We start from the raw sequence: 56118 nt of genomic DNA, 5'->3' as shown, positions 1-56118 counted from the left end.
ATCGCATCAAGCGCGCCCGTGAGTGCGATGTAGTTGATGTCGTGGCCGGCTAGGGGCGCCTTCGGCCCAGTCTGTCCCCAACCGGTCATGCGACCGTAGACGAGCCCCGGGTTGAGGGCGAGGCCCACGTCGGGACCGAGGCCGAGACGTTCCATCACCCCTGGGCGGAATCCCTCGATCAGCACGTCGCTTTCGCCGATGAGGGCCTTCGCCAGTTCCACGGACGCCGGCCTCTTGAGATCCAATGCAAGAACCTTACGGCCTCGCTGCGAGATCTGGAAGCGCTGCGGACGCTCGATGCCGAGGCTGGAAACCTCCTCCCGGTCGATCCGCAGCACCGTCGCTCCGAGATCGGCGAGCAACATCGCGCAGAACGGCACCGGGCCGACAGCGGGGAATTCGAGCACCTTCAGACCGTTCAGCGGACCCATTGATATCTCCCGATGTTTCTGGCTTCAGACGTGGCGTCACCAGTTTCGATGACCTCACGGGCCACCTCGCGCTTGCGCTGAACACTCGGCAGGGCCGCGAGCACGGCGCTCCGAGCTGCCGCCTTGTTCCTGGCCTGGTCGCGGCTCCGCTGGATGGCGGTTAGGGAGAGCACGGCAAAGTCAAAACCGCTGGTGCCGCGCTTGGCTTCCAGGTTGGCGCGCGGGTCGGGGCCGCAGATTTGGCTTTCATCTTTTCCCATGCAGGAAGCCTATCCCGGTCGGGGCGGAGCTGTCAGGGAGCCTGCCCACATATCAAGCGAAAAATCACAGAGCCTGTTGCAGAAATCTGCGCACTCTTCCCGTTACCGGCGTGTTCGACACGCGCGCCCCTTCGCGCCATCGACATGATCGAAGGCGCGCTGCGCGTGTCGTCCACCGGCCTAACGAACGCCCTGATCATCGTGCGCCGAACTTTTTCAACGACCGGGACTGGGGGAGCCCCCGCCGGACTTCGTGATACCCACTGAGGACCTCGCCGAGCCTGCCATGGGGGCTCACGTCGGAGAACGTGGGACCTACTAAAGCTATTTCGCACCCCTACCTTAACTATGCCCATATTCATCAACTCGGTCGTGTCGCGAATGCTGTGGAAATTCCCTGGCGGCGCGCTCCGGGCATGTGGATGCTCGGTTTTTCAGGCGGCGAGGTCAAGGGGCATCGGTTCGATGGGCTGAGAGAGAGTTTCCCAGCCATCAACCTTTCGCATCTGGATCTGGCCGGAGGCGAGCAGCGCCCAGAGTAGCATCGGCACGGTCTCGGCACAGGGCAGGACGGTTTGGGTCTTGATGCGGCGGCGGAATTCCTCGTTCAGGCGCTCGATGGCGTTTGTGGTCCGGGCGGACTTCCATTGCGATGGATCGAGGCGGGTGAAGGTGAAGAGCCGCGCCCCGGCTTCTTCAAGGCTGTCGGCCACCGCCCGGCACTTCAGGCGCCACTTGCGCAGGAAGGCCTTGCGCTTCTTCTCGATCTCGGCCGCGGTCTCGGCGTAGATCATGTCGCGATAATCCTCGGTCAGCTCATCCTGCATGTGCTTCGGGGCGTGGGCCAGGAGGTTGCGGTGCTTGTGAACCGTGCAGCGCTGGATGGGCAGGCCGTCGCCCCAGAGCGCCACCAGCGCGGCCTCCAGCCCCGGGGCACCGTCGACGATCACGAATTCGGGCCGCTTCAGGCCGCGTGCGTCCAGATCGTCGAGGAACTGCCGCCAGGCGGCCGTGCTCTCCCCGCCCATGTTTCTGATGGATAACAGCACCTTCTGCCCATCCCGGCGCACGCCGATTGCGGCCAACACCGAGATGTTCGTGGCCTTGCGGTCCAGCCGGGTCTTGATCACGGTGCCGTCGAGGATCAGGCGGACGATGTCCTCATCGGCCAGACTGCGGGCACACCAGGCGTCCCAGTCCACCTTCACCTTGCGCCAAGCGCGGCTGACCACGTCCTTGCTGACGGCCCCCTCGAACAGCCCAAACAGCGCCCGCTTGACGCGCCGGGTGTTGGTGCCAGCAAGATAGACCGCCGCGATCAGCGCCTCGGCCTTCTTCGTCAGCCGCTGATAACGGGGCAGCGCCTTCGACCGCCATTCCGTGACCTTGCCAGTGTCGCCCTCGATCCGGGCGCGCGGCACCCGCACCGTCTCGGTGCCGAACGTGCCGGTGATCTGACGCTCTCGGTGCCCGTGGCGATAGCCTTTCGCGGGACCATCGCCCCGGTCGTACCGAAGGCGGCCGAGAAAGCTGGCGAGTTCCTCTTCGAACACGGCTTCGATGGTCGCACGGACGTTGACCCGCAGCCGCTCCTCGATCGGGTCAAACCCGGCCTCCCCGGCCAGTAGCGCAAAGCTCAAAGTGTCAGTAATCTGGTTCATGGCGTGATCTCCCTGGCGGTTCCAGCCGCCGGTTGGGTGGTTGCAAGTCACCCGGAGATTACGCCGCCTTCAAATTTCCACCACTTCCGAGACACGACCATCAACTCGGCGGCACTGAGAACCATCCTGAGCGGCTGGGGTGAACGATGTTCGAGCTTTGGGATGTGAGGGCGGGGCAGACAAAGGACCGGCACCGGGTGGGCAGTTGGTTCCGGTTCGCCTTCCTCAAACACGCAGGCGAAAACCGCCACGGCGAAGAAGCACGCAGCTTCGCAGCATACGCGCATTTTCACTGTGCCTGCCCTGCCAGCTGACACGCGGATTGGCTGCGACGGCCCGCACCGCCGCCTCATGGCTGGCATCGTGGGTTGAGGATCTTGATCGAGATCTCGCTACGGCCGATCGCCTCGTGAGAGGTCTCTGCGTCCATAGCCTTCTCCTTCTCTACCCGGTGAGCCCTCGGGCTTGGTTGATCGTCCGCATCCGCCGCTCAGAGAGGATCTTCTCGCCGGCATCGATCCGGACAGATTGCTGCAGCACACGCAGCGAGGCACGCATCGCCTCGAAGGCCTCCCGCTGCGCCGACGGCACGCGGTTGGCCACATCCTTCTCGCCGCGCACGATTGCATTGCGCCCGAAGCGCGCATCAAGCGCCCTACTCACGGCGGAAAACTCCTTCCGGATATTCGGATCAAGCGCGCTGACCATGGCATTCAGCCCGCGGGCGTTCTTGTTCGCCTCGGCGGTGAGCCTCTCCAAAGCGTCCTGCGCCGGCCGGGAGAGACCGGGGATGGCGAGCGCCATCAGCCGCCGCTCCTCGGCGATGGCTTGTCGCTGGGCCTCCGTGGCACCGGCGTAGGCTGAGCCGAGCGCACGCAGTTCCGCCGCCGCGGCGGGGAGCGCGGCAAGGGCCTCCTTGCGCTCACGGCCGGTGGCGAGCAGCCGATCCATCATCCGGCCCGAGCCTCGCACAGCGCCATAGGCATCGGGCGCATTGGACATGGCGGCCGCGATGCGCTCCGCCGCGAAGCCTTTGACGATGAGGTCCTCGATCTTCCCGACCGCGGCCGCCGGGTCACGCCAGATGCGCGATGCGATCGCCCCAAGCGCGGCCCGCTGCTGCCGATAGTGGGAAGTGTCCAGCGCCCGCTGCCGCGCCTCGTCCTCCACCGGCTGCCGGAATTCCGTCACCGCCGGAAGCATGGGCGGAAGGGTGTTCCCGGCGTCGGACTGATAGGGCGCCGGCGCGACGATGCGCGAGCGATCCTGCCGCTCCGCCTGGTGTTGGGCGCCGGCGAACCTGCGCACCGACTCAAGCAGGGTCTTCAGCTCCGCCCGCTTCTGCGGGTCCATGTCCTCCGGCAGGCGATCAGCCATATTGCGCTCCGCGACGGTGTCGGTTTTCTCGGTGAAGGCGCTCCAACCAAAGCGCGCGGTCAATGCTTCGCTGGCGGCCTTGATCTCCTGCACGACCGCACGATCCTCCAAGGCGAGGGCAAAGGCCGTCTTGTAGGCATCCGCCCCTCCGTGCGCGCGCACGGCCTCGATCTCGCCGAGCCGCGCCATCGCCCTTTCCGAGAGGGCGGGCACCGACAGCGTCATTGAGGCGCGCCGCCGCTCCTCCCGGATCTCGAACGAAGCCGCGCTCCTCTTGAACGCCACGGCATGGGCGCGGGCGAGCGGCACCAGCTCCTCCGTGACAGCCTTCTGCGCCGTGGCGCGTTCACGGCGCGCGGCACCGCCGTCGACAAGGGCAGCGCTGCCGCGCAGGAGGCCGAGCTGCTCCGGGCTCCGCGCCAGGACGTCGCCGAGCGCCCGCGAACCGGTCTTCGACGCGGAGGCCAGATCGTGGAGCTTCGTCATCGCCGCTTCGGGATCGCGATAGATCCGCTCCAGCACCCGCCGCAGCGCCGCTTCCCGCTCCTTCACCGCCGGCGAGGCGATCTGCGCCAGGCGCGCGCCTTCTTCCACCGATCGCGCAAAGCGCGACACCGGCGCCAGCAGGTAGCGGCCCGCATCGGCGGGCTCCCAGGCCGGCCTGTCGACAGGCTGGTCGCTGTAGACGACGCTGCGCTCGCGGGCGATCGCAAAGCCGAGCGCGACGCTTGCCCGCTCCCACAGCTTGCCCAGATCGCTCCGCTTCTCGGCCAGCCACGCCAGCCACTGCGCCGTCCCCTCCTCCATCCCGGCCGCGGCCTCGGCGAACTGGTCGATACCGCGCAGCCGCGCGAAGTCACGGGCGTGCGCCTGGTATGAGGGCTCGCTTTCATAGTCGAGCGTGGTGGTCTTTGCCCCCGATCGCGACAGGCGCTCGACCAGCTGCTTGAAGAGGCCCGGGCGATGGCTTTCCTGTTCGAGGCGCTCTGTGCGGTCATCTGCGGTTTCGACCTGCTTCGCGGTCCAGACGTTGCGCGCGACCTGGCGCTCCTCAAGACGCCTCTCACCCGTCTCCTCGTCCGTCACCGGGATCCTCACGGTGATGGTCTCGACGCCGTCCTTGCGCAAGGTGATGGTGTCTCCCACGCTCACGCCACCCTTCTCGAGCGCGGCGGGCAGGCTGACGCCCCACTGCCGCTGTGTCGCTCCATCCTCGGTCCGGACATCGGCATAGGGGCTCGGAGCGACACCGTCGTCCTCACGGAATTTCGCCCGACCGGTCTCGACGAGCTCGCCCGTGACGCCGGCGGCGTGATCGACCCGCGCCACCCGGCCCCATTCGGCACGGGGCTCGAAGTCCTCCTGGGCCGCATAGAGGTCAGCCCGATCGCGGTGACGGCTCATCGCCACATAGGTCAGATGCTGGTCCATCATGCCCGTGGCGAGCACGAAGGTGCGGTCCACGGTCGCGCCCTGGGCCTTGTGGATGGTCGCGGCATAGCCGTGGTCGACATTGCGATAGGTGTCCTCGCCGAAGACCACCTCGCGCCCGTTGTCGAGGCGGACCGCAAGGAGTGTCCGGCCGCTTTTGTCGGTGCTCGACGTCACCGTGCCGAGCATGCCGTTCTTGACGTGCTGCGGCCCGAGGTGCTTGGCCCGCGGCTCCACGAACCGCGCATTCTCGAGCAAGATGATGCGATCGCCAACGGCGAACTCGCGCGTCCCCCGTTCGGTCGCGAACGAGCGGCTCGCCGATAGCGCGCCGTCGTCGGTCAGCACCTTGCGCAGCGCATCGTTGAGGCGCCTCACGTCCTCATTGGTATGGGCGAGGACGAGCAGTTCGTCCCCACGCAGGGGTTGGGGATCGCCCTCGGCCGATGTCTTGCCGGCGAGCGTGCGCCGGGCCTCGGTCCAGTCGGTGACGATCCGGCCGATGGCGGCCTCGTGTGTCGCGGCCTCAATGATATGGCCATGCTGCGCATAGGCGTCGAGGGCGGTCTCGACCTCGGCGCGCGCAAACAGCCGGGACGCATTGCGCGCCCATTCCTCCCGCTGGCGACGGACGCCGGCAAGCTCGGCAAAGCCGATCCGCTGCACGATGGCCCGGAATGCGGCCCCGGCCTGGATCGGCTGGAGCTGCATGGCGTCGCCCACCAGAACGACCTTCGCCCGCGCCTCCTCGGCGATCTTCAGCACCCGCGCCATCTGCTGCGAGGACACCATCCCGGCCTCGTCGATGACGAGTACGTCGCCCCGCCCGAGGCGTTCATGCTCGCCAGCCCAGGCCAGTTCCCATGACGCGAGCGTGCGCGATGTGATGCCGGAACTGTCCTCCAGGCCCTCTGCCGCCTTGCCGGCGAGCGCCGCGCCGAGAACCCGGCGCCCGTCGCTTTCCCAGGCGATGCGTGCGGCGGCGAGCAGCGTCGACTTGCCGGTACCGGCGAGACCGACGACGGCCGCGATCGCCGAGTCCGACGTGACGTGACGGACGGCATCGACCTGTTCCGCGTCGAGCTTGAACGACCTGTCGGGCGCCCCGCTCCCGACGCTCTTCATCGCCGCGGCGACACCGAAGCCCTCGCGCCGAGTCAGGTTGAGCGCGGAGCGCGCCATGCCGTGCTCGACACGTAGCATCTCGCGCGTCGTGAAGATCGCTGGCTCCGCCGCCTTCCCCGTCTCGGGATCGAGCTTCTGCGGGCGCAGCGTGACGAGCTCGGGCGAGGCCATCAGCCGGGCCCGGATCGTGGCGAAATCCTCAGGATCATCGACGTAGCGATGGAGCGCGCGGGCCATATCGCGCTCATCAAAGGTGGACCGTTCGTTGCTGAGCTGCTGGAGGAGCAGGCCCGGATCGGCGGCAAGGCGATCGGCCATCTCCTGCCGCCGGGCGAGGTCGGCCGGCGCGAAGTACATCTCGACGCCCTTGCGGGCGAGCGCCGCCTTTTCCGGCCCCAGATGCTTCTGGGCAATCCCGTCGCGGCCCTGCTCGGCATAGGAGCGTCCGTCGAGGCGGACCTCATGGCCGGCGAGCGCCAGATGCCGGTTGGCGGTTTCCGCCCAGGCGATCTTCCACGCTTTCATCGTTTCCTTGTCGCCGGCCCACAGCTTGTAGACAATCTTGCCATTGGGCCGATCGGGCGTGACCACCCGGAGCGGCTGTCCGTCTTCCCCGAGCACCGGGACCTTCTTCGCACCGAAGCCGTCCGCCGCGAGCGGCCGCAGCATCGTCATCAGATGGACGTGCGGGTTGCCGTCCTTGTCGTGATAGACCCAGTCGGCGACCATGCCCTTCGATGTGAAGTTGTCCAGCACGAACTCGCGCATCAGCGCGATGTTCTCGGCCCGGCTGAGTTCCTCCGGCAGCGCGATGATCAACTCACGGGCGAGCTGCGCGTCTGCCCGCTTCTCGAACACGTCGACCGCATTCCACAGCACCTCGCTGGCCCCGGCCACCGATTTTCCGGCAATCGCTACCTCGAGCCAGGCCGGGATGTCGTCCGGCAGCGCCAGCTCTTCGTGCACCAGTTCGGACGCTCCGCCCCGATAGCTGAAGGATGTGCCGACCTGTTCGTCCATCATCCGGGCGCGATGGCGATAGGCAGCGGCCGAGACGATGCTGCGTCCCGCCCCCCGGCTGATCACCTGCGCCCTGACGAACATGATGGCCATTGCCGCCGCCACTCCCTCCAAGCACGTCGCGCCCGCGACGTATATTGCGCCCTCAAACAGATCGGACCGCAGGGCCGATGCCGCTTCGAACGGACGGCCCCAAAGGGCGCCGGCCGTCAGAGAGCCTTTCGGCTCACTGACAAATTAGCCTATTTAACTCACTTATACGAGACGATATAATCGACCGTCTTCGAGCTTTTCCAGCGTGGGACGAGGCCATTTTATGCGCGTAAAGTCGTCACTTTCCGAGATCGACGCCCAGATCGAGAAGCTGCGTGAACGTCGCAAATTTCTGGTCGTTAAAGCGGGTGAGCGCTTCGCGCGGGCCGCCGCCAAGGCCGGCCTGGTGGAGCTGGAGATCCCGGACGAGGAACTCGACGCCATCTGCGAGGAGATCGCCGCGCGATTTCGCAAAGGGGCCAAGGCCAAAGGGACCGCCGGTTCATCGGCTCCTTAGGCGGATCGATCAGGAGATCGTCCGTTTCGAGCGACGGCGGAGAGCCATGATGACCGACGCACGCAGACGCGACGCGCGCCAGACATTCCTGCTGGGCGGACTGGTCGTGCGCGCCGGACTGGGGGAGGCTGATCGGGCCTTTCTGCTCGGCGCGCTGATCGAGGCGCGCCGCATCGCGCCCGGCTCCGACGAGCACGAGCGGCTGAAGGCGATTGGACAAGACGCCTTCAGGCAACGCCCTGCCGACGACATGCCAGAGCCCGATCCGGAACATGGAGAAGAACCATGAAGGGGCGTCTGAACCCGACGCTGCTCCTTGTTCTCGTGCCGATCGCCGTCACGGCCATGACGGTCTTCGTCAGCGGTTGGCGATGGCAGAATCTCGCCGTGGGCATGTCCAGCAAGATCGCCTATTGGTTTCTGCGCGGGGCGCCGCTGCCTGCCCTTCTGCTGGGTCCCCTCGCCGGGCTCCTGACCGCCTGGGCGCTGCCGCTGCACCAGCGCCGGCCGATCGCCATGGTGACGCTCCTGTGCTTTCTCGGCGTGGCCGGCTTCTACGCCTTGCGCGAATATGGCCGCCTCGGACCGTTCGTCGAGAGCGGAACCATCCCATGGGACCGGGCGCTGTCGTACCTCGATGCTTTCGCCGTCGTCGGTGCCATCGTTGGATTTCTGATCGTGGCCGTGGCGGCCCACATCTCCGTTGTGGTTCCCGATCCGGTCAAGCGCGCGAAGCGGGCGGCTTTCGGCGATGCGGACTGGTTGTCCCTGTCGGCGGCCGGGAGGCTGTTCCCGGCGGACGGGGAGATCGTGATCGGCGAGCGCTATCGCGTCGATCGGGAGATCGTTCACGAGCTGCCGTTCGATCCCATGGACCGGTCCACCTGGGGCCAGGGCGGACATGCTCCGCTTCTGACCTACAAGCAGGATTTCGATTCCACCCATATGCTGTTTTTCGCCGGCTCCGGCGGCTTCAAGACGACGAGCAATGTTGTCCCCACGGCCCTGCGCTATTCCGGTCCGCTGATCTGCCTCGATCCCTCGACCGAGGTCGCGCCGATGGTGCGCGAGCATCGCATGCGCGCGCTCGGCCGGGAGGTCATGGTGCTCGATCCCACCAATCCGGTCGCCGGCTTCAACGTGCTCGACGGCATCGAGGGATCGCGGCAGAAGGAAGAGGACATCGTCGGCATCGCGCACATGCTGCTCTCTGAGAGCCTGCGCTTCGAATCCTCGACCGGCGCCTATTTCCAGAACCAGGCGCACAACTTTCTGACCGGGCTTCTGGCGCACGTGATGCTCTCGCCCGAATATGCCGGCCGGCGCAATCTGCGCAGCCTGCGCCAGATCGTGTCCGAGCCGGAGCCATCCGTGCTCGCCATGCTCCGCGATATTCACGAGCACTCCGAGTCCACGTTCATCCGCGAGACGCTCGGCGTGTTCACGAACATGACCGAGCAGACGTTCAGCGGCGTCTTTTCCACCGCCTCGAAGGACACGCAGTGGCTCTCGCTCGACAATTACGCCGCCCTCGTCTGCGGCAATGCCTTCAGGTCGCGCGACATCGTCTCCGGCAAGAAGGACGTCTTCCTCAATATCCCGGCGTCGATCCTGAGGTCCTATCCCGGCATCGGCCGGGTCATTATCGGCTCGCTCATCAACGCCATGGTGCAGGCCGATGGCGCCTTCGCGCGCCGCGCCCTCTTCATGCTCGATGAGGTGGACCTGCTCGGCTACATGCGGGTCCTGGAAGAGGCCCGCGATCGCGGCCGCAAGTACGGCATCACGCTGATGATGATGTACCAATCGGTCGGTCAGCTGGAGCAGCATTTCGGCAAAGCTGGCGCGACGTCGTGGATCGATGGCTGCGCCTTCGCCTCCTACGCCGCGATCAAGGCGCTGGAGACGGCGCGCAACGTCTCGGCGCAGTGCGGCGAGATGACGGTCGAGGTTCAGGGCCGGTCGCGCAATGTGGGCTGGAGCAGCTCGAGCAATGGCAACCGTCGCTCGGAAAGTGTCAGCTTCCAGCGCCGGCCGCTCATCATGCCGCATGAGATCACCCAGTCGATGCGCAGGGACGAGCAGATCATCATCGTGCAGGGGCATAGTCCGATCCGCTGCGGGCGTGCGATCTATTTCCGGCGCAAGGACATGAATGCGGAGGCCAAGGCCAACCGCTTCGTCAAGGTGTGAGCATCCCCCACGGGACTGTGCTTCCCAGGGGCAACGCTCTTCGCCCCGGCGACGCGGGGCAATAGCGGGCCCGCCCTGGTCACCCCCGCCTTGAGTGTCTCTCAAAAGAGATACATAATGTCGTCGATATAGGAGGATCGAGAATGGCCGCTCAAACCTCTATGCTGCACATCCGCATAGACGACAAGCTGAAGGCTGACGCGACCGAGAAGCTGGCCAGCGTTGGCCTGACGGTTTCCGACGCCGTCCGGATTCTGCTCACGCGCGTCGTAAAAGAGGGCGCGTTGCCGGCGGGCCTGACTGCGGACCCGGAAGCCCATGACGCATGGTTTCGAGCCAAGGTGCGCGAGGCCCTGGCCGACAGCCGGCCGGCGGTGCCGCACCAGCAGGTGATGGATGAGGCACAGGCGCTGATCGACAGGAAGCGCCGTGCGAAGGCTTGAGTGGCGCGAGGACGCACGCGCCGATCTGCTGGCGATTGTCGATTTCATTTCCGACGACAACCCCGATGCCGCCCAACGGCTGAAGGACGACATAGAAGAAAAGGCGTCAAAGTTGCCTGAGCATCCGAAGCTCTATCGTCTCGGCCGTGTCGATGGCACACGGGAAATGGTCGTGCGTTCGAACTACATCGTCGTGTACGCTGAAGATATCCACGTCGTTTCCATCTTGCGCGTCCTGCATGCGGCCCAGCAGTGGCCGCCAGTGCGGGAGGACTAGGAAATCACGTGCCGGAGCGCGGGTTCGACCCGAACGACAAGCGCCCTGCGCTGGCCCCGAACTCTACGTGCCGCAGCGCTACTGAGCACACGAGGTGAGGCTTCCTGGCGCGCCCGCCAAGACGCGGGCGCTCACCGCGGTCTGCCGGTAGCCGCATGCACAGGTGTCCGAGGGCGGCTACCTGCCTTTCCGATATCGCTCGAACGGGTCCGCGGTGCCGGGCGGCGTGAACCAGTCGAGGAAGATCGTATAGGCGAGCGCGCATGCAACAAGGCCGATCGACATCAGGCCGAAGCTCCAGAACGGCGTTCCACGGGCGGCATCGGGATGGGCATAGACCACGATCGAAACCGGGACCATGACGATCGAGGCCAGCATCATGAGCCCTGTGAACGGCCGAAACATGCACAGGACATAGAAGGCGAGATACCACACGCAATAGAAGGTGCCGCGCCCGATGTGCTCAAGGATGCTGAAGGGCAGCGCGAGCGGAAGCGGCAGCGACCGGCAGGTTGCCGATCCGCTGCCCAGACCCCTGCCCGCCTTGTTCGGAGATAGAAGCTGATTGGTCGTCATCGCCGTCGCGTCGCCGGTCACCGGATCGGAGCCCGCCATCCCTTCGGCACCGGCTCAGCCCTGTGGAACATTTCGTGTACAGGTCCAGGATGGCCAACCGGGCGTGCCTTGTCGAGGGGTCGATCGCGCCGTGAAAGAACACCCTGTTGCGCATCGTCATCAACCAGCTGTCATCGCGCGACAAACGCTTGTTTCGTGGCGCCATTTCACAAGGTTGCCCACCACCACGAAATCCGCCCTTCGTTCGCCGCAGGACGATCGATTGCCGTCGACGACGGCATCGGCGGCGATTCAATCTGGCACGTTGCCGTCATTCCATGACGGCAACGTGCCCATGGCCGCGCCGCGGCCAGCTGGAGCAGACGGTCGATCCGGCTGCTCCGGCTTTTGCCATGAAGGGAAAGAGCTGCCTCACGGCAGCTCCTCCTCGGCGATCCGGCGGGCGAGTTGGGCGCGGGCCGCCTCAAGCTCGGCTTCGATCTGGTGGCGCTCGCCGGCATCGACGGCGTTCCGCAGCTCGGCGCGCAGTTCCTCGATGTGGTGTTCCAGCGTCATCGTCATCTCCTCGATGTTCTTGTGAAAGATGACGACGGCGGTCATGGCGGGTGGGCACGGGTCAAAACCCGCGTCAGCGGCCAGCTTGCTGGCGCGCGGAGGAACCGATTTTCCTGCGCAGCGGGAAAATCGGAGGGGCCGCGCGGTTTTGAGGCGTGTCCGCCCGCCATGGCACACTGGGCATTCTGAGCAGACACGGGTCTTTCGGGACGCTGGGCATTGGCGCGCGCAGCTCCTGCCGGCAGGCAGGCTGCACCAATGGAGTCAACCGGTTCAGCCCTCCGACGCCCTTGTGACGCGCCGGAGGGACCAGGCCCGCGCAAGGGATCGTTACGCCGCAAGGCGCGAAGACCGCCTGGCGGGCTTCGTGGAGCCAGGGTACCCGGCGGAATAGAGCCCGGTCCGGCTTGCCGGATGCGCCCAGCGCAAAGCGTCGTCAAGTCCTCATGGTCTCGACGATGGAGGTTGGCCGTTCAGGGTTTATCGGAACATGGACAGCCCCTATACTGCTTCATATCAGGCCGTTAAATGAGGCAGGCGACCGTCATGCGGCAGTTCAGGATTGCCGAGGGGACCTTCAACGAGGACACGCCGGAGCTTCAATCCGCCCTCGCCCAAGCCTACGAGCGCAAACAGCGGCCCCTCTGCCTGTGCAGCGAAAAGCCCATCGCGATGTACATCGCACGGGTCGATGGGGACCTGCTGGTCAAGCGTATGCCCCTGTCGGGACGCGACCATGCGCCGTCCTGCCCCTCCTACGAACCACCCTACGAGCTTTCCGGCCTCGGGCCCCTCATCGGCAATGCAATCCAGATCGACGCAGCGACCGGCGCCGCGGTCCTCAAGCTGGATTTCTCGCTGACGAAGCGTGGCAGCCGCACGGCATCGGCAGCCGCGTCCGAGCCGTCCGACACGGTGCGCAATGAGACCAAGAAACTCTCGCTGCGCGCGGTGCTGCACTATCTGTGGGAGGCCGGTGAGCTGACGGAGTGGACGTCGCTCTGGGCCCGCAAGCGCGGTTGGGGCAAGGTCCGGGCGAGCCTCATGAACGCCGCGAAACAGATGGAGACCCGGGCAGGCCCGCTCGGTGACATCCTCTTCGTGCCGGAGGTGTTCCATGCCGAGGACAAGGCCGCGATCGCGGCGCGGCGCGCCACCGCGCTTTCGGGTCTCCAGACCGCCGTGGGCGGCGGACCACGAAAGCTCATGCTTCTGGTGGGAGAGGTCAAGGAATTCCCCGAGGCCCGCACCGGCCGGAAGGTTGTCATCAGGCACCTGCCGGATTTTTCGCTGACGCTGGAGGACGCCGCCTGGCGTCGCCTGGGCAAGCGCTACGAGACCGAGCTGGAGCTTTGGGAAGCAAACGCGAACGCCCACCTCATCGCCATCGCGACGTTCGGCATTTCCAGCGCGGGCGTCTCGTTTATCGACGAGATCGCCCTGATAGTGGTGACCGAAAACTGGATTCCCTTCGAGAGCGTCGATGAATTTCGCCTGCTCTCCCGCTTGGCGGGAATGCTGCGCAAGAGCGTGAAGGGGTTGCGGTTCAATCTCAGCCGCGACCAGCCGCTCGTGTGCGTCACGCTACCGGAGCAGCGGCCATCGCCCGTGGCGATGTACATCGTGCCGGCGAGCGCTGGCGAAAAGTACGACCGCGGGCTCGCGGAAATGATCGAGGCGCGACCGGAGATGGCGGCCTGGATCTGGCGGACGGCGGACGGCGAGATGCCGCCCTTGCCTTGAGGCGGTCATCACGGGAATGAATCGGTCCCGCGGGATCGATTCATGGAAGTCGTTGGACGTCCTTTCCCTGGGACGCGAGACTCGCTCCATGGAAAGAACGGCACCAGGCCCATTGCATCTCCGCCGCATCGATCCCGCACGGAACATGCGCCCGTTTTATACGCTCTCCCTCCAGCCGACGCTGTTCGGCGGGGCGACGGTCATCCGCAACTGGGGCCGGATCGGCACGAACGGCCAGTCGATGATGGAGACCTTCGATCAGCCGGAACAGGCTGAAGGCGCGTTCTCGCGCCTCGCCCGGACGAAACGACGTCGCGGCTATGGCGACGCCGGCGTCAACGGAAACGGCTGACCTCGGTGAAGGCTTGCCGGCGGGCGATGAACCGGCGCAGCAGCGGCAGGAAGAACGCCTTGCTGAATCGGCCGATGGGCGGCTCGGGTTCGAGATAGAAGGACCTACCGACAAGATCGGTGTTGAATTCGTCGAGGATGAGCCAGAGGCGCAGATCGGCATCCAGCCCGGCACGGAGCCTTTCGATGGCCGGGATCTCGGCAAAGAACCGCGATGCTTCCGGCTCCTTGGTGGTGATCGGAAAGAAGAGCACGAGATCGCCGTCCGGCCGGACGATGCGCACGCCGACGGCGACGGGCCGATCCTTGCGGCCCTCAGTCTCGCCGGCACGAGCCTGCCGCGCCCAGAGATTGGGATAGCGGATGACAGTCGCGGTCTGGATGTCGTCGAAGCTCATGGCTTTCCGGCCTCATCCTCCCGCGCGTAGGCGTCGACGGCATTCTCGAACTCTGCGAGAAGGCCGTCGGGCATCGTCTCGATGGTCCCCGCTGAACGAGCGTCCGACTGGCGCATCAGCCGCTCATAGTCTTCAATGTTGAGGAGCACGAGGCGCGGCTTGTTGCGCTGGGTGATCATCACCGGCCGGCGCAGCGCCTCGGCGATGATATCGCCGGACTTCCGGGACAATTCGCTCGTGGAATAGGACCCACCTGAACGCGGCATGGCGATCTCCTGTATTTGCTGCCCTTGCTGTCATATACAGCATTGACCGCATTTGTGCAACGCCGAGCCGTCCGAAGCGCCGTCGCCGACCAGGCGTGGCGCCCTGGACGGCGCGACATGGCGAAAGCTCCCTAGAAGGGAGGCTCGCCGCTGAGCAGGCCCTCCAGTTCGGCCCAGATGAGTTCGCGCTCCGCGAGAGCCATCTCCAGCTCGGCCTCGATCTCGCGGCGCTCCACGGCGTCGACGGCGTTCCGCAGCTCGGCGCGCAGTTCCTCGATGTACTGATCGATCGACATTGGTCGTCTCCTTGATGTTGGTGAAAGACGACACCGGCGGTCATGGCGGGCCGGAGGGATCAAGGAGCGCGAAGCGACCGCCGGAGCCGGCGAGTGGGGGAGCCGAAATGCGCCAGCATTTTGGGGGAACCGCTCGTCCTTGAGGCCTTCGGGCCGCCATGGCATCCTGGGACGATCTGAGCAGCCATCCCCGCTCCCGGTTGTGCACCCGACAAGCCGGAAGCAGGTTCGATGCCTGCTTCCGGTTGCGACACCGTGAGAGCCGGCTAGTGGATTGAAGGCGACGGAAGAATCCCGATGGGGATTCCGTTCTGGTTGCTGGCGTGCGAGTCTGGGCGATGCGCCCAGGGATCATCATCACCGTGACCGCCGCGGACCGCGCCCGGCTTGAAGCCATTGTCGCGGACCGCAACAGCCCTCAGAAGCACGTCTGGCGCGCCGCCATCGTGCTGGCGACGGCGGACGGGCTCGGCACGAACGCCGTCATGCGTCGGACCGGCAAGAGCAAGACCGCCGTCTGGCGCTGGCAGGAGCGCTTCGCCAGCGACGGCGCCGACGGGCTCTTCCGCGACAAGACCCGCCCCCCGCGCATCGCGCCGTTCGGCCCCGAGGTGGGGGAGCGGATCGTCGCCCTGACGCTCGCCGAGCCGCCGGGCGAGACGACCCAGTGGACCGGGCGGGCCATGGCGAAGGCGGCCGGCGTCAGCCTGTCTTATGTCCAGCGCGTCTGGCGCTCGCATGGGCTGCAGCCGCATCGCATCCGCACCTTCAAGCTCTCGAACGATCCGGCTTTCGCGGCCAAGGTCCGCGACATCGTCGGGCTCTATCTCGATCCGCCCGCTCATGCCGTGGTCCTGTCCATCGACGAGAAGAGCCAGATCCAGGCGCTCGACCGCACCCAGCCGGGCCTGCCGCTGAAGCGCGGCCGGCTCGGCACCATGACGCACGACTACAAGCGCCACGGCACGACGACGCTGTTTGCCGCCCCCGACGTGTTGGACGGCAAGGTGGTGGGCCGATGCATGCAGCGCCATCGCCATCAGGAGTTCATCCGCTTCCTCAACGCCGTGGAGAAAACCGTCCCGGCCACGAAAGCCATGCACGTGATCCTCGACAACTATGCCGCCCACAAGCATCCGAAGGTGATCGCCTGGCTCGCCCGCCACCCGCGCGTCACCTTCCACTTCACCCCGACCAGCGCCTCCTGGCTCAACGCTGTCGAAGGCTTTTTCGCCGCCCTGACCAAACGAAGGCTCCGGCGTGGCGCCTTCCTCGGCGTCGTCGACCTTCAGGCCGCCATCAACCGATATCTCACCGAGCATAACCTCGAACCGAGGCCCTTCCGCTGGAAAGCCGACCCCGACGCTATCATCGCCGCAGCCGCAAGAGGGCATCAGACGTTGGAGTCAATCCACTAGAGCACCTCGTCGACGATGCCGAGGGCATCCAGGCGAGCGTGATCCTTGATCGGAACCACTTCGTAGTCATCCGACATGAAGGTGTATTCGCCGCTCCAAAACATCGCCGATCTCGGCCCATGTTCCGTCAGGCCAGACCGCGATGTCGTCACTACGGTGGACCTTTGCGCCTGTGAGATTTGTGGTGATGGTCATGTGTGTCCTCCTGGCTGCGGCCGTTCGCTACCAAAAAGGCTGAAGGCCCCGCCTTGCGGCGGGGCCTTCTGGTCGGAGGCTCAGTCCCGGTTCGGCCGGGACCAGATCAGCTGGAGGCCTTCCTCGCCTTCCACCTCGATCAGGGTGGCGTAGATCGGGGCCGGGAACGAAGGGTCGTCGAGCTTGACGGAGAGGTAGTCGCGGTCCGTGTCCCGGGCAGTCTTCTGCCAGGCCGCGCCGAGCTCGACATTCGCGCCGGCGAAGATGCGGAAGTGGGGGCCCTTGTCGGACGGATTCTCGACGCGGACCAGCTTGGCCTTGACGTTGAGGGAGAGCGTCCGGATGGAGCCAACGAAGCCGTTGGTGGTGGTGGTGAAGGTGCCGATGGTCGCCATTGTCTCATTCCCTTGGTTTTCTCGGGCCGCGCCCACCGCGACCTCGATGGCGGTCGACAGACCGGAGGCGATCGACCCGCACCCCCGGGGTCCCCGTTGCGCTCGCGCAATGGGGTGGCTCGTTGGGCCGGAATGAAATGGAGGGCGGCAGGGAGCGGCTTTCTTGTCACGCAAGGAATGGCGGCGATCCGGGGTCCCCGTTGCGCTTGCGCAATGGGGTGGTCCCGGCAGGGGAAGAAAGCCGCTCCCGGCCGTTGCGGGGATAAGAGCGAGACGAGCGAAGCGAGATCGGCCTTCGGTCAGACCAGCTACATCGAGGACGCAGGTGGGTGTGCCCGTCGCGAAGACAACCGGAATGAAGGCACGCGTTTGCCTTGGCCGTTCAGCTCCGGCGACGGCCCGCGCCCGCTCACGACCTCGCCGACGACAAGGCCCCTCGCGCCAGCGCGATAAACCTCCCCACGAGGCCAACCCGACATCCGTGCTTCCTCTCGCAACCGATATGGCAGGATAGGGTCCGGGAAGTTCGCGCCAGGAGGTCGCGCGACGTCCCTATCGAGCACAACGTCCGACTCCTCGAGCGACCGTCGTTACTCCTCGAAGGGTGGGGGCAGCAGGACCAGCGATCCGGCGCCGCCGGGCGGCGAGCCCCATCGAGGGCGACCACAAGGCGGGCCTTCAGCCTTTCACCCCGGACGGCCGCGCCAGCGTCAGACACCACACATGCCCTCACATTCGTTGGGCCAAAGATCGAGCTGGCCGTGATCGGCTTCGATCGACAGATCGGCCTCGTCGAGCGGAACGGCGGAGCGATGGAGATAGACCTCCCCGCGAATCCCGCGCAGGCCGGTGCGGACATCAGCGCCAGGGTCGTGGATTGGACACCGGCCCCGAGGCTGAGCACGCGGAGCCGGATGGGGGATGGCGCATAGCCATCCCCTTCGACGGTTGGTGCGCGGAACATCACGCCGCCTTCACCGTCTCGGCCTGTGGCTGCAGGCCGTGCAGATAGGCGACGGCACGCTGCGCATGGGCGGCGGCCGCGAAGATCGCCCGCTTGTCGTTGGAAAGGACGCTGAGTTATCCGCAGCAGCCCATAATGTGAAGGAACGCGGCTGCATTGCTTGAAACCCGCGGGATCCAGCTTTCGCGGAAGGGATTTGCTCAGCATTATTTTCGGTCGAACCTTTGCTGTCGTTTTGACAAGCAGAGGAACCAATGATGTCGAATGCTGATTACGAACCCATCTCAAAGCTCAGGATTTTACTCACCGAGCAACGATACAGCCCTGTGGTGATCGGGAACTACTGCGCCTACGCACATGGTTTTCTCGACTACTTTGCCCAGCATGACCTTCCGATCATGGATGTGACCGAAGAGCAGGTATCTAAGTACCTGCAGTATGCGATTGCGATGTTCCGCAAACGCCATGGTCGGGCGCCGGCGCGGGATTGGCACTCCATTCCGCGTTCTGGAATCCATGCATTGCTGCGACTCGCACAGGGGCAGTGGCCATCCGCGCCGAAGGCGACCTGTGCTGCTGACGCGTTGCGCTTTGCAATCTGCGACGAGTACGAGACCTGGCTGCGTGAGGAGCGAGGTCTCGCTTCGGCCAGCATCGACGCGTTGATGTGGGAGGGGCGGAACTTTCTGACCTGGCAGCTCGATCGGCTTGGCCCCGACAGTCTGATGACTATGACCGTGGGCGACATCGACTGCTACATGGACACGCGCAGCCCTCACCAAACGCGCAAGTCGGTGAAGGATGTGGCGGAGCGCCTTCGTTCGATGCTGCGCTATCTCCATCGGACGGGGCGCACTGCGATCGACTTGTCGCCGCACGTCGTCGCGCCCTTGCTCTATGCCTATGAGGGTGTGCCTTCGATCCTTACGCCGGATCAGGTCGCTGCGGTTTTGCAGGCATCGGGGGCCGACAAAACGCCGGTGGGTCTGCGGGATCACGCCATCCTGCAATTGCTCGCGACCTATGGCCTGAGATCGGGCGAAATCTGCAATCTTCGGATCGGGGATATCGACTGGCGCACGGAAGCGATCCGCATCAGGCACACCAAGACGCGGGCCTGCTCATTCCTTCCATTGATGGCGCCGGTGGGTGAAGCGGTGCTCGCCTATCTGCAGGCGGGGCGGCCTGTGACCGGTGCTCGCGAAATCTTCATCCGCACACGGGCGCCTTATCGCAAGCTCGGCTTGCTGGCCAACATGGTACGGCGGCGACTTAAGGATGCCGGAATTAAACCGACCGGCAAGAGCGGTTCCCATATCTTCCGTCACGCACGTGCAGTCGAAATGCTGCGCGCCGCTGTGCCCCAGAAAGTGATCGGCGACCTGCTCGGGCATCGGTCTGCCGAATCCACGGCCCCCTATCTGAAGCTTGCCACCGAAGATCTCCGGGCCATCGCGCTCGACGTGCCGGGACAGGAGGTGCGGTCATGACGATCTGGCCCGACCCTGAGCGCAAGTTGATCGCGCGGTACATTGCAGGCCTCAACCTGCGCACCACGAATAGCTCCATCTACTACAGGCAGGCGCTCAACATCTTCCAGGATGTTGCCGAGCGCCACGCCAAACTCGACAAGGCCACGCTGGTGGCCTGGCTGAATGTATCCCCGGGCCGGTGGGCGTCGACGACGCGGCTGCACCGAACCCGGATTATCGATCGGTTCCTCGATCACCTTGAGGAAACCGGAGCGATCGAACGCAATCCCGTCGCCGTGCTGCGTGAAGCATGCAATATCAAACAGTGCATGCCGGTGTGGCGGGCGCTCGCCTCCGGCGATCCGGACAGCGCGTTTGCCGAACTATCCCAGCCCAGGCCATTCGGCAGCGTGCTGGGCGACATGATGGCCGAGCGCGTCACGCTGATGCGCAACCGAGGTTATAAATATATTGCGCAAACGGTCTGGCTCTCGCGGTTCGACCGCTTCCTGCAGCTAAACCCGACGCTTCAGGATCAGCCGCTCGGGGTGATGCTCGAGCACTGGTCCGCGGCCAAGACCACGCGCAATCATCCGAACGAGTGCGAAAAGCTGAAGCGGGTGCTTGCGAAAATCCTCCGCCATCAGGATCCATCAATCCCGCCCCGCCGACCTGACCCGCGCCCGGAAAAGGAAGTGGCCAGGCAATGGCGCAAACCGCATATTTACACGCCGGCCGACGTGCGGCGTATGCTCGACATCGCCCGCTCTTACCCCTCGCCACGGGCGCCGCTTCGCCCGTTGAGCATCTACACCATGCTGCTGCTCGCCTATTGCGCGGGTCTGCGGCGAAGCGAACTGGCCCGGCTCGATTTGGGTGACGTTGACTTCCAAGCCGGCACGATCACGATCCGGCAGACCAAGTTCTACAAGACCAGGATACTGCCGCTGCCCGACAGCGTGATGGTCGAGCTTCGATCATATACCGAAACGCGCCGCTGCGCCGGCGGGTCCCTTGATCCGCGCTCCGGCCTGTTCTGGCACGAACAGCGTTGTGACCGCTACTCAAAGCAGGCTGTCGCCTGGCTGCTCGTTGAGGTCATACGCCGTGCCGGGCTGAAACCGCCTCGGGGGCGAACAGGACCTCGCCTGCACGACCTGCGGCATTCGATGGTCGTGAACCGGATCCTCGAATGGTACGAGGCGGGCATCAACCCACAGGATCGTCTGCCGTTCCTCGCAACCTATCTTGGCCATCGGGACATCAACTCGACCCTGGTCTACATCACCGTCACGCAGGACCTTCTTCACCAAGCCAATGAGCGGTTCCGCGTGCTGGGCGCGCCATGCCTCAACATCGGGCCGGAGGTGCGGCCATGACCAGGAACAATCGGTTCCCACACCTGATGCGCGCGTTCTTCTACGAATGGCTGGTCGAGCAGCGCAATGCCTCCATCCATACGGTGCGGTCGTATCGCGATGCCTGGCTATGGCGCGACAATCTGCGTGAGAAAATGCGTCAATCAGGATGAGAAACTGTGACCGCAACGGGAACGATGTTGTTCGGTCTGATTGTCGCTGACAAGCGCTAAGTTTCGTTTTGATTGTCGGGCAGCGACACGGCTTCGAGATCGTTGATTGTCGCGTAGCTCTGCGGCCGTCCGGCGCCTTTTTTCTTGCGTTCGAGTGCGGCACGACGGCGGTAGCTGTCGACGTTGATTTCGAAGATCGTGGCGTGATGGACGAGGCGATCAACTGCGGCCAGCGTCATGGCGGGATCCGGGAAGACCTTGCCCCAGGCCCCGAATGGCTGATTGGCGGTGATCAGGGTGGAGCGGCGTTCGTATCGGGCGCTGATCAACTCGAACAGGACGGAGGTCTCCGCCTGATCCTTGCTGACATAGGCGAGGTCATCGAGGATCAGCAGATCGAATCGATCCAGTCTGGCGATGGCCGCCTCCAATGCCAGTTCGCGCCGCGCCACCTGAAGTCTCTGCACCAGGTCGGACGTGCGGGTGAACAGCACGCGCCAGCCGTTTTCCACCAGCGCCAGACCGACGGCGGAGGCCAGATGCGTCTTGCCGCCGCCAGGTCCGCCGATAAGAATCAGATTGGCGCCTTTGTCGATCCAGCTGTCACCGGCACAGATCGCCCTCACGTGCGCCTTGGAGATCATCGGCACCACGTCGAAGTCGAAGCTGTCGAGGGTCTTTCCCGGCAGCAACTGGGCCTCGGCAAGATGGCGTGCCAAGCGGCGGCGGTCGCGTTCGGCGATCTCGTGTTCGGCGAGGGCCGCGAGGAAGCGTGCGGCAGGCCAGCCCTCCTTGTCCGCCCGTTCGGCAAAATCCGGCCAATTCTGCTTGATTGCGGGCAGGCGGAGATCGTTGAGCATCAGCATGAGTCGGGCCCGGTCGATGTTGTGGGTCATGCTGCTTCTCCGATGTCGGTGCCAAGCAGGGCCTCATAGGCGATCAGCGGCATGAGATGGACAACGACCTCGGGCAGCGAGGCGGGATCTGGCGCGAAGCGGGTGCGCAGGGCGGCGATGTCGGGCAGTCGAACCGCCGCGAGATCGTCGGTAAGCTGCGCTGCGAGATCCGCCTCGCAGCCGCGGTCATGGGCGAGTGCCAGAAGATCCACCATCAGGCGGCACGCCGCTTTGTCCGGGAGTTGTTCGAGCAGCCGGTCGAAGGTCAGGCGATAGGCGTCGCGGGGGAACAACTGGTCACGGTAGACGAGATTGAGCAGCGCCATCGGCTTGCGCCGCAGGGCATGGATCACATGGCGATAGTCGACGACATGGGCGTGCTTGCCGGTGGTGGCGGCGCGACCGCGCGCCAGCGTCATCAGCAAGGTGGCGCCGATGAACAATTCGAGGCGATCATCATACAGCCGGACCCGCAGGCGATGGCCGATCAACCGTGACGGCACCGTGTAGAAAACCTTCTTGAGCGTGAATCCGCCCGAGGAGGTGACGGTGACGATCGTCTCCTCATGGGCGCAGGTCCGGTGGCCGGGCAGCTGTTGCAGAACAATTCGCTCGGCGGCGATACGCTTGGCGTGATGGGCGTTCTTGCGGCTGACGATCTCGTCGATGAAGAGGCGATAGCCAGCGAGATCGACGAAGTCGCGGGTGCCGCGCATCAGCAGCGCATCCTCCACCGCCTTCTTGAGATGGCCGTGCGGACCTTCGATCGACCCGTTCTCATGCGCGACACCGCGGTTGTTGCGGGTCGGTTCCATCCCGTAATGTAGGCACAGCGCGTCATAGCGCCGGGTCAGGTCCTCGCGCGCGTCGCTGTCGAGGTTGCGAAACGCCGCCGAGAGGCTGTCGGAGCGATGCTCGTGCGGCGCACCACCCAGGGCCCACAGCGCATTCTGCAATCCTTCCGCCAGCGCCACATAGCTTTCGCCGCCGAGAATGACATGGGCATGCGCGAAACCGGAGTAGGCGAGGCGGAAATGATAGAGCCGATGGTCAAGCCGAACGCCTGCGATGGTCACGGCCAGATCGGCCATGTCGGTGAAATCCGACAGTCCCATCCGGCCGGGCTCATGGATTTGGCGGAAAATCACCTCCTGGTTCGCACCATGCAGGGCCCGCCACGAGCGGATCCGGCGCTCCAGCGTGCGCCGCGTGCCGTCGGGCAGGTCGGGATGGCGCCTTTGCATCTCTTCAAAGATGGCCACCGCGCGCAACTCCGGCGCCGCGGACAGCATCGGCACCACCTCGGCGTCGAAGAACGAGACGAGAGGATCAGGGCGCCGACGCCCGCGTGGCTCCGCCTTGGCCGAGGGCGGTCGGTGATCCTGCTCGAAGCGATAGGCGGTGGCTGTGCTGATCGACGCCTTCGCGGCCGAGACCGCGGGGCCGTCTGTCTGTCGGAATGTCATGTAGAGCCTCATCTGGTGATCGGTGACATGGCGGCCGGGCAATGGCGGATCCCTTCACGAAGAGATCCATCCAATCCTCCAGCCGGTCACGATCAACAGTCGGCCCGCGCTCCCGGCGGGAGCTCAGGCCAAGTCTTCTGACGCTTGCGCCTCCGGTCGGGCTACGCCCTCCCTGCGCCGCAAGCGTCAGAAGACTTTCTCACCTTGATTGTCGCGCGTTCTCATGCTGATTGCCGCGTCGCAGCCTGGCGGCTGTTCCTCCGGTTCACCGCACAGCGCGCAGGGAAGAAGGTGGCGATGATCACATTGGTCGATCTGACCGCCGGAGAGGTCATTGCGTTCCTCGGTCACGCCGAACACGAACGCGGTGGCACGATCGGCACGCGCAACTGCCGGCTTGCAGCGATACGCAGCTTCTTCAACTTCGTTGCGACCAGGGATCCCGGATCGATCGCGCAGTGTGTTGAAATCCTCAACATTCCGGTAAAGCGAGGGCCAATATCGGAACCCTGTTATCTGGACCCAGCGGAAGTGACGGCGATCCTGGCTCAGCCGGACCGTTCGACACTCGAAGGCATGCGCGATCACGCCTTGCTCTCGTTCCTCTACAACAGCGGCGCGCGAATACAGGAAGCGCTCGATCTGTGCCCCGATGCGATCCGGTTCGAAAGCCCAAGCTGCGTGCGCCTGACCGGCAAGGGTCGAAAAGAACGTATCTGCCCACTCTGGCCGGAAACCGTGATGCTGTTGAAGAAGCTGCTCGAACGGCGACCGCGGGCGCCAGACCAGCGGTTGTTCGTCAACCGCTATGGCGAACCGCTCAGCGCCTCGGGGGTCCGGTTCAAGCTTGCCGCCTATGTAAGGGCGGCGGCCGAGACCACGCCAACACTCCGCGATAAGCATGTGACGCCCCACGCCTTCCGGCACGCAACCGCCGTGCACCTCATATCGGCAGGCGTCGACGTCACGGTTATCCGTAGCTGGCTCGGTCACGTGAGCCTCGATACGACGAACCACTATGCCAGAGCCAACCTCGAAACAAAGCGCAAGGCATTGGAGCAGGTCGGCGTTCCCAAAACACCCGGTCGTCAGCCCTCGTGGAAACGCGATACGAGCGTTCTCGCCTGGCTCGACACGCTCTGAAATAATGCGGAGGAATGTGGCCAGAAACCGCGGACTTCAGCCAATCTGGTCACGTTCCTTCGCATTATGGGCTGCTGCGGATAACTCAAGTTATGAAGAGGAGAGCATAAGCTGAGCCAGCTTCCCAGATAGGCAGCGTGGTCGGGTCTGGGCTCCAGCTCCGGGACGATGCCGAGATCGGCGCAGAGGAGCGCCGAGCCGATTTCCGCCACCAGCTCTTCGCGCGCCCTCTCGCTGCGATCCTTCGCGTAGCGGCTGAGATCGCGGCCGACGCGGCGGGGATCCGCCGTCCAGTGCACCTTATGCCGATATCGGCATAAGGTGCATAATGCCGTGATCCGGATTATGCCGCATGGCGCCCGCCGGAGACTGGTTTCTCTGGCATTGGCCATGCGTCAGCTCGGCATAATCAGAGCCCTTCGAGGAACGCAAGGAGCTGGTCGTCGGGCCGGAAGCGGCTCGACGGGGTGGCTGGGGCTGCAACGCGGGCGAGCGCCTTCTCCTTCAACCTCATGTCGGCGTGGATGTAGATCTGGGTGGTCTCGACGTTCTCGTGACCAAGCCAAAGTGCGATCACGGCTGGATCGACGCCGTGATGGAGCAGGTCCATCGCCGTACTGTGGCGAAGCGTATGCGGCGTGATCCGCTTGGAACCGATGCTCGGGCACGCGCGCGATGCCGTCAGGCAGTGCTTGCGGACCAGGTGTTCGAGCGCGTCGCGGCTCAACGGCTCGCCCCGGAGCGAGGGGAACAGCGGTCTGTCGTCCTTGTTGTTGCCGATCCACGCCGCCAGAAGTTTTGCCGTCTCGCGGCGAAGCGGTGTGGCACGTTCCTTCCGCCCCTTACCCATGCAGCGGATGTGGGTACCGGTTCCGAACACCACGTCACCGCACTTGAGGCCGACCAGTTCGGAAGCCCGCAGACCAGTCTGCACTGCGAGCAGGAGCAGCGCATGGTCACGCCGTCCGGTCCATGTCGTGCGGTCCGGCGCCGCCAGTAACGCCGCGATCTCTTCGCCGTCGAGGAACGTCACCGCACGCCTCACATAGCGCTTGTTGGGCATGGCAAGGATGCGCTGACAATGCAGCAGCCATGTCGGATCGCTCATGGCGACGTAGCGGAAGAAACGATCGGATCGCGGCGAGCCGAGTGTTGCGGCTTCGCGCGCTGTTGCCTCGCGCAGTCTCGGTGTGGACGAGGAAGTCGGCGACCAGATCGGCATCGATATCCTCGATCGTCAACTTGACCGGCGCCTTGCCGTGCCGGGCACTCGCATACCGCAGTAGCAGCCTGAACGTATCGCGATAGCCGGCGACAGTATGGCGGCTTGCTTCCATCTGGACGCACAGCCGGTCGGTGAAGAAGCGCTGGATCAGCGCGGGCAAGGCAGCGCCGCTCATCGGTCTGCCTCCGCGTCATCAGCGCTCGCCCGCTCCATCGCCAGATCGAGCAACTCGGGGACCGCTTCCAGATACCAGTACGTGTTGGAGGGACTACTATGGCCCAGGTAGGTCGTCAGCCGGATCATCTCGCGCCGGGTCTTCGCCGGTGCGGTACCAGCCGATCATCGTCTTCACCGCGAAGCTGTGCCGAAGATCGTGGATGCGCGGTCCCCGGCCATGCTTGCAGTATGGCTGATGGGCCCGCAGTCCGATCTCCTGGCAGGCCCGCGCGAAGTTGTATCGGGCAGAGCAGTCGGTGAGGCGCGAGGCCTTGTCGGTAACGAACAGTGGCATGGCGGGATGGCCGATCAGCCGGTCGCGTTCGGCAAGATAGTCGATCAGGTGCGTGACGACGCTCGGATCGAGCGGCAGCAACCGCTCTTTGCCGAGCTTGCCTTGTCGGACGCGCAGCACGCCATTGACGATGTCGAGGTCGTCACGGTCGAGCGCTAACGCCTCGCTGATCCGCAGGCCTGTGACCGCGATGAGCCCGAACAATGTCGAACTGGTCAACCCGCGTAGGCCATAGATGGACGGGAGCACCTTGGCCGCCGCGATGATCGCTGCGATCTCGGCATCACTGTAGATGTACGGTCGCGACCGCGCGACTGCACTTGGCAGCAGGCCTCGCGGCGGTACTTCATGGCCTGAGTCGAAGCTGCTCAACCACTGTGCGAACAGGCGCACGACGGTGAGCCTCGTCCCTCGGGTCGAGGTACAGGCCTCGGCCAGCGTGGCGTGCCAACGCAGGAACAGCGCGGTGTCGATATGAACGGCGCCCTCTCGGTCGGCGAACCGGGTGAAGCGGCGAAGGATGCGCTCGGCGGTGCCAAGGTCGTAGCCGAGGCTGCGCCGGACGCTTAGATAGCAGCCCAGTTGGGTGGTGAGGGTCATTGCACGCCTCCCACCACCGGCCAGGGTTGCGCTATCGTCCGCAGCCCATCGAGGTCGAGCCGAGCATATATCATCGTCGATGTGCGCGAGCGGTGCCGCAACACGTCACCGACCTCTTCGAGCGAGGCACCCGCGTTCACCAACTGGGTTGCAAGGCTATGACGCAGCAGGTGCGATCCCACATAGGGCGTCGCCGGCTTCTGGCCGGTTGCCTTCAAGGCCTCCTTGAGGATATCGTTGACGATCTGGCTATCCTTGAACGGCCGATGCGGCGCCCGATGGGTGACGAACATCGTACGGCAGGTCGCGGGTCCTCGCTCCTCACGAAGATAGCGGCTCAGCGCGTCGCCGATCTCCACCGTGATCGGCAATCGGTCGTGCAGCTTACCCTTGCCGCGCACCGTGAGTTCGCCCGCGCGCCAATCGACATCGTCGAGCTGGATCGCCATGACCTCGAGCGCGCGTAGGCCGAGCCGGGCCATGAGCAGCAGCATCGCATAGTCCCGCGCGCCGTGCCGTGGATTGTCGCGTACGCAAGCCAGCACCGCCTCGACGCCATCCGGCGACAGATGACGAGGCAGTCGTGCGCCCCATCGCCTCGCCGTCCTCGGCAGGCTCAGCGCCAGATTGGTCGACGTCGCCCCGCATCCGAACAGGTACTGGAGGAAGATGCGAACATGGGTCGCAATCGTCTTGTCGCGACGTGCGCCTGCCAGCACGTGTTCGATAAACCCGATCGCATCGGCGGGACGCAAGCATGCCGGATCGATCATCGTCTCGCCGAAGCGATAATCGAGGAACCGGTTGGCGAAGCGCAGTGTATGATAGATCGTTCGCTGGCTGAGGCCCCGCTGCTTGATGAGATAGGTCTCGAAGCTCGCCAGCAATGCGGTGCGCGCGATCTGCGCTTCGGTCAGCGGCGCCGGCCGTGCTACGCCGATATCGATCAGATGCCCGGCGAACCGGCGCGCAAGATTGTGCGGGCGGACGGTCTGACCATGCTTCCGCGGCACCATCCGGCCCAGCCGTTCGGCCTGGTCAGGCGTCAATGCGGAAGGCTCTATCCCTTCCGCGTTCATCACCCGGCCGAGCCTCCTGATGATCGACCGATAGTTCTTGATGGTGGGCGCCTTGTAGTCGGCGACGGCCAGACTTGCAGTGAACGAGTCCAGGTACGGTTCGACACAGGTTTGCAGATGTTCAGACATGTTCTTCGTGCTCCACGTTGTTGGAGCGACGAAGATTATGCCGAATGCGCCCGGCGCCATCATGCTGCCAATCACGCGCTCTCGACGATGTGCGGCATAATCCGGATCACGGCATTATGCACCGATTCATGGCTCAGAACGGCCACGTAGGAAGCCGCGTCGCGAAACGTCTCGAACGGCGGCATCTGGATGTGGTCGGTCGACGGCGAATAGAATGCCGCCGTGCCGCCGTGCCGGATCACGGCACCGGTATTGGCGAAGAATCGATCGGCATGCTCGATCCGCTCGATCGGATCGAGGACGGGCCCCGGAGGGCGATGGAAGTGGTCCGGCAGGCCCTCGATCTGCTCGACATTGAAGACGCTGTAGGTCTTCAGGAACGGGATGTCTCGCTCCACCTCTCCGCCGTGCGCGTCCGTTTCGGTCTTCGTGAACCGGCTGGCGTAGATGACGATCGAGCCCGATTCACCCTTGCGAACATGCCCGCCCAGCTCAACCGCCTGCTTGAAGGTCATCCAGGTCGACGAGACGAAACCCCGCGCCATGCCCTCCGACCACAGCAGCAGCACATTCATGCCAGTGTACGGCTCGCCGTTGTGGCGCAGCGGCCTGGTGATACGGCTGGTCGCATGGGCCGCACTCCATGGCCGGACCCACGGCCGCACACCTTGTTCGAGATCGGCGACGATCCGCTCGGTGATCCGCGCGTAGATATCGCCACGCTCCTTTTCCTCTTTCCTGCTCATTTTGCTGAACCTCCGTCGAGGAGGCCGCGCCGATCGCGGCCCTGTCACGGGGTCCGAAAGCCGGGGAACAGGCGACCCCGCGCACCCGGAGGCGCTCGCCCGCGGGGCGAGGCGCGACGGGCCGCAACGACGTGGAGGACGGCGAAGCCGTTGCGCTGTCCGCCGGCCCCGGCAGGACCTCCATCCGGGACGGGGCACGCTCGGCGGGACCGCCTCCCGGTCCCACTTTCCTCCTTTGGCGATCGAGGAAGGTTTCGAGGAAACATGCGAACAGGCCAGCCCCGCGAGGGACCGGCCTGTTTCCGGGCGACAGTTGAGAAGGGCGGAGCCTCAGCTCCGCCCGGGCGGCTCAGCCGAGAGCCGCCATCTGGAGCTCGGCCGCCTTGCGGTCGACGCTCTGGCCGGCATTCTCGACCGGCCGCTCGAAGGGCTTCCAGCGCTCGCCGACGACCTGCTCGTAGGCCGCGACGGCACCCTCCGCCGCCATGCGGAGCGCATGGGCCTGAAGCCCCATGTCGGCCGCGAATTCGCGCTTGCGCTGGGCAGAGCTCGAGAACCCGACCGGGCCGTCGATATCCTCGTCACGGATGTCGTTGGCGAGCTTGGCGGTGGCGTCGCGGGCTTCGGTGACCGCGCGGGAATAGAACTGGCCGGCTCCGTGGGCCGATCCGACATAGGCGCCGACGATGCGCTGGAGATGGATCTGCATCGCCCGTTCGCTGAGACCCTCGCCCAGGCTCTCGGCCGTCTCGACGATCAGCCGCTGGTGGAGCTCCCGGATGCCGTCGCTGTCGAGAACCGGAAGTCCGAAGCTTTCGGAAATGAGGATGGTCTGGTGGGCGTCCGGACACGCCAGCCGGACCATTTCGAGCGTGGTGCCCTTACGGAGCGGGACGACGCGGGCGGACTGGCGGGGAGCGCGAGCGGTCTTGGTCATGTGAAATTCCTTTCCTTCGGTTTCACCGTCGGGAACGGACCGGCCCTTGCCGGTCTTCCCTTCGGGTGCGGTCGCGAAAAACCGGCGACAGGCGGGCGCTTCAGGGTCCGGAGACGGCGAGGCGAGCGAAGCGGGCCTGCGGACAAGCAGGGCTTTCAGCCCTCGCGCGGGACGCGGGTCCGCTTTGCCGAGCCTGACGGGTCCGGCCGCCACGCGGCGCGGAACGCGGCCTTGAAGCGGCCGGCCGCCGGTTTACGACCGCTGCAAAACCCGACGGGATGACCAGCAGGGGACCTGTTCGCAGGCCGCGAAACCGACATGGGAAAGCCGACATGACCCGCCGCCACGGTCCGCCTCTCCCCTTCGGCCGCGACAAGGTGCAGGCTTAGAGATCGAACGGCGTGCCGGCGCGCAGCTCCACATCCCCGAAAGCCGCTGCGGTTCACGACAGCAATCTTGGGGAGAGCTACGCGGTGATCGTCGAGACGGTCGACAACGGGTGAATGCGAGAAGAGGCGCGAATCCACTGCCGCCGACGAAGCCTTGGCTGGAGACAGCGTGGAGCTGGACCTCAGACCGCTTCGGTTGCCTTCGCCCACACGTCCGGCCGCCACTGCCGGATGACGTCCTCGATCTCCGCCCGATAGGCCTCGGGATATTCCGCCACAGGTCGGCCGGCGACATAGGCAAAGACCGTCGCCATGTCATGGGCGATGGCCTCGTCGACGGCGAAGAGGTCCGCGATGTCGAAGCCGCCAAGATCCATGGCGTTCCACCAGGCGAGGATGAAGCCGGCGACGCGGCGCGACTGCCCGGTGTCGCTGCGGGCGATGGTCAGGAGCCGCTCGAACGCGGCGCGCGTCGTCTCGTCCATGATGGTGTCCCTGTGGCTGCGGAAGGTTAGCTCAAGCTCGATCTCCTTGCACGCTCAACGCTGCAACCGAGCGCTCCTGCCGGCGGGTTTTCACGAGAGCGCCTCGATGTCGCCGCGGCGCTCGAAGGTGAGGAGTTCGACAAGCTCGCGGAAGAGCCGTTCATCCGCCGGCGACCACCCGGCCTGATGCCGCCTCGATGATCGGGCTTTCGCCTTTGCGGTGATGGTTCTCCGTTCGGCACGGTGCTCGATCTGTCGCTCGATCCGGGCAAGATGGCTGCGGGCCTCAGAGCAGGCGGCTCGTATCCTCGCGGCCGGCGCCGGTCCGCCCGGGGGTGTCATGACGAACTCCCCCGGGCGCGGCGCCTCGAACATGCCGCCGGCCATGCCGGAAACGGGGTGGTGTCCGGTGCATAGGAGGCGGACAACGTGACCGGAATGATCGAGGATGCGAGATCCGCGCCGGCGACCGCCCAGTCGACCAGCGGGGAGTGCCCGCCGGCATTCTGCCGCATGGCATCGCTGAGGATGTCATGAAGAGACGCGTCGATGGCGGCGCGCGGCTCCGGCCCCGCCTCGACCAGCAGATGAACGGCGACCAGGTACGTCGTCATGGCCGGCCCTCCCTACGGAGTATCGGGCGCGCCGACGGCGCCCGGATCGAGAGGAGGACGGCCTGCTTCCAGGCGTCGGCGCCGTTATAGTGCCGGCGCAGCCTGGGATGCCAGACGACGAGGAGATCCTCATCGTCGTCACGGGCGGCCTTCCAGCCGAAGGCGGAGGCGATGATCTTCCAGGGCATCGCCGCCTCCTATCCGTTCCAGCCAACGAAGCTCGACGGGCCGGAATAGATCGGGTGGCGATCCTCATCGATGACGAAGCCGAAGCGACCGACGCGGTATTCCTCCGCCGGAACGAGGAACCGGCGCTCCTCCGTGCCAGGACCACGTCGGCCGCCCATCGTGGCGACGACCTCGACGAAGCCCTTCTCGTGGTCGGAGGTGATCGCCGAGATCACGATCCAGTCGCCGGCGTGCTGCTGCTCGAAGGACCGGCGATCCTTCTCGCGGGATTCTCCGGGGGCGAGAACGGTCCCGAAGATCTTCTCCCATGCCTCCGGCCAGCTGTCCTTGATCGTCCGCTCGGCGCAGCGCCGCTCGAAGGGGGTGAACAGGTGCGGGAAGGTGATCGCGACGATCGCCCAGGCTTCATCTTCCTCGTACCAGCCGCCCACGGCGCGGAGCATGGGATGGACCATGCGGTTGCGCGCCGCCGAGAGGTGGATGCCTCCATGGCCAGCCGTGGAATGGAACACGACATCCTCCGCGTAGAGGGTCGCGCCCTGCGACGGCCCCCAAGGCGTGCTGGCCATCGAGCGGATCTCGCGGCGGCCGAGCGCGCGCTTCTCGCGCTGATGCTCGGCGTTCTCCACGACCTTGACCCGGAAAGCGCCTTCGTCGGCAAGCTCGCCGGAATGACTGTGGAAATCGGCGCGCGTCCATTGCTCCATAGGATGACCGATGCGCCAGCCGCTCGCCAGATAATGACGCCCGTCGCGGGCGGGCAGCATGGCGAAAGTGGTATCGGCGACGCGGGCGACGGCAAAACCCTCGGTGCTGCGGCCGAACGCCACCTCCGGGAATCCGGTGGTGGCATCCGCAGCTTTGTTCGGAGATACGAGCATCGTCATGCCACCGCCCTCCCCTCGACGATATCGGCGCCGACCTCATCGGCCGTCACCTCCTCGAGCACGGCGCGCGGATAGCCATGGCGCGAGAGCCATTCTTCGGCAGCCTGCCGATGCGCAGCGAGATGGACGAGCTCGCCGCCGACGCCGGCGCGGTCGAAGATCCGCACCGACCCGATGGCCGGACGCTCGAGAACCGTGAAGTCCAGCTTCGAGTCGAGCGAGAACGTCCGGTGGACGCGGATGGCGATGACGCCTCCGGCGCCGAAGTCCGCCTCGTGCAGGGTGAAGCTGGCGGACAGGCCGACGCTGCCGATCCCGCGCTCCCCTTGCTTCTGGATCAGGCGGCCCTTGCTGTTGTGGGTCTGCCAGGCGGACAGCTTCCTGGTAAAGCGCTCGGGCGGGCGCGGCGTTCCGTCGGACCAGGCGACGAGGGCGCCGATCGGCGCATTGCCATAGATCGTGTGCGCGGACATGGTGTCCTCCGTGATTGCGCATGCGTGGAAACGAAAGCGCCGCCGGCAGAGCCGGCGGCGGGATGGAATTCGCGTTGCGATGATGTGCGCCGGCTATTCGGCCGCGACGCTGTAGGCCTCGTCGTCGGGCACCTCGGCCGGCTCAATGGCGTCCGGCTCGGCCGACCCCTCGTCGAGATCGTCGTCCTCGCTCGCCTCGTGCTTCACCAGCCAGCTCGCGAGCTTCATCGCGTCGGGCGCGAACTGCGCCGACGGATGAACGAACCGCTCGTCCTTGAAGTGCTCGACGAGAGCGGCGCGGGTGTCCTTCACCTTCTGGCGCGGCAGGACCGGGGTGTCCGTGCACGAGCCTTCGAGCGCGGCGCGGGACAGGCACGAGAGGAATTCCTCCGTGCCCATGTTCGGAAGGAAGCCGTCGGCGCCGATGGCATCGCCGGCGACGCGCGCGACGATGCCGGAGTCGGTGCGGTTCTCGCGGCACGACAGCACATCGATGAGGACGCCGCGCGCCACCTGCTGCAGCGTCTCGCGGTCGAACTCGAGCTTGCCATCATTGCCGACCAGTCGTGCGGCATGGCGGTCCATCCGGGCGTAGCCATAGACGTCGCCCGAGGCGCCGGAGGCGATAGAGATATTGCGGCCGGCGAAGGCGAGGACGAGCAGCGCCAGCAGCGTGTCATCCTCGATCGGCGCGCGGGCGAGCGCCTCGTGCAGCGCATCGGTCCGGAAGTCGCCAACCATTTCGATGCCCCTACGGGTCACGTCCGGGCGCGGCTTCGTGGCCACGATGCCGTCGTCGCCAGCGGCGCCGTTGGTCGGCTCGTCCTTGCCCTTTGCCTTCTTCGGCTCGGGCATACGGTAGTGGACCGTCTGTACCTTGCCCTCGCGATCGAGATACATGGCCGCGTGGTCCGACTTGCCGGGCCGGCCGTAGACCTGCTCGGCTTTGGGGGGCAACTTCGCGCGGCCCCAGGTGTCGGCCTCGACGATGACGCCGCGCTTGGGCAGGTGGTTCGCCATCCATTCCTGCTGCGCCCCGAGGAAGGCCTCGACATCCGTGGTGTAGCGGCTGTCCTCGTCGGCCGAGGCGAACAGGTCCTCGACCCAGGCGATGCCGTAGGCCTTGGCGAGCTCATCGTCGAAGCTGGCGTCCTTCGCGTACATCCGGGTCCTTTCCAGCCCGTTCGCGACGTTGTACCAGGCGACCTGCGGATCGGCCTTGGACGGCTTGTGCTTCTTCCAGACCTCCTTCTGCTCCTCCAACGAGGCGGCGGCGATCGTGCGCAGCTGCTTCTCGTTCGGCATGTCGCCCTTCGCCATGTGGTCGAGCATGGCGGGAAGCACGTTGGCGAGGAGCCGCAGCTTCTTAATCTGGCGGATCGGCAAGGCAAGCGCGACGCCGATCGCCTCCTCGGTCCAGCCGAGCGCGACGAGGCGCTCGATGGCGCGCCACTGGTCGACCGGGTTCAGCGGCTCACGGGCGATGTTTTCGACCATCGAGCGCATCGCGCCATTGTCGTTGGCGGCTTCGTCGACGAGGACCTCGATCTCCTCGAGCCCGGCCGCGATGGCCTGGCGCACGCGACGGTGGCCACGATCAATGATGAAGCCATTGCCGCCGTCAGTTTGCGGCGCGACGACCGGCGGCTGGACGATGCCGACGGCCTTGATCGTCGCCAGCAGCAGGGCATCGGCCTGCGCCGTGGACTTGGTCAGGCGGGTCTTGTCAGGATTCTCCCGCAGCGCGCGCGGATCGACCTTGATGAGATGCATCGGGATGCTCCTTGTGGGGATTTCGGACGCCGTCTTTCGCGGGTCCTTCCTTTGTCTTCCTCTCGAAGACCTCCCCCGGCCCGCGGAGCGGGCGGGCCGGTGCAACTGCGGCCGAGCATCCCTGCCCGGCCGGCCAAGCGGGGCTATAAGCCCTGCGCAGGACGCCGTGGCCGGGGATCGCGCAGGCCGCGGTTGAGCGTCAGCGTCGCCGGTTCGGCCGATCGGCGAACCGGATTTTTCCTGAATGCCTCTCCTTTCCTCCCCCATATCGCGCCTTGAATGCCGGCCATGATGACGCTATATTCCGTCAGAATTAGCGTCATTTGGACAATAGGAGGCTCGCATGGGGTTGGAGCAATATGCGGATAACGGCTTCCTCGCCCCCCGGAAGATCGCGGTTGCGTTCCGAACCACCAGCGAGGAAGTCGCCCGCACGGCGGGGCTGGGCAAGGATGCCGTCCAGCGCAAGGATCGCATCCGGTCGGACAAGACCCAACGCCGGCTGCGCGAGATGGTCGAGGTGATCAACAAGGTCGAGCCGCGCTTCGGTTCGACCTTGATGGCATATGCTTGGTACCGGTCGGAGCCCCTGCCCGGCTTCTCCGGCCAGACAGCCATGCAGCTCGTGCGCAACGGCCGAGTGGATGACGTGCTCGACTATGTCGACGCGGTCGACGCCGGCGTGCACGCCTGACAACGTGCAGTATCGGGGAAAGCTCTATCGAGCGCTGAATCCAGTCTACGCACGCGAGCCATTGTCCGGGCGAGGAGCCGAACTCTATGGTGGACGGTTCAACCCGAAGGGCCTGGCCGCGCTCTATGCGTCATTATCGGTGATGACGGCGCTGCGCGAAGCCAATCAGGTCGGCAACCTCCAGCCGACCACGCTCGTCTCCTACGACGCGGAGATCGATGGCATATTCGATTGCCGGGATGATGAGGCGCTCGAGGCAAAGGGCATGGACGCCGCGGCACTCGCCGACAGCACATGGCGCGACCAGATGAAGGCGAGCGGGGAAGCGCGAACGCAGACCTTTGCCCGGCGGCTCATTGCCGCCGGCCATAACGGCCTGCTCGTCAGGAGCTTTGCGGCCGGCGCGACTGCTGAGGATTTGAACCTCGTGCTCTGGAGATGGGGCGACAGTGCCCCATCTCGTCTCGTTCTGATCGACGATGAGAACCGCTTGTCGCGAGAACGGTCCTAGAGCATTTCCCCGTTTCACTGAATCGGTGAAAGGCTCTAGGTTATTGAGTCTACGCGTTTTCTTTACGCGAACCGGTATCCCACTTCGCTCGAAAACGCTCTAAGCAGCAATCCGATCACGGGAACTCTCCGTATCGTTCGCAAGATCAGCCTCGATCTCGGCGAGCTGCGTGCGCTTCGTCTCCAGCTCGTCGGCGAAGGCGAATGCGCCGCCCTCGCGCACCTGATAGGAAGCGAGGCGACGGCGGGCATTGGTCAGTCGCTGCCCATATCCTTCCTGCTCCTCCTCGAAACCCGACAGCGCGTGCTCGAGCCGGGCGACGGCGCCGAGCGGCGTGACTGCGACGGGCAGATCGATCTCGTAGTCTGCGCCGGTCCGCAGCAGCATTATGGCGTAGTGGAAGCCGTCGCGTCCGACCCGCTCGCCATGGAATGCGAGATCGAAACCGCGGAGCGAGGCGATGACGACTTCTCCCTCCTGCTGGAGTTGGATGAGGGTGAGGATCTCCTTCATCAGAGCGCGGCCGGCCCCCTTGCGCTCGGCATGGCGGTTCCCGGTCACGGTTATGGCGAAGGCATCGCCCAAGGTCGGCGCGAGCCGTTCGATGTCCTGCCCGATCTCGGCGATGCGCCGGGCCGAAATCTCGATCTCGCGCTCGGCATCGCGGATCTGGCGGCGAATGGCATGCTGGTCGTCGACATGGGCGGCGCGCAGGCGATCTAGCCGCGCAATCTCGGCTTCCAGCCCCGCCTTCTGCATCAGGCGCTGGTCGCCGCTGGCGATGGCCTTCGCCATGGCGAACTGCGATGCCTGCCCCTCGCCCATGTCCTCAAGCCTGCGGATCGAGGTGTCGCCGGAGAGCGCCGCGGCAATGAACCGGGCCTTTCGCTCGTTGTTCTGCCACATCCTGGCGTCGAGCGAACCGAGCGTCGCGTAGGCAAAGATGTCGATGACGTCATGCTGATTGCCTTGCCTCGCGATCCTGCCTTCACGTTGCTCGATCTGGGACGGCAGCCATGGCACATCGAGGTGATGCAGCGCCTTCAACCTGAGCTGCGCGTTGACGCCCGTTCCCATCGTGTCCGAGCTGCCGAGAAGGAAGCGGACCTTCCCAGCCCGGACATCGCCGAACAAGCGCTGCTTCGCCTCGGATCGTTTGAAATCCTGGATGAAGGCGATCTCGGAGGCCGGCACACCCAATCGGATGAGCTCGTCGCGAATCCAGCGGTAGGCCGAGAAGCCTCGACTTTTCTCGACACCGAGCGTGCCGAGATCCGAGAAGATCATCTGCGCGGCACCGGGCAGCTCGTAGGGCTTTCCATCGCCGCGGACATAGGTGTTTTCCGCCGTTTCCTGCCAGATGCGGAAGGCGTTCGCGACGAGCTGGTTGAGCTTGTTTCCGGGCTCATTGTCATTGTCGGGATCGACCAGCCGCAGATCGATCGCGGCATGGCGCCCGTCGGTGATGACGGACAGCAAGATGTCGTCACCGGGCTCTGGGGGACGGTCCCGCTGCTCGATGGCGGTGATGCGGGCGTCGAGCAGGCGCTGATACGCCTTGAACGCCGCACTCGGCGGCACGGTGATGATCTGGCGCTTGCCGCCGGAGATCTCCGGAACCTTCACATGGTCGCGAAGGTCCGCCGGCATCACCACGTCGGCAAACGAGCGGAACATGGCGATCAGCTCGGGGACATTCACGAACTGCGCGAAGCGCGTCACCGGCTTGTATTTACCCGAAGGCTGCAGCTCGAGCTCGGTGGAAGCGTCGCCGAAGGTCGAGGCCCACGCATCGAATTCGTGCAGACCACGTTCGCGCAGCGCCGCGTGGCCGATCAGCCGCTGTACGGTGAACATTTCTCCGAGGGTGTTGGTGATCGGCGTGCCGGAAGCCAGCACAAGCGCCCTGCCCGGGTTCTTCGTCTCGATGAAGCGGGATTTGACGAACAGGTCCCAGGCGCGCTGCGAACCGTTCGGATCGACGCCCTTCAGGGTCGACATGTTGGTGCCGAAGCTGAGCTTACGGAACTCCTGCGCTTCATCGACGATGATCTGATCGACGCCGATCTCCGAGATGGTCAGCAGGTTGTCCTTGCGCGTCGCGAGTGCCTCGAGCCGCTCCTTCAACCCCTCCTTCAGTCGCTCCAGCCGCTTGCGCGAGACGCGGTCGTCGCTCTCGACCTTGGTCAGCAGCTCCTCGTAGAGTTCCAGCTCGTCCTGGATCATCTTCTGCTCGAAAGCCGACGGCACGCCGATGAAGCGAAAGGCGCTGTGAGTGATGATGATGGCGTCCCAGGTCGCCGTCGCCGCGCGCGACAGGAAGCGGTGACGCTTGTCCTTGGTGAAGTTGGTCTCGTCGGCGACGAGGATGCGGGCGTTTGGATAGAGCGCCAGGAACTCACGTGCCGCCTGCGCCAGGCAATGGCCGGGAACGACGAGCATGGCCTTGGCGATCAGCCCGAGCCGGCGCTGCTCCATGATGGCGGCGGCGACCGACATGGTTTTGCCGGCGCCGACAGCGTGGGCGACGTAGGTGCTGCCGGAGGAGATGATGCGCCAGATGACCCGCTTCTGGTGCCCATAAAGCGAAAAGGCGCCTGAGGCGCCCGGAAGCTGGAGATGATCGCCGTTGAAGGCGCGTGGCGCGATATTGTTGAAGCGATCATTGTAGACTCGCGCCAAGCGGTCGGTCCGATCGGGGTCGCTCCAGATCCAGGTCTGGAACGCGGTCTTGATCTTGGCGAGCTTCTCCTTGGCCGCTTCGGTGTCGACGACGTTGAGCACCCGACGCTCGCTGTCGCCATCCTTCACGATGTCAAAGATCTGCGGCACGGAAGAATTGAGGGCGTCCGAAAGCAGCTGGCCGGCGTGACGCCGGTTGGTGCCCCATTCCGACGTGCCGGCCGCCATATATCCAAGCTGCCGCGCCTCGACGGTCCAGGAGGCCAGTTCCGGCATGTGATGGATCCGGATCTCCGCGCCCATGGTTTCCCGCACGAACGCGACGACATCGGCGGCCGGTATCCACGGCGCGCCGAGACGCGCGGTGATGTCGGAAGGCCGCAGATCGGCCGGCTGGACATCCTGCAGCGCGGTGACATTGCGCCGATAGGCTGGATCGAGCGCGGCCGCGGCCTGCGCGGTGACGAGCTTCGAGCGGACGGCACCCGAGAGATAGGCGTCGGTGGTCTGCCAGGAGCCGTCGGCGGGATCGCGGAAGATGGCGTTGCCGAGTTCGGCGATGACGTCGTCGACATCACGGTGCAGCAGCTCGGCGATGTGGTCGGGATCGACATGACCGCGCTCGTTGAGAACGACCGCGAGCGCGTCGGCAGGTGACGTGATGATCGGAGCCGGCGGCGGCGCGATGACCCGCTCGGTGAAGATTGGACCGCGCTTGGCCGTATTGCTCTCGAGGTCGTAGTCCTCGATCGAGGCGACCAGCCAGCAATCGGGATCGTCCAGGAAGGGCTGGATGTTCGGGCGGCGGTGCGTCTCGCGCACTTCGCCGGTCTCCTCATCCTCGCTGGTCGAGACGACGGTGGTGTTGATGGGACCGAAGTCGCGTACGAGATTCGACCAGGCGATGCGCAGCTTCACCTGCGCCGGCCTCCACGGCCTGTCGAACTCCTGGGCCTTCAGCACCTCGCGGACCGCGTCGCGGATGGGGATCAGCTTGCGGATGATCCGCACGTGCTTTTCCGGAATGCCCTCGGGGCTGCGGCCCTTGCGCACGCGGATCGCGACCGGGGTTCCGTCGACGAGCTGCATGAGGCCATGACGGCTGTCGACGAAATAGCTGCCCTCCCGCGCCCGAGACGCGTCGGGCAGGTCGGCGGTGGGGCTCGGGTCATCGGAGAGCTCGGCCTCGATTGGCTCGGGCTCGCCGTCATAGATGCCTTCCGGAAGGAAGGTAAGCGCCGCGGCAAGGCCCGCGTCGAGATCCTCGCCCTCGCGCGGCCTGCACGTATAGGTCTCGCCGAAGGGGCCGGAGGTCAGCCCATGTGTTCCGAGCACCATGTCCGGACGGCGGGCGAACCAGCGGTTGACGCGAATTGGGGCCTCGTCCTCGGTCGCAGGGCGCACCTCCTCAAGGTCGAGCCAGGACTGATCGCCCTCGGGCTCGCCGTCCCGGCGCCGGCGGAAGAACAGGATGTCGACCACCACATCGGTGCCGGCATCGGTGCGAAAGCCGCCCTCGGGCAAGCGGATTGCGCCGATGAGATCGGCCATGGTGGCGATGTGCTCGCGGGCGGTCGCATCCGCCTTGTCCATCGTGCCGTGCGAGGTGACAAACGCGGCGAGCCCGCCCGGCTTCAGCCGATTGATCGACTTGGCGATGAAGTAATCGTGGAGCCGCAACCTGAGCGACCGGAAAGCACGATCCGAGCGCACGCTGCGATCGGAGAAGGGCGGATTGCCGATCGCCAGATCGAAATCCGTCGGCGGGTCGACGCGGGCAAAGTCGCCTATGACGATCCGGGAGCGCGGCTGAAGGAGCCGGGCGATCCGCGCCGTGACAGGATCGATCTCGATGCCGGTGACGTGAGAGACGGATCGCAAGTTGTCCGGCATCAGCGCGGGGAAGAGTCCTGTGCCGATGCCGGGCTCCAGCACCCGCCCACCGCGCCAGCCGAGACGTAGCAGGCCGGCCCAGATGGCACGGACGATATATTCCGGTGTGAAGTGCGCGTACTGGGTGCAGCGTGCGAGCGAGGCGTAGTCCGTGCTGCTGACGGCCTCCTCCAGTCCGGCGCCGAGCGCCTCCCAGCCCTTCCGGAACCGGTCCTCGCCCGGCCGGCGAAACACGCCATTGGCGAGATCGGACGCGCCGAAGCCGATAAACCGGATCAGTGCGGCCTGCTCGTCGGCGGTGGCGGGTCGCTGTGCCGCTTCGATCTCGGCTGCCAGGCGAATGGCGGCGAGATTGTCGCGGGCGCGGTCCTTCCACGAGCGGGCAAGCTGGCGCGTCCCGGTGAGATGAAAGTTCTCACCCGTCTCGGCAGGGCACGCGACGGATCGCCTTTCAACCGAAGCCATCGGCGCGGCCGGCGCCGGCGTCATGGGCGGTGGATCGTCGTCGTCCGGTCCCTCGGTGAAGCTCGCCGAGAATGCGGTGACGCCGAGGCCGAGGTCGGACGAGAGCGCGGTGTTGCCGAAGAGATCAAGGGTGAAGGGGTCATCTTGCGCCATGGGGAATGTCTCCTGTGATGAAGGCGCGCGCCATCGGCCCCGCCGGAGGCCGGCGAGGGTGTGACACGTTCGATAGTCGGGAAGGGTGGGCGAGGTCCGCCCGCCGGGTCAGCGGCGGATCAGGGCGAGCGACAGGCTGGTGTCGGTGGTCACGATCGTCAGGTGCGTGGCGCCGGGGACGGCGGCCATCAGCCTCTCGAGCTCGACGGCGTCGAGGAATTCGATCCCGTCATCGCCGCCGAAGTGCTGGCGCTTGTAGTGCCAGTAGTCGGGATTGGTCTTCGGATCGCACTCCTCGGCGTAGCAGACGAGGGCGCGTTGCCCCTCGGCGAGCTTGCCGTTTGAGAGGAGGTACACCCCTTCATCGCCGACGAGCCATAGGCCGAGCCGTTCGTCTTTGCCCGGGGCGAGACCGTAATGGGGATTGCGGTAGCCGCCATTGGTCGCGGCGTCGGATTTTCCGCGGGCGATGACGGCGCGGACTTCCTGCACGGGGAAGGTGAACATGATCGCCACCTCACGCCGCGATCGCATCGGGCAGGTAGCGCAGATGCACCGGCAGCTTGGCGGAGACCTGCGCGTCGGTCAGCCCGTCGAGCAGGACCAGGCTGGTGCCTTGCCGTCCGCCGTAGAACAGCACGGTGCGCTTGCCGCGATCGGCCTCCGGCCAGCGGTCCCCGGCATAGCCGCGATAGTCGTCATGCGTCGCGCTCCAGACGTGCTCGAGGCGCTCGGTTCGCGTCATCGCCTTCACCGGGCGCGATTCCCGGTTGATGATCGCGGCACGCATCCGCTCTGGCGAAGCCGTGTCGGCGAGATCGCAACAGCCGTGGAAATGACGGACCCGACCATCGATCATCAGCGCGAAGAAGACGCCGGTGACGCTGCCGGTCAGGAATTCGCGCATGGCGAACATGTCGCCGCGCATCCAGAGCGGCGGCAGGATCTCGAACATATAGTCGTGGTCGACGGGGCTGGTTTCGAACCATTCGCCGGTGTAGAGCGCGCTCGCATCGCCGTCCCAGCGGGAGGGTCGCTGCGCGTGACGGTCGAACATCCGGAACATCTGGCGCCGGTGGGGGATGCCTTGAAACACCTTGCGGATAGGGGTGGAGAGAGTCATGTCGGGGCTCCTTCAGCCTCGTCGGGCTGGAGCGCGGCGCATCCTCTTGGATCACCACCATCTTCAGCCCTTCAGGACCTCTCCCCGCGGCCGCATCGAAGTCCGGGCGGGTCAAGGGCCGCGCAGCGGGCGAAGCTTCACCCTTGACGCGGCCGGTGGGCATGCGGCAGCCGGTTTCCTTCCCTCTTCTTCCCTCCTCTTTCTGGCGCGCAGATCTTCGTTCCAATCCTCATGCTCGGGCTTTTGCCGTCCGTAGTCGGCGGTCGTCGCCACGGCGATCGTCACGATTCGTTCGGCATAGACCTCGCCCTGCGCATTGTTGTCGGTAGCCGCCACAAGCAGGGCGCCATGGCGTGACGCGAGCAGCCGGATGGCGGCTTCGGTCGCCGGCGCCCATCCGCCGCCAGTGCTGAGATAGAGGCTGTCGGAGCGCTGGCTTTCAATCGCGGCGAGGCTCATCGCGTCGATCGCAGCCTCGGTAACACAGAGCCGGCGGGCACCGACCGGCCCGAGGCGGAAGAGGACCTTGCCGCCGCCGCGGGCGAAACCGCGCCATTCGGGGCCGCGCTCCTCCCAGCCCGTAACCGCGCCGGTTTCGTCGACATGAGCTGCCCACATGCTGCCGCGAGGTCCCTCGCGAAGCCGGCCCTCCTGGATTGCGGCGCGGATGACGGACTCCGGAAGGCCGCGCTCGTCGCGCAGATAGCGCCAGGTCATGGAATCGGGCCATGGCTTGCGCCGCGCGCGCCATCGATCGGGAATGCCGACATCCGGATCGTGCTCGCGGGCCTCCCTCGTCCAGACGGGCTCGTTCGGCACGAAGCCAACCAGGTCCGAAACCCGCTGCAGCACCTCCACAAAGCCGACACCATCGAGATGCTCGACAAGCGAGAACACGTCACCCTTGGCCTCGGACCGGGCATCGAACCAGCCCTTGCCGTGATGGATGACGATAATGATGTCGTCACCGCGCCGGTACTTGACCGCCCTGCGCGTGCTCTCCTTCAGATCGATCGCGAACCCTGCTTTTTGGAGGACGACTGCACAGGGCACACGGCTCCTCAGCTCCTCGATATCCGTCTTTTCCATCTTCCTCTTCCGACACGCCTCCGGGTCGGACCTTTCCCCGCCTGAGATTTCCCGTCCCGCACCTCGCGGGACCATTTCCCGGCGCCGCGAAGAGCGAAGGGGGCAAGGGCGCGGCTGGCAACTGATGAATCCTGCAGGGCGCGCAGCGCCCTGACTTCGACCCAGCCACGGCGCAGCCTCCCTTGCGGCCGCCCGCTCGCGAGCGGCACACGCCCTCCGGTGAACCCGGCTCAATGAGCCGGGCCGAACCGGTGGGGATCGTATTCGTGGACGACGACCACGTCGGCGTCGTCGAGTTCGTCGCTCGGCATGACGCCGTTATCCTGACTCTGCGTTCTGTCTTACCGCTGTGACGTTTGCAGCACAGGATCAACGTTGACGACACCCTTCCCCGCTTGAGGTGAGGCGATGCGATTTTCCCGCCGGGACGGGCTCGAGCCCGTCCCGGCGGGAAAATCGCGGCCAAGGAGAACAATGTGCCCCAGCTCTTCTTCACGAATCTTTCGGCGCTGCGGCAGTCTGTTGCGCTTGATGGCGTCATGCACACGCTGTCTATGGACGAAATCACAGCCGCGGAAAATCTGGACCTCGTGGACGGTGTGCCGTTCATTCTTGACCAGGATGGCAGCTACGATCACGACTTGAACCGGTTCTTCAGAGCCTGTCCCACCTTGGGGGTCCGTTCGCCCAACAGCCTGCGCGCCTATGGTCGGGATATCCTGATTTGGATGCGCTTTCTTTCCGAGCGCCGAGACAACAAATCTCTCTGGGCGGCTGATCGGCACGATGTTGCAGCCTTCCATGCGGCGCGACGTCTGGCGCTTCCCCCGGTGCGCATCTCCGCGGCGAGCTGGAACCGGTCGATCGCGGCGCTGGACAAGCTTTACGGATGGGCTGTTGAAGAGGGTGTGATTGCCAAATCGCCATTCACCTATCGGCAATCATGGCGACGGACGAACAGCGGCTCGGTCATGACGGTCGCCGCCAACGCTGCCACGGAGCGCGGCGCACGCAGCCACGATGTCCGATTCCTTTCCCTGGATCGGTATCTCCTGTTCCGCGAAATCGGCTTGCGCGGTCGTCTTCCGGACGGGAGTGAGGACCCGACCTGGCAGGGCCGCAACAGCGAGCGCAATGCGTTGTTCGCCGAATTGCTCGTCACGACGGGCCTGCGGCTCCAGGAGGCGGCAAGCCTCCTCTGGATCGAGCTCCCGAAACTGGAGCCGGCCGGTGTGGTGCGCAGCCGACCTTTCCGGTTGGCGTCGGCGATTGGCAAGGGCAGCAAGGGGCGCGTGATCCGATTGCCCGAGCGCGTTCTGAAATGTCTGCATGAATACGCGGCGTTGGAACGGGCCAATGTCCTCATGCGCCATTCGCAACCAAGCAGCGGATCGAACGAACATCCGATCCGTGTTGTCGGCCACGATCGGGGAAGGCTCCTTCTCGAAAAGAATGCGGCTCCGGCCAGCGTCGATGTGCTGACGCCCCACGAACGCAGCCGCTTGGTATGGGCGGAAACGTCCGAACCATTGTGTCTTTGGCTGGCGGAAGGGGCACGGCCCATGCCTCCCGTCGCTTGGGAGGTGGTCTTCCGGAGGGCGAGTGCACGATGCAGGCGGTTCGGGGTCGATCTCGACGTCACGCCGCACATGCTGCGCCACACTTTTGCGGTTCATATGCTGTCGCTGCTCGTGCGTGAACAGATCGGATGGGTGCTCGACGAGCGCCGATCCCATATCGGCGCGGCGTACCGCCGCCTGATTGGCGATCCCCTCCTGAAATTGCAGCGCCTGCTGGGCCACAGCCGCATCGAAAGCACTCATATCTATCTCGAGAGCCTGGAAGAAAGCCAGGAAATGATCGATGCAGCAGTTGAAGCCTGGGAACTGCGCATTAATGCTGGTGGACCCCCGTGATGAAACGCGGTCGTCATGCCACCTTCCCAGTTGGAATCGAATTGTCCGACACACGGGACGAAAGTCCGCAAGATCCGCTCGTCTTCGTCCTTCGGACGGAAGATGCCGGGACGGTCGACGTCAATCTGTCTTCCTGGCCGCTGAGGGCGCTGACCCGTGACGTTGCGCCGTTCCTGCAGGAATATCTCCACCGGATGGGACCGGCCCCACTCTGGAAAACCGCAGGCACCTTTGTCCGTCGTCTGCGGCGGTTCTGGCTATTCCTGGAAGGGTCGTCGGTAGAGCCTCGCCGTCTCGGTGACGTAAACCCGGCAGTGATCAACGCCTATGAGAATTGGCTGGAGCAGAACGGCGGCGAACGGCCAAATCAGCGCAATGTGCTCGGTGCTCTGATCGGGGTGCTGCGCGTGGCCGCCGAACTCGACCCGGAAAGACTTCAGGCCGAAACACTGCCTCGCCTGAAATACATCGGCCACGGGGAGCACGGCGTCTCCAAGCCGCGTGATGCCTATAGCGGGAAGATTGCCGCGGCATTGCTGCAGGCGGCAACGCATCAGATCATCGAAGCTCGCGACCGGATAGCGACGGGCGAGGCTCTGCCCCTCCCACTTCTGGATGTAGCCCGTGATTCGGAATTGCAACGTCGCTACAGCCTCGTGGTTGAGCAGATTGTGACGACGGGAACAGCCGCCGGAGATGGTCCTTTATTCGACAATCTGCGCTACCACGCCCACAGATGCGGGCTCGAACCGCCCCCGGTCGAGGAGCTGCATGCCGGCTTCCACCTAACCCGGTACGATGTTGTCGGCTTTCTTGTCTGGCTGTCCTTGACGACCGGCATGGAGATCGAAGCGCTGCGCGGGCTTGAGGCCGACTGCTTGCGCAATCCCAACCGGGGTTACGTCGAGATCGAATATCGAAAGCGGCGCGCGCACCAAGCCCAGTGGAAACGGTTGCGTGTCCGCGATGGCGGTCGGGAGACGCCCGGCGCCTTTCTGCGGCTGGCGATCAAGCTGACGGAACGGGCGCGGCAGCACACGGGATCAACTAAGCTCTGGATCACCTGGAAGCCGGGGCGCCTGTCGTCACCGAAAAATCTGGGGGCCTGTGTGACCGCCTTTGTCGAGAAGTATGGAATCGTCGATGACGCCGGAAAACCGCTCGCGCTCAATCTCTCCCGGCTGCGCAAGACCCAGAAAGCTGACTGGTACAAGCGGACCGGAGGACAATTGGAGATCTTCGCCGTCGGCCACACGGTAGCGGTGGCGGCCAATCACTATGCCGACATCCCCGCCCTTCGGCATCTGCATGAGCAGACGATAGTTGAGGCGCTGGCCGACGCGATGGCGCCGGCTCTGCAACCTCGGATCCTTTTGCCTGCGGATGAAGCCCGGCTACGAGCCTCAGCCGACGTGACCGGGCTGCCGGTGACGCCTGAAAAGATCGGCCTGCTCCTCGGCGGAGAGCAGGATCTTTGGCTCGCGGCATGCGGCAACTTCCGAGCCAGCCCTTTCGGTCGGGAAGGCGAAGCATGTCCGACGCCGTTCTGGGGATGCCTGGAATGCTCCAACGCGGTCATCACCGCACGAAAACTGCCGGCCCTGATTGCGTTCCAAACGTTCATGGACGAGCAGCGGGAGGCGTTGCCGCTGAACGATTGGGATGACAAATTCGATCAGCCCTATCGCAGGATCACGGAGCAGATCCTGCCGATGTTCCCGCCCTCCGTCGTCGGAAACGCAAGAATTGAAGCGGCAGAAGCCTCGGCGCCGCTGCTCTATCTTCCGCCGGAGGCCTACGGCTCATGACGGCTGCTCCTCGTTTGAGTGATCAGCTTGCCGTCTCGCGCATCAGGGCCGACGACGACATCGTTCTGGCGTCGATGCCTCTCAGGGATGAAGCCGACCGAGCGACGCTCTCGCGGTTCGCCGACGATGTCTGGGATATGGCACCGGCGATGTTTAACATGGCCCGAAAGGCCTTTCGAACGGTCGACTTCAGCGTGATCCCCTGTGCCGCCGAGCGGTTGCTCGCCAAGGAATACATCTATGCCTGGATGAATGAACGGCTCGCCGACGGTGAGCCGCGGCTGAGGCCCGTGTCGGGCCATAGCGCGCTCGCCACGCTGCGCCGCTTCCTGGACTTCGTTCGCTCGCGGATCGGCAGGTTCGATCTGGCAGCCGTCGATCAGGATCTGATCGATGCGTACGCGGCCCACCACCGGGCACGCCCAATTACACCCGGACGGGTGGGCGTGTGCCTTCGACCCATCGTCCAGCTTCATCGCCTGGCGCCCAATCTGACGTGTGGCGGCCTCACCTTCGCGCCATGGCGCGGCCGGCCGGTTTATCGGGCAACCGGCCAGGGCACACGCAGTTCGGAAAATCGGACCGAGTGCATCCCGGAGGCTGTAATCGGCCCGATGCTGCGTTGGTCTCTCAAATATATAGAGCACTTTGCCGAGGATATTTTGGCTGCGCGAGCTGAAGAGGATGCGCTGAACGCCCGCTTCGCGGCTCGTTCGCGCCGCCGCCACACGCGGCCCGCAATCGTGCTCGAATCCTGGATAGAAAAGCGTCGCCGTGAAGAACGAGGTATTCCCGTCTGGGAAAAGCCTCTTTCGATCGGAGGGGTGACCGGTAGACTGTCACGGGATGGCAGGTTCGATGGCAATGTCATTAATCTGAAGTTCGTGACCATGCAGTCCGGATTGCATCTAACGACGGTCTTTAAAGACCCGGCTTTGTTGTCGATGATTCACGGTGCTGCTGATGAACTTGGATTCGAGGTCGGCGGAATGGACACGCCAATCTCCCCCGACCCCGACACTGGCCAGCCGTGGCGCGAGCGCTTCGATGCCATCAGCCTGGCACGGGAAGAAAGGCATCTGCAGACGGCCGCCTACATCGTATGTAGCTATCTGACGGGAATGCGCGACGGCGAGGTGCAGTCGCTGCAAGCCGGTTGCCTGAAACGCAGTCTCGGCCTGGATGGCCAAACGGAACGGCTGGCGATCGAGGGCGTGACCTGGAAGGACCGCGGGGCTCGCGGCGAGCAGGTTGATTGGATCACCATCGAACCCGCCGTCCAGGCAATAAGGGTTGCCGAGCGTCTCTCGGAACGGGTCCGACGGAACGCGGGCACCGAGCGGCTATGGCTTGCTCTTGATGACCGCGAGACGAACAATGCCGAGACGCCGATCCTGATTGCCAGGAAGATCAACCGATTCCGCGAACACCTCGATGAACGATATGGCGCAGACGATAATCCTTTGATTCCCCGAATGGGAGAAGACGTCTGGCACTTCAACACCCGTCAGTTCAGACGAACACTGGCCTGGTACATCGCAAACCGGCCCTTCGGGGTCGTCGCCGGCAAGATCCAGTATAAGCATGCTTCCGTAGCCATGTTCGGCGGCTATGCCGGCTCGTCCGCATGCGGTTTCAGGCAGGAGGTCGAGCAGGAACTGGCGCTCGGGCAACTCGATGACATCATCAACTACTTCGAAAACCATCGGCGCGGTCACGGTCCAGGGGGACCGGCCGGCAAGCGTGTCGGGGCAGAACTGGAACGGGTCGGTCGCGAACTCGGCCCGCTTCCGGGACAAGTGGCCGAGCGCAAGCGCCTAAAGGCGATGTTGGCGCATTTGGCGCGCACACTGCATGTCGGATATCTGAACGATTGCTTCTTCGACCCGCTGACCGCACTCTGCCTCCGGGAAGCCGAGAAACCTTCAGCCTCGGCGCCCGTCCTGTCGCGATGCGCTCCCGACCGATGCCCCAATGCCTGCCTTGTCGAGCGGCATCTGCCGCCCTGGGAAACCTCGATTGCACAGGCGGAGGAACTTCTCGCCGATAAGCGTCTCTCTCCGCTGCAACGCGAGGCTCTGCGGTCGGATAACAAGCGAAAGCGCAGGCTTATCGCGCCGCTGAAGGTACGCACATCATGAAGCCGGTCAGCGCAACCACGGAACAAGCCCTTAGCGAGGCGATGGCACGTCTGTTTGATGGATGCCCTCGCGTGACCGATGGCAGGCTGACGGTCGTCAATCTCGCCGTCGAGGCAGGCGTCAGTCGCGCAACCGCGAACCGCGCCTTGAAAGTGCTGGCGGTCTTTCGACAGGCGCTCATCGAGGCCCGGTCGCGGCGTGATGCCGAAGACCAGCCAATGGCGGCGTCCCGAGCGGAACAAGAGCGTCGTGCGGTCAACAACATCCTTGCCCAGCATCATCAAGTGCGGGCGCTATGCGAACTCATGGAACAGTGGCGTTACCGCTACAACGCCGAAGTTATCCCGATCGCAAATCGGAAACGCCCGTGAGACAGATTGACTGTTTAGATAAACGCCGAATTCTCCATCGACCTCGAACAGCGTGACCGGGACCATCAGGGTGCGGGCGAGCTGGAACGCGTGGGACTGGGCGAGGAAAAGATCGTGCGACATCTGAGGGCTCCATCTTGGAGCGAGGCCGATCCCCGCTCGATGGCGTCCGTCAGTGTCCTCAACCGGCCGCGATCACCGCGCAGGCAAAGCCGCAGCGGCGGCATGCTCCGCATAGCCGACCCCTTTTGTGGGTTGATCGTCGAAGGCCGGGCGGAGGACCAGGAAAGCCATCCAAGGAGAGCGGGGTCGGACTCGCTCAAAGGTGGTCCGTGCCCTCTCGCACACTCCTTTTTCCGAATGCCGAACCACATGGCCGTACCGGTACACGCCCGGCTCCGCGCCGCACCTCAGGTCAGAAGGCTTCAGTGCTTTGCCGAAGCGACGGCGGCGCAGCCGTCCGATCAATCGTCCCGACTGCGAGAAACTCCCCACATCGCGGCTCATCGTCCACGATCGCCTGGACCACGGCGAGGTCCATCGGCGCGTGCGGCGAGATTCTCGCCACCTCGGCCGCCACCTTACCCCAATGGATGAACTCGCCGGCTTGACCGCACGCACGGGCCCGAGCAGCCAGTCGCTGCGCCTCGTAGTACGCGCCAAATTCGTCATGCTGCACCAGACGACGCGCGTCTGCCTGCCATGTCCGGCGGATCTGCCTTCGTCCCTCCATCCACCGTCGCAGCGCACTCAGCAAGAACCCCCGCCTTCCCTTCCTCGGGCGGCATTCGCCCGGACCGCGTCAGGGATGGCCGCCCGCCAGGGAGAAGACCTAACCTCGGGGCTTCGGCGCAACCTACAGCCCGGCCCGAAGGGCGACGCCGTCATTCACTTCAGGTTTTGAAGCACTCCGACCATATTGCTGAGGTCCGAGCCTTGAAATAGGTCAAGGTCAAAGGCGAGGTTATGGCTGAGCGGGTCGCGTGACGTGAATTTACTGCTGAATGGAATAGACGGCGGCTATCTCCGCAACATCATTCTGAACCCCACAGAACATACGGAACGTGTGGATGCCGCCGTTGCCTATGTTTCCGAGAGTGATCTGCTGTTCGATTGGTGCCGTGAGGATAAACTCCCGCTTCACTTCTGGGGACGGTTCGATGATCAAGTCCCTGTCGGCATTCCGGTTCTCGACAAATTCGCACCTCCGACGCGCGAGCCGGCGACCCAGGATCCCACAGTCAGGCGCATCGGGGCGCCCGCAAAGTTGTCATCTGGCGGCCAAGCGCCTCATCGCATCGTCATCCAGACTGATTAGATTTGTTCTAAAAATTGGTGCAGACCGGTTCCCCCCTGGCACCATGTTGCGCGCCAATCCGTAGGTCCTCCCAGCAGGTATCACCATGAAACCTCCTCACCGCGAAAACCATCTGATCGAGCGCATCGGCTGGCTGCGCGCCGCCGTCCTTGGCGCCAACGACGGCATCATTTCGACGGCAAGCCTCATGGTGGGCGTCGCGGCGGCATCGACCAATGCGTCGGAGATCCTGGTCGCGGGTGTCGCGAGCCTTGTGGCCGGCGCCATGTCGATGGCGGCGGGCGAATACGTTTCGGTGAGCTCGCAGGCCGATACCGAGAACGCCGATCTGCGCAAGGAGCAGCGCGAGCTCGCCGAGCAGCCGGAGAGCGAGCTCACCGAGCTCACGCAAATCTACGTGCGACGCGGGGTCGAGCCGGCGCTGGCGCGTCAGGTGGCCGAGCAGATGACGGCAAAGGACGCTTTCACCACCCATGCGCGGGATGAGCTGGGGCTCGCCGAGCATGTGGTCGCGCGCCCCATCCAGGCCGCGCTGACATCGGCGGTGACGTTCGCGCTCGGGGCTGCGATCCCGCTCGTCATTTCCCTGCTGGCGCCCACCGCTTTGATCGCGCCGATCGTCTCCGGCGGGTCGCTGGTCTGCCTCGCGGCGCTGGGCGCGCTGGGCGCGCGTGCGGGTGGTGCGGACATCTGGAAGCCCACCGTCCGCGTGACGTTCTGGGGTGCGATCGCCATGGCGGCGACCGCAGCCATCGGAACGCTGGTCGGTCACGCCGTGTAGGGGTCTCCCATCGGGGCTGTCGCCATCTCGGGTGGCGGAGCCAGAGACCACGTCGCCTCCACCGCGCCATCCGCGCGCACGAACAGCGCCGCAAGGCCCAGGCGGCGGGCGAGGGCCTGTCCCTCGCCGGCTCCGCGCACCAGCAAAGCGGTCGCCCAGGCGTCCGCTGCCATGCAGGTCTCGCCGAGCACGGTGACGGCGCAAAGGTCGTTTTCCAGCGGCGCCCCCCGCGTCGGGTCCATGGTGTGGGAGAGGACGCGGCCGGCCACTTCCACCCGATGGCGATAATTGCCCGAGGTGGCGACGGCGGCGCCGGAGAGTTCCAGCACGCCGAGGATGTCCCGCTCGTCGGCGGAGGGCCGCTCATGGGCCACCGTCCACGGACGCCCATCCGGCTTCAGGCCTTCGGCGCGCATCTCGCCATCGATGCCCACCAGAAAGGAGGAGAGGCCGGCCGCGCGCATCTCGCGCGCCAGTTCATCCACGCCGAAGCCCTTGGCGATGCCGGCCAGATCGAGCCTGAGCGGCGCCAGCCGGCGGGCGCGACAGCCGGCCGGATCGAGCTGCAAGGTCTTGGGCGGCTCGAAGGAGGGCCGGCCGGCAAGCGCCGCGATGCGTCCGCCATCGGGCCCCGGCGATGCGCCGAAGCCCCATGCCCTGACCAGATCGCCGACTCCGACGTCGAACGCCCCGCCGGAGAGACGGCCGATCTCGATCGCTGTCGAGAGGACGTGCATCAGCTCGTGGGGGATGGGCATCCACGCCCCGATGGGCGCGGCGTTCAGCCGTTCCAGATCGGAGTCGGGCCGGAAGGTGGACATCTGCTGTTCCACTTTCTCCACCGCGCCCTGGAGGCGGCAGGTGAGCGCCACTTCGTCCACATCGTCGGCGGCGAAGAAGGTGGCGGACCAGCGCGCGCCCATGGCCGGCCCGCTCAGGGCGCGGCGCCGGAGCGCCGTAGCCCCCCAACCCGCATCAATAGACATCTTCGACATAGCGTCCGCTCGATTTGAGGGTGGGAAGGTCGAGGCCCAGCGGGCGCACCACGGGCTCCAGCGCGCGGGTCACGGCCTCGGCCATCTCGCGGCCGCCGCAGACGAGGATCTGCGCGCCCTGCTTCACCAGTTCCCGCAGGCGCGGGGCGTCGGCGGCGATGCGGTCCTGCACATAGGCGCTCTCGTCCGCATCCCGCGAGAAGGCGGTGCGCAGCGTCGTCAGCCGCCGCTCGGCGAGGTGCTGGGCCAGCTCGTGCTCATAGAGAAAGTCGGACGCCGCGCTCCGGCCGCCCCAATAGAGATGCACCGGCCGGCCCGCCGCATTGGCCCGCACGAAGCCGGCCAGCGGCCCGATGCCGGCCCCCGCGCCGATGAGAATGAGCGGGCCGCGTCCCTTGGCCGGACGGAAGGCCGGATTCTCGCGGATGAAGACATCGATGCCCTCGCCGGGCCGCAGCCCGTGCAGGAAGGTGGAGCACAGGCCACCCGCGCGCAGCCGCACGCAGATTTCCAGCACGCCGTCGCGGGTAGAGGAGGCCAGCGAATAGAAGCGCGGCATGGCATCTCCGGGCACCCCTTGCACCGGCGGCACGATGCCCACGAGGTCGCCGGCCTCGAAGGCGGGCAGGGGGCCGGGCGCGCCGGTGCGCGGGTCAACGGGCGCCTCAAAGCGCAGGATCGCCACCGGCGCGCCCACCGCCTCGCCGTAAAGCTCGCGCCCTGCGAGCACCAGCCGGGTGGTCTTCGGCGGCTCCGCCACATGGGTGAGCACGAGGTCGTGCCCCAGCACGTCCCCCAGATCGTGGCCCCACTGGGCGAATTCCTGGGGCGAGCGGCGATCCACCCTCTTCATGGGCAGGAGCTGCGGGCAGCCGCGCGCGTCCAACGCATCGGCGACATCGCGCGCGAACCGGCAGAAATGCGGGAAGCTGCGATCGCCGAAGCCCAGCACCGCCACCGCCGGTTGCCCCGGCAGGCCCGCGAGGCGGGACAGGAAGTGCTTGGCCGATTGGGGCGCAGTGCCCTCGCCATAGGTGGCGGCGAGCACCAGCACGCGCGGGGCGGAAAGATGGGCCGCGGTCACGTCGTTCATGGCGGCGGTGTGGACCTTGTGGCCGGCGGCGACGAGGGCCGTGTGCAGCGTGCCCGCGAAGCCCCAGGTGGAATTGCCCTCGCTGCCCACGAGGATCACCGTATCGGCCCTCCGCACTGGCACATTGGCGGAGATGCGCGGCCGTGCCGCCCGCCGCCGCAGCCACAGGGCGAAGCCGGTCGCGGCCAGCACCGGAACCGCAGCCGAGGCAAGGCCGAGCAGGAGGCCGAGAACCCAGGCGCCGCGCCCGGTGTGCAGCATGCGCACGAGGTCGTTCATCCGCTCCAGCGCCGTCGCCGGGGTCATGGCAAGCGTGGCGCCGGTGGCGGCATCCACCAGCCGCTCGCCGTCGGCGGTGACGAGGGTGAAGACATCGGCCGGGCCGGCGGGATCGGGGAAGGAGAGCTCGCGCAGATCCTTGAGCTTTACGGCCCTCAGGCCGGTGAGCGTGCCGACGGGAGCCGGCGCGCCGCCGCTGGCGGCGACGGCGGAGTTCGCGCCCGTCGTTTCGGGCAGAAGGCCGAATGTGCCGGCCCACATCCACAGTCCGGTCAGCGAAGACATGATCAGGCCCACGGCCGCCAGCCGTCCCAGCTCCCCATGCCAGCGTTGCGCCGGGGTGCCGCGGATGGGCCGCAGCAACGCCCCCGCGCCGCCCAGCCGGCGGGCGAGCAGCATGAGGCCGGAGACGGAGACGCCCAGCATGGCCAGCGCGCCGATGGCCGCCGCCACGCGGCCCGCATCGCCCGCGAGGAAGGAGCGGTGGAGATTGGTGAAGAAGCGGGTCGTTTCGGACACCGCGTAAGGTCCGAGCCCGGCGCCGGTGGCGGGGTCGATGCGCTCCACGCCGCGCGTGTCGCCATCGTCGAAGGCCGCGGTGAGGCTGCCGTCCGCCCGCAGCCGGATGGCGCTGACGCCGGGATGGCGCGCGGCGACCTGCGCGGCGAGGTCCGCGACACTCGCCGCCGCCGGGATCGCCGGCGCGGCGGCGCGATCGAGCGCCGGCTGCACGGAAAGGACCGCGCCGGTGAGGGCGGTGACGGCAAGGGCCAGCGCCAGCGCGATGCCGGGCAGGCCATGGAGGCGGCGAAGCATTTTGGGGATGTCCGAAGGGGGATCAGAAGGTGACGGTGAAGGATTTCATATAGCCCTTGCCGGCGAGGGGCTTGCCGGATGCGCTTGCGGCGAGCGGGGCGACCACCTCGGAGGGATTGTCCATCCCATCCTCCACCGCAGTGTCCACATGGACCTGGTAGCCGGCATCGATCATGGCGTCGGCGAGATCGAGGGTGATCTTGAGCGTCTTGCCGGAGCCGACGCTGGCGCCGGTGATGCCGTCGATCTCGGCGGGGCGTCCGCCGGAGGCGCGCTGCCAGTCGGAGAGATGGCGGTAGTATTTTGCCTTGCCCCCGGCCATCCAGAGCGTGCCCTTGTAGGCACCGGCGGCATCGGTGACGTAGAGCACCAGATAGGCGCCGTTGCCGCCATAAGGCTTCAGGGTGGTCTCGAAGGTGACCTGCCGCGCCTCGGCCAGCACCGGCGAGAGCAGGGTGGCGGTGGCGGCCACGGCGGGAAGAACGAATTTCATCTGATTATTCCTTTGAAGGTGCGCGGGGGCGGCCGGAGGTCACTGCACCTCGACCTTGGGCCGGGCCTTGCCCTGGAACAGGCCGTTGTCCGGGACGGGCGCTGCGGGATCGGCCGGGCCGTTCTGCGGAACCGCGCCGGGGCGACCGCCCGAACGGCCGTCATCGTCGTCGTCGTCATCATCATCATCATCATCATCATCGTCGTGGCGGCCGTGATGGCGATCCCCGCGCTCGTGCTGACGATCGTTGTCTGCGAGCCGGAGGGGCCGGGTGTCGGCGCGGGCGGCGTCGTCGCGGATGTGGAACGGCAGGTCGAGATGATCGATCTGCGTGGCGGCGAGCGCCACGCCGAGGCCGGCGGTGGACAGGAGAAGGGCCGTTCCGATCAGGGTGCGCGTCTTCATGGGAGCCTCCCGGCAAGGTATCAGGCAAGTCATCAGGGAAGGGATGACGGAGGCACACTCGCGCCCGAACCTGACAGCTCCCTGAAGGAGGGGCGGGATCGCGTTCAGCTTCCCGTCAGGATCGCGCTTGCCCAGGAAAGCGCACCACGGCGCTGAAGCCATCCGCACCGCCCGGGATCGGCGAGGCGATCTCCAGAGTGAGCCCCGCGCCGCGGCAGATGGCGGCGGCGATGGCGAGCCCGAGGCCGGAGCCGTCCGCCCCGGTCGGCCCTCGCTCGAACGGGCGCAGCAGCAGGGCGAGGCGGTCGGCGGGCACCACGGGACCGTGGTTGGAGACTTCGAGCCGGTCTGCGGCGAGGCAGACATGAATGGGGGTGTCCGGCGTGCCGTGTTTCAGCGCGTTCTCGATGAGGTTGCGCGCGAGCACGGCGAAGGCGTCGGGGTCGAGATCGCTGACGAGGCCGCCGTCCGCCGCGATGGTCACGATGAGGTCACGCGCGCGTGTCGCCTGGCGGTCGAGGTCCGCAATCACATGGCGCAGCACCGGGGCGAGCGGGGCCGGCGCCTCGGCGAGGAGGCCGGCGCCTTCCGCCTTGGCGAGCTGCAACAATTTCTCGGACAC

51 protein-coding genes and 5 pseudogenes (2 of these 56 running past the window's edge) are annotated in these 56118 nt (G+C 65.6%); 21 read left to right on the top strand and 35 right to left on the bottom strand.

Annotated features, from left to right (window positions below):
* From V5F63_RS25470 to traA, 4 genes are all read right to left on the bottom strand, one after another.
* Positions 1-431, bottom strand: the 5' portion of a protein-coding gene (locus V5F63_RS25470; protein ID WP_394103222.1) for a CaiB/BaiF CoA transferase family protein. It extends 706 nt beyond the left edge of the window; 431 of the gene's 1137 nt are visible here — the first part of the coding sequence; its start codon is at positions 429-431; the stop codon falls past the left edge of the window.
* Positions 419-691: a hypothetical protein gene (locus V5F63_RS25465; RefSeq protein WP_394103221.1), complete on the bottom strand. Its 273-nt coding sequence runs from the start codon at positions 689-691 to the stop codon at positions 419-421. Before V5F63_RS25465 ends, V5F63_RS25470 begins: the two co-directional genes overlap by 13 nt.
* 434 nt (positions 692-1125) lie before the next feature.
* Positions 1126-2352 carry an IS256 family transposase gene (locus tag V5F63_RS25460; protein ID WP_394103232.1) on the bottom strand — a complete coding sequence of 409 codons (1227 nt, stop codon included), beginning with the start codon at positions 2350-2352 and terminating at the stop codon, positions 1126-1128.
* Positions 2353-2796: 444 nt separating this feature from the next.
* Positions 2797-7398, bottom strand: a complete 4602-nt coding sequence (gene traA, locus V5F63_RS25455; RefSeq protein WP_394103176.1) for a Ti-type conjugative transfer relaxase TraA — start codon at positions 7396-7398, stop codon at positions 2797-2799.
* A 223-nt stretch (positions 7399-7621) separates the two neighbouring features.
* Between traA and V5F63_RS25450 the strand changes: the two genes are divergently transcribed.
* The 5 genes from V5F63_RS25450 (at position 7622) to V5F63_RS25430 (ending at position 10768) form a co-directional block, all read left to right on the top strand.
* The gene (locus tag V5F63_RS25450; protein ID WP_011993105.1) at positions 7622-7855 is read left to right on the top strand and encodes a TraC family protein; all 234 of its coding nucleotides are present in this window, start codon (positions 7622-7624) and stop codon (positions 7853-7855) included.
* A gap of 49 nt (positions 7856-7904) precedes the next feature.
* Positions 7905-8144: a conjugal transfer protein TraD gene (locus tag V5F63_RS25445; RefSeq protein ID WP_394103177.1), complete on the top strand. Its 240-nt coding sequence runs from the start codon at positions 7905-7907 to the stop codon at positions 8142-8144.
* Positions 8141-10048 (top strand): Ti-type conjugative transfer system protein TraG, encoded by a 1908-nt coding sequence (traG, locus tag V5F63_RS25440; protein WP_394103178.1) that lies wholly within the window; start codon positions 8141-8143, stop codon positions 10046-10048. Before V5F63_RS25445 ends, traG begins: the two co-directional genes overlap by 4 nt.
* Positions 10049-10191: 143 nt before the next feature.
* Positions 10192-10491, top strand: a complete 300-nt coding sequence (locus V5F63_RS25435) for a type II toxin-antitoxin system RelB/DinJ family antitoxin (protein ID WP_348842010.1) — start codon at positions 10192-10194, stop codon at positions 10489-10491.
* On the top strand, positions 10478-10768 hold the full coding sequence (locus V5F63_RS25430; protein ID WP_011993101.1) for a type II toxin-antitoxin system RelE/ParE family toxin: 291 nt from the start codon (positions 10478-10480) through the stop codon (positions 10766-10768). The genes V5F63_RS25435 and V5F63_RS25430 overlap by 14 nt, the downstream gene beginning before the upstream one ends.
* Before the next feature lie 177 nt (positions 10769-10945).
* On the opposite strand, the gene V5F63_RS25425 is transcribed toward V5F63_RS25430, so the two are convergent.
* Both V5F63_RS25425 and V5F63_RS25420 read right to left on the bottom strand, forming a co-directional pair.
* Complete coding sequence (locus V5F63_RS25425; RefSeq protein ID WP_394103179.1) at positions 10946-11383, bottom strand: hypothetical protein; 438 nt, start codon at positions 11381-11383, stop codon at positions 10946-10948.
* Positions 11384-11755: 372 nt separating this feature from the next.
* Complete coding sequence (locus tag V5F63_RS25420) at positions 11756-11944, bottom strand: hypothetical protein (RefSeq protein ID WP_041578070.1); 189 nt, start codon at positions 11942-11944, stop codon at positions 11756-11758.
* Positions 11945-12445: 501 nt separating this feature from the next.
* On the opposite strand from V5F63_RS25420, the gene V5F63_RS25415 reads away from it, so the two are divergent.
* Together V5F63_RS25415 and V5F63_RS25410 are read left to right on the top strand one after the other, a co-directional pair.
* Positions 12446-13642 (top strand): DUF1173 domain-containing protein, encoded by a 1197-nt coding sequence (locus tag V5F63_RS25415; protein ID WP_394103180.1) that lies wholly within the window; start codon positions 12446-12448, stop codon positions 13640-13642.
* Between the two features lie 145 nt (positions 13643-13787).
* Complete coding sequence (locus V5F63_RS25410) at positions 13788-13994, top strand: WGR domain-containing protein (RefSeq protein WP_509210845.1); 207 nt, start codon at positions 13788-13790, stop codon at positions 13992-13994.
* Here the strand turns inward: V5F63_RS25410 and V5F63_RS25405 are convergent.
* The 3 genes from V5F63_RS25405 to V5F63_RS25395 all read right to left on the bottom strand — a co-directional run bounded on the left by V5F63_RS25405 (position 13978) and on the right by V5F63_RS25395 (position 14953).
* On the bottom strand, positions 13978-14391 hold the full coding sequence (locus tag V5F63_RS25405) for a hypothetical protein (protein ID WP_394103181.1): 414 nt from the start codon (positions 14389-14391) through the stop codon (positions 13978-13980). The two genes, V5F63_RS25410 and V5F63_RS25405, sit on opposite strands and share 17 nt — an antisense overlap.
* Positions 14388-14657, bottom strand: a complete 270-nt coding sequence (locus V5F63_RS25400) for a type II toxin-antitoxin system prevent-host-death family antitoxin (protein WP_011993094.1) — start codon at positions 14655-14657, stop codon at positions 14388-14390. Before V5F63_RS25400 ends, V5F63_RS25405 begins: the two co-directional genes overlap by 4 nt.
* A gap of 131 nt (positions 14658-14788) precedes the next feature.
* Positions 14789-14953: a hypothetical protein gene (locus V5F63_RS25395; protein ID WP_011993093.1), complete on the bottom strand. Its 165-nt coding sequence runs from the start codon at positions 14951-14953 to the stop codon at positions 14789-14791.
* 338 nt (positions 14954-15291) lie between these two features.
* On the opposite strand from V5F63_RS25395, the gene V5F63_RS25390 reads away from it, so the two are divergent.
* Complete coding sequence (locus V5F63_RS25390) at positions 15292-16371, top strand: IS630 family transposase (protein ID WP_394103182.1); 1080 nt, start codon at positions 15292-15294, stop codon at positions 16369-16371.
* A 275-nt stretch (positions 16372-16646) separates the two neighbouring features.
* On the opposite strand, the gene V5F63_RS25385 is transcribed toward V5F63_RS25390, so the two are convergent.
* The gene (locus tag V5F63_RS25385; RefSeq protein WP_011993091.1) at positions 16647-16961 is read right to left on the bottom strand and encodes a DUF736 domain-containing protein; all 315 of its coding nucleotides are present in this window, start codon (positions 16959-16961) and stop codon (positions 16647-16649) included.
* Positions 16962-17882: 921 nt separating this feature from the next.
* Between V5F63_RS25385 and V5F63_RS25380 the strand changes: the two genes are divergently transcribed.
* The 4 genes and pseudogenes from V5F63_RS25380 to V5F63_RS25365 form a co-directional block, all read left to right on the top strand.
* A complete protein-coding gene (locus V5F63_RS25380; protein ID WP_445329499.1) occupies positions 17883-18089 on the top strand; it encodes a hypothetical protein in 207 nt (68 codons plus the stop codon).
* A gap of 93 nt (positions 18090-18182) precedes the next feature.
* Positions 18183-19415 carry a site-specific integrase gene (locus V5F63_RS25375; protein ID WP_394103183.1) on the top strand — a complete coding sequence of 411 codons (1233 nt, stop codon included), beginning with the start codon at positions 18183-18185 and terminating at the stop codon, positions 19413-19415.
* Complete coding sequence (locus V5F63_RS25370) at positions 19412-20776, top strand: tyrosine-type recombinase/integrase (RefSeq protein ID WP_394103184.1); 1365 nt, start codon at positions 19412-19414, stop codon at positions 20774-20776. The genes V5F63_RS25375 and V5F63_RS25370 overlap by 4 nt, the downstream gene beginning before the upstream one ends.
* Positions 20773-20883, top strand: a pseudogene (locus V5F63_RS25365) (integrase); the annotation flags it as partial. The gene V5F63_RS25370 and the pseudogene V5F63_RS25365, both read left to right, overlap by 4 nt.
* 101 nt (positions 20884-20984) lie before the next feature.
* Here the strand turns inward: V5F63_RS25365 and istB are convergent.
* Both istB and istA read right to left on the bottom strand, forming a co-directional pair.
* A complete protein-coding gene (gene istB, locus V5F63_RS25360) occupies positions 20985-21824 on the bottom strand; it encodes an IS21-like element helper ATPase IstB (RefSeq protein WP_394103213.1) in 840 nt (279 codons plus the stop codon).
* Positions 21821-23332 carry an IS21 family transposase gene (istA, locus tag V5F63_RS25355; protein WP_425590893.1) on the bottom strand — a complete coding sequence of 504 codons (1512 nt, stop codon included), beginning with the start codon at positions 23330-23332 and terminating at the stop codon, positions 21821-21823. The genes istB and istA overlap by 4 nt, the downstream gene beginning before the upstream one ends.
* A 162-nt stretch (positions 23333-23494) precedes the next feature.
* Between istA and V5F63_RS25350 the strand changes: the two genes are divergently transcribed.
* Positions 23495-24433, top strand: a complete 939-nt coding sequence (locus V5F63_RS25350; protein WP_509210844.1) for a tyrosine-type recombinase/integrase — start codon at positions 23495-23497, stop codon at positions 24431-24433.
* On the opposite strand, the pseudogene V5F63_RS25345 reads toward V5F63_RS25350, so the two are convergent.
* The 13 genes and pseudogenes from V5F63_RS25345 to V5F63_RS25285 all read right to left on the bottom strand — a co-directional run.
* Positions 24379-24729: pseudogene (locus tag V5F63_RS25345) on the bottom strand (zincin-like metallopeptidase domain-containing protein); the annotation flags it as partial. The gene V5F63_RS25350 and the pseudogene V5F63_RS25345 overlap by 55 nt on opposite strands.
* A gap of 113 nt (positions 24730-24842) precedes the next feature.
* Positions 24843-25833: pseudogene (locus V5F63_RS25340) on the bottom strand (tyrosine-type recombinase/integrase).
* Positions 25830-26769: pseudogene (locus V5F63_RS25335) on the bottom strand (tyrosine-type recombinase/integrase). Before V5F63_RS25335 ends, V5F63_RS25340 begins: the two co-directional pseudogenes overlap by 4 nt.
* Positions 26766-27977, bottom strand: coding sequence for a tyrosine-type recombinase/integrase (locus V5F63_RS25330; RefSeq protein WP_394103099.1), 1212 nt, complete (start codon positions 27975-27977; stop codon positions 26766-26768). The pseudogene V5F63_RS25335 and the gene V5F63_RS25330 overlap by 4 nt, the downstream one beginning before the upstream one ends.
* A 116-nt stretch (positions 27978-28093) precedes the next feature.
* Positions 28094-28723 (bottom strand): annotated as a pseudogene (locus V5F63_RS25325) (ArdC family protein); the annotation flags it as partial.
* 349 nt (positions 28724-29072) lie between these two features.
* Positions 29073-29660: a hypothetical protein gene (locus tag V5F63_RS25320; RefSeq protein ID WP_394103098.1), complete on the bottom strand. Its 588-nt coding sequence runs from the start codon at positions 29658-29660 to the stop codon at positions 29073-29075.
* A 571-nt stretch (positions 29661-30231) separates the two neighbouring features.
* Positions 30232-30534, bottom strand: coding sequence for a DUF7673 family protein (locus V5F63_RS25315; protein WP_348841963.1), 303 nt, complete (start codon positions 30532-30534; stop codon positions 30232-30234).
* Positions 30535-30624: 90 nt separating this feature from the next.
* Positions 30625-30876 (bottom strand): hypothetical protein, encoded by a 252-nt coding sequence (locus tag V5F63_RS25310; RefSeq protein WP_348841962.1) that lies wholly within the window; start codon positions 30874-30876, stop codon positions 30625-30627.
* The gene (locus tag V5F63_RS25305) at positions 30873-31148 is read right to left on the bottom strand and encodes a hypothetical protein (protein ID WP_348841961.1); all 276 of its coding nucleotides are present in this window, start codon (positions 31146-31148) and stop codon (positions 30873-30875) included. The genes V5F63_RS25310 and V5F63_RS25305 overlap by 4 nt, the downstream gene beginning before the upstream one ends.
* A complete protein-coding gene (locus V5F63_RS25300) occupies positions 31145-31336 on the bottom strand; it encodes a hypothetical protein (protein ID WP_348841960.1) in 192 nt (63 codons plus the stop codon). Before V5F63_RS25300 ends, V5F63_RS25305 begins: the two co-directional genes overlap by 4 nt.
* Before the next feature lie 9 nt (positions 31337-31345).
* On the bottom strand, positions 31346-32224 hold the full coding sequence (locus V5F63_RS25295) for a DUF7007 domain-containing protein (protein ID WP_394103097.1): 879 nt from the start codon (positions 32222-32224) through the stop codon (positions 31346-31348).
* Positions 32221-32697, bottom strand: coding sequence for a UCP036055 family protein (locus V5F63_RS25290; protein ID WP_394103096.1), 477 nt, complete (start codon positions 32695-32697; stop codon positions 32221-32223). The genes V5F63_RS25295 and V5F63_RS25290 overlap by 4 nt, the downstream gene beginning before the upstream one ends.
* Before the next feature lie 93 nt (positions 32698-32790).
* Complete coding sequence (locus V5F63_RS25285) at positions 32791-34470, bottom strand: ParB N-terminal domain-containing protein (protein ID WP_348841958.1); 1680 nt, start codon at positions 34468-34470, stop codon at positions 32791-32793.
* Between the two features lie 343 nt (positions 34471-34813).
* Between V5F63_RS25285 and V5F63_RS25280 the strand changes: the two genes are divergently transcribed.
* Positions 34814-35164, top strand: coding sequence for an antitoxin Xre/MbcA/ParS toxin-binding domain-containing protein (locus V5F63_RS25280; protein WP_394103095.1), 351 nt, complete (start codon positions 34814-34816; stop codon positions 35162-35164).
* 4 nt (positions 35165-35168) lie between these two features.
* Complete coding sequence (locus V5F63_RS25275) at positions 35169-35675, top strand: RES family NAD+ phosphorylase (RefSeq protein WP_011993078.1); 507 nt, start codon at positions 35169-35171, stop codon at positions 35673-35675.
* A gap of 99 nt (positions 35676-35774) precedes the next feature.
* Here the strand turns inward: V5F63_RS25275 and V5F63_RS25270 are convergent, their stop codons facing one another.
* From V5F63_RS25270 to V5F63_RS25255, 4 genes are all read right to left on the bottom strand, one after another.
* A complete protein-coding gene (locus tag V5F63_RS25270) occupies positions 35775-40868 on the bottom strand; it encodes a helicase-like domain-containing protein (protein WP_394103094.1) in 5094 nt (1697 codons plus the stop codon).
* A gap of 108 nt (positions 40869-40976) precedes the next feature.
* Positions 40977-41375 (bottom strand): DUF3085 domain-containing protein, encoded by a 399-nt coding sequence (locus V5F63_RS25265; protein WP_394103093.1) that lies wholly within the window; start codon positions 41373-41375, stop codon positions 40977-40979.
* 10 nt (positions 41376-41385) lie between these two features.
* Positions 41386-41991, bottom strand: coding sequence for a DUF1419 domain-containing protein (locus tag V5F63_RS25260; RefSeq protein WP_394103092.1), 606 nt, complete (start codon positions 41989-41991; stop codon positions 41386-41388).
* Between the two features lie 111 nt (positions 41992-42102).
* Positions 42103-43080 (bottom strand): DUF3991 and toprim domain-containing protein, encoded by a 978-nt coding sequence (locus V5F63_RS25255; RefSeq protein WP_394103091.1) that lies wholly within the window; start codon positions 43078-43080, stop codon positions 42103-42105.
* A gap of 476 nt (positions 43081-43556) precedes the next feature.
* Here V5F63_RS25255 and V5F63_RS25250 point away from each other — a divergent pair, with 476 nt between their 5' ends.
* From V5F63_RS25250 to V5F63_RS25235, 4 genes are read left to right on the top strand one after another with little or no spacing between them, the layout of a single operon-like run.
* Complete coding sequence (locus V5F63_RS25250; protein WP_394103090.1) at positions 43557-44996, top strand: tyrosine-type recombinase/integrase; 1440 nt, start codon at positions 43557-43559, stop codon at positions 44994-44996.
* Positions 44996-46804 carry a hypothetical protein gene (locus V5F63_RS25245; protein WP_394103089.1) on the top strand — a complete coding sequence of 603 codons (1809 nt, stop codon included), beginning with the start codon at positions 44996-44998 and terminating at the stop codon, positions 46802-46804. Before V5F63_RS25250 ends, V5F63_RS25245 begins: the two co-directional genes overlap by 1 nt.
* Entirely contained in the window at positions 46801-48945 is a 2145-nt protein-coding gene (locus tag V5F63_RS25240; protein WP_394103088.1) for a hypothetical protein, read from the top strand. The genes V5F63_RS25245 and V5F63_RS25240 overlap by 4 nt, the downstream gene beginning before the upstream one ends.
* Positions 48942-49316, top strand: coding sequence for a hypothetical protein (locus V5F63_RS25235; protein WP_394103087.1), 375 nt, complete (start codon positions 48942-48944; stop codon positions 49314-49316). Before V5F63_RS25240 ends, V5F63_RS25235 begins: the two co-directional genes overlap by 4 nt.
* Positions 49317-49731: 415 nt before the next feature.
* Here V5F63_RS25235 and V5F63_RS25230 read toward each other — a convergent pair whose 3' ends face one another.
* Entirely contained in the window at positions 49732-50073 is a 342-nt protein-coding gene (locus tag V5F63_RS25230) for a hypothetical protein (RefSeq protein WP_394103086.1), read from the bottom strand.
* 231 nt (positions 50074-50304) lie between these two features.
* Between V5F63_RS25230 and V5F63_RS25225 the strand changes: the two genes are divergently transcribed.
* Positions 50305-50634: a hypothetical protein gene (locus V5F63_RS25225; RefSeq protein ID WP_394103085.1), complete on the top strand. Its 330-nt coding sequence runs from the start codon at positions 50305-50307 to the stop codon at positions 50632-50634.
* Between the two features lie 85 nt (positions 50635-50719).
* The gene (locus V5F63_RS25220; RefSeq protein WP_394103084.1) at positions 50720-51415 is read left to right on the top strand and encodes a VIT1/CCC1 transporter family protein; all 696 of its coding nucleotides are present in this window, start codon (positions 50720-50722) and stop codon (positions 51413-51415) included.
* Here V5F63_RS25220 and V5F63_RS25215 read toward each other — a convergent pair.
* From V5F63_RS25215 to V5F63_RS25195, 5 genes are all read right to left on the bottom strand, one after another.
* Entirely contained in the window at positions 51403-52410 is a 1008-nt protein-coding gene (locus V5F63_RS25215; RefSeq protein WP_394103083.1) for an FAD:protein FMN transferase, read from the bottom strand. The genes V5F63_RS25220 and V5F63_RS25215 overlap by 13 nt on opposite strands.
* Complete coding sequence (locus V5F63_RS25210) at positions 52391-54598, bottom strand: PepSY domain-containing protein (protein ID WP_394103082.1); 2208 nt, start codon at positions 54596-54598, stop codon at positions 52391-52393. Before V5F63_RS25210 ends, V5F63_RS25215 begins: the two co-directional genes overlap by 20 nt.
* A gap of 22 nt (positions 54599-54620) precedes the next feature.
* Positions 54621-55091 carry a DUF2271 domain-containing protein gene (locus V5F63_RS25205; protein ID WP_394103081.1) on the bottom strand — a complete coding sequence of 157 codons (471 nt, stop codon included), beginning with the start codon at positions 55089-55091 and terminating at the stop codon, positions 54621-54623.
* Positions 55092-55130: 39 nt separating this feature from the next.
* A complete protein-coding gene (locus V5F63_RS25200) occupies positions 55131-55496 on the bottom strand; it encodes a hypothetical protein (protein ID WP_394103080.1) in 366 nt (121 codons plus the stop codon).
* Positions 55497-55611: 115 nt separating this feature from the next.
* Positions 55612-56118: the final stretch of a sensor histidine kinase gene (locus V5F63_RS25195; protein WP_394103079.1), read on the bottom strand. The gene runs 840 nt beyond the window's last position; 507 of the gene's 1347 nt are visible here — the last part of the coding sequence; the start codon falls outside the window, past its right edge; its stop codon occupies positions 55612-55614.

Origin of the sequence: Xanthobacter wiegelii (assembly GCF_043193855.2) — a bacterium.
Lineage (GTDB): Bacteria > Pseudomonadota > Alphaproteobacteria > Rhizobiales > Xanthobacteraceae > Xanthobacter > Xanthobacter flavus_A.
Note: the sequence above shows the minus strand (reverse complement) of the source record. Positions and strands in the feature narration are given on the sequence as shown.

What these genes read in the sequence shown, in the direction of transcription:
- V5F63_RS25200 (WP_394103080.1), bottom strand. Translation starts at nt 55,496, where the DNA reads ATGAAGACGCGCACCCTGATCGGAACGGCCCTTCTCCTGTCCACCGCC.
- V5F63_RS25405 (WP_394103181.1), bottom strand. Translation starts at nt 14,391, where the DNA reads ATGAGCTTCGACGACATCCAGACCGCGACTGTCATCCGCTATCCCAAT.
- V5F63_RS25235 (WP_394103087.1), top strand. Translation starts at nt 48,942, where the DNA reads ATGAAGCCGGTCAGCGCAACCACGGAACAAGCCCTTAGCGAGGCGATG.
- V5F63_RS25410 (WP_509210845.1), top strand. Translation starts at nt 13,788, where the DNA reads ATGCGCCCGTTTTATACGCTCTCCCTCCAGCCGACGCTGTTCGGCGGG.
- V5F63_RS25280 (WP_394103095.1), top strand. Translation starts at nt 34,814, where the DNA reads ATGGGGTTGGAGCAATATGCGGATAACGGCTTCCTCGCCCCCCGGAAG.
- V5F63_RS25205 (WP_394103081.1), bottom strand. Translation starts at nt 55,091, where the DNA reads ATGAAATTCGTTCTTCCCGCCGTGGCCGCCACCGCCACCCTGCTCTCG.
- V5F63_RS25400 (WP_011993094.1), bottom strand. Translation starts at nt 14,657, where the DNA reads ATGCCGCGTTCAGGTGGGTCCTATTCCACGAGCGAATTGTCCCGGAAG.
- V5F63_RS25390 (WP_394103182.1), top strand. Translation starts at nt 15,292, where the DNA reads ATGCGCCCAGGGATCATCATCACCGTGACCGCCGCGGACCGCGCCCGG.
- istB (WP_394103213.1), bottom strand. Translation starts at nt 21,824, where the DNA reads ATGACCCACAACATCGACCGGGCCCGACTCATGCTGATGCTCAACGAT.
- V5F63_RS25435 (WP_348842010.1), top strand. Translation starts at nt 10,192, where the DNA reads ATGGCCGCTCAAACCTCTATGCTGCACATCCGCATAGACGACAAGCTG.
- V5F63_RS25255 (WP_394103091.1), bottom strand. Translation starts at nt 43,080, where the DNA reads ATGGAAAAGACGGATATCGAGGAGCTGAGGAGCCGTGTGCCCTGTGCA.
- V5F63_RS25425 (WP_394103179.1), bottom strand. Translation starts at nt 11,383, where the DNA reads ATGGCGGGCTCCGATCCGGTGACCGGCGACGCGACGGCGATGACGACC.
- V5F63_RS25460 (WP_394103232.1), bottom strand. Translation starts at nt 2,352, where the DNA reads ATGAACCAGATTACTGACACTTTGAGCTTTGCGCTACTGGCCGGGGAG.
- V5F63_RS25220 (WP_394103084.1), top strand. Translation starts at nt 50,720, where the DNA reads ATGAAACCTCCTCACCGCGAAAACCATCTGATCGAGCGCATCGGCTGG.
- V5F63_RS25290 (WP_394103096.1), bottom strand. Translation starts at nt 32,697, where the DNA reads ATGTCCGCGCACACGATCTATGGCAATGCGCCGATCGGCGCCCTCGTC.
- V5F63_RS25260 (WP_394103092.1), bottom strand. Translation starts at nt 41,991, where the DNA reads ATGACTCTCTCCACCCCTATCCGCAAGGTGTTTCAAGGCATCCCCCAC.
- V5F63_RS25465 (WP_394103221.1), bottom strand. Translation starts at nt 691, where the DNA reads ATGGGAAAAGATGAAAGCCAAATCTGCGGCCCCGACCCGCGCGCCAAC.
- V5F63_RS25240 (WP_394103088.1), top strand. Translation starts at nt 46,801, where the DNA reads ATGACGGCTGCTCCTCGTTTGAGTGATCAGCTTGCCGTCTCGCGCATC.
- V5F63_RS25305 (WP_348841961.1), bottom strand. Translation starts at nt 31,148, where the DNA reads ATGACGACGTACCTGGTCGCCGTTCATCTGCTGGTCGAGGCGGGGCCG.
- V5F63_RS25320 (WP_394103098.1), bottom strand. Translation starts at nt 29,660, where the DNA reads ATGACCAAGACCGCTCGCGCTCCCCGCCAGTCCGCCCGCGTCGTCCCG.
- V5F63_RS25265 (WP_394103093.1), bottom strand. Translation starts at nt 41,375, where the DNA reads ATGTTCACCTTCCCCGTGCAGGAAGTCCGCGCCGTCATCGCCCGCGGA.
- V5F63_RS25285 (WP_348841958.1), bottom strand. Translation starts at nt 34,470, where the DNA reads ATGCATCTCATCAAGGTCGATCCGCGCGCGCTGCGGGAGAATCCTGAC.
- V5F63_RS25330 (WP_394103099.1), bottom strand. Translation starts at nt 27,977, where the DNA reads ATGTCTGAACATCTGCAAACCTGTGTCGAACCGTACCTGGACTCGTTC.
- V5F63_RS25210 (WP_394103082.1), bottom strand. Translation starts at nt 54,598, where the DNA reads ATGCTTCGCCGCCTCCATGGCCTGCCCGGCATCGCGCTGGCGCTGGCC.
- V5F63_RS25380 (WP_445329499.1), top strand. Translation starts at nt 17,883, where the DNA reads ATGGCGCATAGCCATCCCCTTCGACGGTTGGTGCGCGGAACATCACGC.
- V5F63_RS25415 (WP_394103180.1), top strand. Translation starts at nt 12,446, where the DNA reads ATGCGGCAGTTCAGGATTGCCGAGGGGACCTTCAACGAGGACACGCCG.
- V5F63_RS25420 (WP_041578070.1), bottom strand. Translation starts at nt 11,944, where the DNA reads ATGACCGCCGTCGTCATCTTTCACAAGAACATCGAGGAGATGACGATG.
- V5F63_RS25310 (WP_348841962.1), bottom strand. Translation starts at nt 30,876, where the DNA reads ATGACACCCCCGGGCGGACCGGCGCCGGCCGCGAGGATACGAGCCGCC.
- V5F63_RS25450 (WP_011993105.1), top strand. Translation starts at nt 7,622, where the DNA reads ATGCGCGTAAAGTCGTCACTTTCCGAGATCGACGCCCAGATCGAGAAG.
- V5F63_RS25245 (WP_394103089.1), top strand. Translation starts at nt 44,996, where the DNA reads ATGAAACGCGGTCGTCATGCCACCTTCCCAGTTGGAATCGAATTGTCC.
- V5F63_RS25270 (WP_394103094.1), bottom strand. Translation starts at nt 40,868, where the DNA reads ATGGCGCAAGATGACCCCTTCACCCTTGATCTCTTCGGCAACACCGCG.
- V5F63_RS25315 (WP_348841963.1), bottom strand. Translation starts at nt 30,534, where the DNA reads ATGGACGAGACGACGCGCGCCGCGTTCGAGCGGCTCCTGACCATCGCC.
- V5F63_RS25445 (WP_394103177.1), top strand. Translation starts at nt 7,905, where the DNA reads ATGACCGACGCACGCAGACGCGACGCGCGCCAGACATTCCTGCTGGGC.
- V5F63_RS25395 (WP_011993093.1), bottom strand. Translation starts at nt 14,953, where the DNA reads ATGTCGATCGATCAGTACATCGAGGAACTGCGCGCCGAGCTGCGGAAC.
- traA (WP_394103176.1), bottom strand. Translation starts at nt 7,398, where the DNA reads ATGGCCATCATGTTCGTCAGGGCGCAGGTGATCAGCCGGGGGGCGGGA.
- V5F63_RS25385 (WP_011993091.1), bottom strand. Translation starts at nt 16,961, where the DNA reads ATGGCGACCATCGGCACCTTCACCACCACCACCAACGGCTTCGTTGGC.
- V5F63_RS25370 (WP_394103184.1), top strand. Translation starts at nt 19,412, where the DNA reads ATGACGATCTGGCCCGACCCTGAGCGCAAGTTGATCGCGCGGTACATT.
- V5F63_RS25375 (WP_394103183.1), top strand. Translation starts at nt 18,183, where the DNA reads ATGTCGAATGCTGATTACGAACCCATCTCAAAGCTCAGGATTTTACTC.
- traG (WP_394103178.1), top strand. Translation starts at nt 8,141, where the DNA reads ATGAAGGGGCGTCTGAACCCGACGCTGCTCCTTGTTCTCGTGCCGATC.
- V5F63_RS25300 (WP_348841960.1), bottom strand. Translation starts at nt 31,336, where the DNA reads ATGCCCTGGAAGATCATCGCCTCCGCCTTCGGCTGGAAGGCCGCCCGT.
- V5F63_RS25215 (WP_394103083.1), bottom strand. Translation starts at nt 52,410, where the DNA reads ATGTCGAAGATGTCTATTGATGCGGGTTGGGGGGCTACGGCGCTCCGG.
- V5F63_RS25295 (WP_394103097.1), bottom strand. Translation starts at nt 32,224, where the DNA reads ATGACGATGCTCGTATCTCCGAACAAAGCTGCGGATGCCACCACCGGA.